This is a genomic window from Sphingobium sufflavum (assembly GCF_021403115.1).
GTDB classification, from domain to species: Bacteria; Pseudomonadota; Alphaproteobacteria; order Sphingomonadales; family Sphingomonadaceae; genus Sphingobium; species Sphingobium sufflavum.
This window is the reverse complement of sequence record NZ_JAJSSH010000004.1, coordinates 115344-171457: the sequence shown is the minus strand read 5'-3', so window position 1 is coordinate 171457 and position 56114 is coordinate 115344. Positions and strand designations below refer to the sequence as shown.

59 protein-coding genes and 4 pseudogenes (2 of these 63 cut by a window edge) are annotated in these 56114 nt (G+C 61.2%); 28 read left to right on the top strand and 35 right to left on the bottom strand.

What is annotated here, in order from left to right; translation table 11 throughout:
• The 3 genes from LWE61_RS08460 to LWE61_RS08450 form a co-directional block, all read right to left on the bottom strand.
• Positions 1-468, bottom strand: partial view of a DUF2059 domain-containing protein gene (locus tag LWE61_RS08460; RefSeq protein WP_234149618.1) — the 5' portion only. 228 nt of this gene lie to the left of the window's left edge; 468 of the gene's 696 nt are visible here — the first part of the coding sequence; it begins with the start codon at positions 466-468; the stop codon falls past the left edge of the window.
• A gap of 86 nt (positions 469-554) precedes the next feature.
• The gene (locus LWE61_RS08455) at positions 555-2009 is read right to left on the bottom strand and encodes an NAD(P)-dependent oxidoreductase (RefSeq protein ID WP_234149617.1); all 1455 of its coding nucleotides are present in this window, start codon (positions 2007-2009) and stop codon (positions 555-557) included.
• 168 nt (positions 2010-2177) lie between these two features.
• Complete coding sequence (locus LWE61_RS08450; RefSeq protein WP_234149616.1) at positions 2178-2978, bottom strand: undecaprenyl-diphosphate phosphatase; 801 nt, start codon at positions 2976-2978, stop codon at positions 2178-2180.
• A gap of 751 nt (positions 2979-3729) precedes the next feature.
• On the opposite strand from LWE61_RS08450, the gene LWE61_RS08445 reads away from it, so the two are divergent.
• The 3 genes from LWE61_RS08445 to LWE61_RS08435 all read left to right on the top strand — a co-directional run bounded on the left by LWE61_RS08445 (position 3730) and on the right by LWE61_RS08435 (position 8621).
• A complete protein-coding gene (locus LWE61_RS08445) occupies positions 3730-6093 on the top strand; it encodes a TonB-dependent receptor domain-containing protein (RefSeq protein WP_234149615.1) in 2364 nt (787 codons plus the stop codon).
• A gap of 272 nt (positions 6094-6365) precedes the next feature.
• A complete protein-coding gene (locus LWE61_RS08440) occupies positions 6366-8000 on the top strand; it encodes a Na+/H+ antiporter (protein WP_234149614.1) in 1635 nt (544 codons plus the stop codon).
• A 399-nt stretch (positions 8001-8399) separates the two neighbouring features.
• Positions 8400-8621, top strand: coding sequence for a hypothetical protein (locus LWE61_RS08435; protein WP_234149613.1), 222 nt, complete (start codon positions 8400-8402; stop codon positions 8619-8621).
• Between the two features lie 232 nt (positions 8622-8853).
• Here the strand turns inward: LWE61_RS08435 and LWE61_RS08430 are convergent, their stop codons facing one another.
• Positions 8854-9540: a polyamine aminopropyltransferase gene (locus tag LWE61_RS08430; RefSeq protein ID WP_234149612.1), complete on the bottom strand. Its 687-nt coding sequence runs from the start codon at positions 9538-9540 to the stop codon at positions 8854-8856.
• Between the two features lie 26 nt (positions 9541-9566).
• Complete coding sequence (locus LWE61_RS20615; RefSeq protein WP_267961650.1) at positions 9567-9689, bottom strand: hypothetical protein; 123 nt, start codon at positions 9687-9689, stop codon at positions 9567-9569.
• Between the two features lie 275 nt (positions 9690-9964).
• Here LWE61_RS20615 and LWE61_RS08425 point away from each other — a divergent pair, with 275 nt between their 5' ends.
• Positions 9965-10303 carry a hypothetical protein gene (locus LWE61_RS08425; protein ID WP_234149611.1) on the top strand — a complete coding sequence of 113 codons (339 nt, stop codon included), beginning with the start codon at positions 9965-9967 and terminating at the stop codon, positions 10301-10303.
• A 243-nt stretch (positions 10304-10546) separates the two neighbouring features.
• Complete coding sequence (locus LWE61_RS08420; protein ID WP_234149610.1) at positions 10547-12112, top strand: right-handed parallel beta-helix repeat-containing protein; 1566 nt, start codon at positions 10547-10549, stop codon at positions 12110-12112.
• An 86-nt stretch (positions 12113-12198) separates the two neighbouring features.
• Here the strand turns inward: LWE61_RS08420 and LWE61_RS08415 are convergent.
• The 7 genes and pseudogenes from LWE61_RS08415 to LWE61_RS08385 all read right to left on the bottom strand — a co-directional run bounded on the left by LWE61_RS08415 (position 12199) and on the right by LWE61_RS08385 (position 18494).
• Positions 12199-13416, bottom strand: a pseudogene (locus tag LWE61_RS08415) (TonB-dependent siderophore receptor).
• The gene (locus tag LWE61_RS08410) at positions 13413-13763 is read right to left on the bottom strand and encodes a hypothetical protein (protein WP_234149609.1); all 351 of its coding nucleotides are present in this window, start codon (positions 13761-13763) and stop codon (positions 13413-13415) included. Before LWE61_RS08410 ends, LWE61_RS08415 begins: the two are co-directional and overlap by 4 nt.
• Positions 13754-14473 carry an STN domain-containing protein gene (locus tag LWE61_RS08405; protein WP_234149608.1) on the bottom strand — a complete coding sequence of 240 codons (720 nt, stop codon included), beginning with the start codon at positions 14471-14473 and terminating at the stop codon, positions 13754-13756. The genes LWE61_RS08410 and LWE61_RS08405 overlap by 10 nt, the downstream gene beginning before the upstream one ends.
• A 239-nt stretch (positions 14474-14712) precedes the next feature.
• The gene (locus LWE61_RS08400; RefSeq protein ID WP_234149607.1) at positions 14713-15606 is read right to left on the bottom strand and encodes a FecR family protein; all 894 of its coding nucleotides are present in this window, start codon (positions 15604-15606) and stop codon (positions 14713-14715) included.
• Positions 15590-16102, bottom strand: a complete 513-nt coding sequence (locus LWE61_RS08395) for a sigma-70 family RNA polymerase sigma factor (RefSeq protein WP_234149606.1) — start codon at positions 16100-16102, stop codon at positions 15590-15592. The genes LWE61_RS08400 and LWE61_RS08395 overlap by 17 nt, the downstream gene beginning before the upstream one ends.
• 172 nt (positions 16103-16274) lie before the next feature.
• A pseudogene (locus LWE61_RS08390) lies at positions 16275-17449 on the bottom strand (MFS transporter).
• Positions 17450-17459: 10 nt separating this feature from the next.
• The gene (locus LWE61_RS08385; protein ID WP_234149605.1) at positions 17460-18494 is read right to left on the bottom strand and encodes an aldo/keto reductase; all 1035 of its coding nucleotides are present in this window, start codon (positions 18492-18494) and stop codon (positions 17460-17462) included.
• Between the two features lie 87 nt (positions 18495-18581).
• On the opposite strand from LWE61_RS08385, the pseudogene LWE61_RS08380 reads away from it, so the two are divergent.
• The 5 genes and pseudogenes from LWE61_RS08380 to LWE61_RS08365 form a co-directional block, all read left to right on the top strand.
• A pseudogene (locus tag LWE61_RS08380) lies at positions 18582-18701 on the top strand (helix-turn-helix domain-containing protein); the annotation flags it as partial.
• 28 nt (positions 18702-18729) lie between these two features.
• Positions 18730-19383 (top strand): FecR family protein, encoded by a 654-nt coding sequence (locus LWE61_RS08375; protein WP_234149604.1) that lies wholly within the window; start codon positions 18730-18732, stop codon positions 19381-19383.
• A 710-nt stretch (positions 19384-20093) separates the two neighbouring features.
• Complete coding sequence (locus LWE61_RS20610) at positions 20094-20633, top strand: TonB-dependent receptor domain-containing protein (protein WP_326490627.1); 540 nt, start codon at positions 20094-20096, stop codon at positions 20631-20633.
• Positions 20545-21036, top strand: coding sequence for a TonB-dependent receptor domain-containing protein (locus LWE61_RS20605; protein WP_267961649.1), 492 nt, complete (start codon positions 20545-20547; stop codon positions 21034-21036). The genes LWE61_RS20610 and LWE61_RS20605 overlap by 89 nt, the downstream gene beginning before the upstream one ends.
• A 73-nt stretch (positions 21037-21109) precedes the next feature.
• The gene (locus LWE61_RS08365; RefSeq protein WP_326490623.1) at positions 21110-21316 is read left to right on the top strand and encodes a PepSY domain-containing protein; all 207 of its coding nucleotides are present in this window, start codon (positions 21110-21112) and stop codon (positions 21314-21316) included.
• 67 nt (positions 21317-21383) lie between these two features.
• Here LWE61_RS08365 and LWE61_RS08360 read toward each other — a convergent pair whose 3' ends face one another.
• Positions 21384-23222, bottom strand: a complete 1839-nt coding sequence (locus LWE61_RS08360) for a flavin-containing monooxygenase (RefSeq protein ID WP_234149603.1) — start codon at positions 23220-23222, stop codon at positions 21384-21386.
• A gap of 166 nt (positions 23223-23388) precedes the next feature.
• Between LWE61_RS08360 and LWE61_RS08355 the strand changes: the two genes are divergently transcribed.
• The 5 genes from LWE61_RS08355 to LWE61_RS08335 all read left to right on the top strand — a co-directional run bounded on the left by LWE61_RS08355 (position 23389) and on the right by LWE61_RS08335 (position 27611).
• Positions 23389-23967: a TetR/AcrR family transcriptional regulator gene (locus tag LWE61_RS08355; protein ID WP_234149602.1), complete on the top strand. Its 579-nt coding sequence runs from the start codon at positions 23389-23391 to the stop codon at positions 23965-23967.
• 104 nt (positions 23968-24071) lie between these two features.
• The gene (locus LWE61_RS08350) at positions 24072-24875 is read left to right on the top strand and encodes a TauD/TfdA dioxygenase family protein (protein ID WP_234149601.1); all 804 of its coding nucleotides are present in this window, start codon (positions 24072-24074) and stop codon (positions 24873-24875) included.
• A 44-nt stretch (positions 24876-24919) separates the two neighbouring features.
• Positions 24920-26620: an FAD-binding protein gene (locus LWE61_RS08345; RefSeq protein ID WP_234149600.1), complete on the top strand. Its 1701-nt coding sequence runs from the start codon at positions 24920-24922 to the stop codon at positions 26618-26620.
• On the top strand, positions 26617-27156 hold the full coding sequence (locus LWE61_RS08340; protein ID WP_234149599.1) for a CoxG family protein: 540 nt from the start codon (positions 26617-26619) through the stop codon (positions 27154-27156). Before LWE61_RS08345 ends, LWE61_RS08340 begins: the two co-directional genes overlap by 4 nt.
• Before the next feature lie 20 nt (positions 27157-27176).
• On the top strand, positions 27177-27611 hold the full coding sequence (locus tag LWE61_RS08335) for a nuclear transport factor 2 family protein (RefSeq protein ID WP_234149598.1): 435 nt from the start codon (positions 27177-27179) through the stop codon (positions 27609-27611).
• A gap of 223 nt (positions 27612-27834) precedes the next feature.
• On the opposite strand, the gene LWE61_RS08330 is transcribed toward LWE61_RS08335, so the two are convergent.
• Together LWE61_RS08330 and LWE61_RS08325 are read right to left on the bottom strand one after the other, a co-directional pair.
• Complete coding sequence (locus tag LWE61_RS08330; RefSeq protein WP_234149597.1) at positions 27835-28155, bottom strand: hypothetical protein; 321 nt, start codon at positions 28153-28155, stop codon at positions 27835-27837.
• Between the two features lie 100 nt (positions 28156-28255).
• Positions 28256-29086 (bottom strand): 23S rRNA (adenine(2030)-N(6))-methyltransferase RlmJ, encoded by an 831-nt coding sequence (locus LWE61_RS08325; protein WP_234149596.1) that lies wholly within the window; start codon positions 29084-29086, stop codon positions 28256-28258.
• On the opposite strand from LWE61_RS08325, the gene LWE61_RS08320 reads away from it, so the two are divergent.
• Both LWE61_RS08320 and LWE61_RS08315 read left to right on the top strand, forming a co-directional pair.
• Entirely contained in the window at positions 29085-29591 is a 507-nt protein-coding gene (locus tag LWE61_RS08320) for a hypothetical protein (protein WP_234149595.1), read from the top strand. The two genes, LWE61_RS08325 and LWE61_RS08320, sit on opposite strands and share 2 nt — an antisense overlap.
• 36 nt (positions 29592-29627) lie before the next feature.
• Entirely contained in the window at positions 29628-29999 is a 372-nt protein-coding gene (locus LWE61_RS08315) for a response regulator (RefSeq protein ID WP_234149594.1), read from the top strand.
• A gap of 45 nt (positions 30000-30044) precedes the next feature.
• Here LWE61_RS08315 and LWE61_RS08310 read toward each other — a convergent pair whose 3' ends face one another.
• Together LWE61_RS08310 and LWE61_RS08305 are read right to left on the bottom strand one after the other, a co-directional pair.
• Complete coding sequence (locus LWE61_RS08310) at positions 30045-30524, bottom strand: group I truncated hemoglobin (RefSeq protein WP_234149593.1); 480 nt, start codon at positions 30522-30524, stop codon at positions 30045-30047.
• A 15-nt stretch (positions 30525-30539) separates the two neighbouring features.
• Positions 30540-31358, bottom strand: coding sequence for a DUF3034 family protein (locus LWE61_RS08305; protein ID WP_234149592.1), 819 nt, complete (start codon positions 31356-31358; stop codon positions 30540-30542).
• Positions 31359-31552: 194 nt separating this feature from the next.
• On the opposite strand from LWE61_RS08305, the gene LWE61_RS08300 reads away from it, so the two are divergent.
• From LWE61_RS08300 to LWE61_RS08285, 4 genes are all read left to right on the top strand, one after another.
• Entirely contained in the window at positions 31553-32152 is a 600-nt protein-coding gene (locus tag LWE61_RS08300) for a cupredoxin domain-containing protein (RefSeq protein WP_234149591.1), read from the top strand.
• A 46-nt stretch (positions 32153-32198) separates the two neighbouring features.
• A complete protein-coding gene (locus LWE61_RS08295; RefSeq protein ID WP_234149590.1) occupies positions 32199-34460 on the top strand; it encodes a putative bifunctional diguanylate cyclase/phosphodiesterase in 2262 nt (753 codons plus the stop codon).
• Positions 34461-34682: 222 nt separating this feature from the next.
• Positions 34683-36401 (top strand): glycoside hydrolase family 2 TIM barrel-domain containing protein, encoded by a 1719-nt coding sequence (locus tag LWE61_RS08290; RefSeq protein ID WP_234149589.1) that lies wholly within the window; start codon positions 34683-34685, stop codon positions 36399-36401.
• Between the two features lie 251 nt (positions 36402-36652).
• Positions 36653-37285: an FAD-binding protein gene (locus tag LWE61_RS08285; RefSeq protein ID WP_326490622.1), complete on the top strand. Its 633-nt coding sequence runs from the start codon at positions 36653-36655 to the stop codon at positions 37283-37285.
• 168 nt (positions 37286-37453) lie between these two features.
• On the opposite strand, the gene LWE61_RS08280 is transcribed toward LWE61_RS08285, so the two are convergent.
• From LWE61_RS08280 to LWE61_RS08255, 6 genes are read right to left on the bottom strand one after another with little or no spacing between them, the layout of a single operon-like run.
• Positions 37454-37864: a DUF2147 domain-containing protein gene (locus tag LWE61_RS08280; RefSeq protein ID WP_234149587.1), complete on the bottom strand. Its 411-nt coding sequence runs from the start codon at positions 37862-37864 to the stop codon at positions 37454-37456.
• Positions 37861-38973 carry an NAD(P)/FAD-dependent oxidoreductase gene (locus LWE61_RS08275; protein WP_234149586.1) on the bottom strand — a complete coding sequence of 371 codons (1113 nt, stop codon included), beginning with the start codon at positions 38971-38973 and terminating at the stop codon, positions 37861-37863. The genes LWE61_RS08280 and LWE61_RS08275 overlap by 4 nt, the downstream gene beginning before the upstream one ends.
• Positions 38970-39677 (bottom strand): methyltransferase domain-containing protein, encoded by a 708-nt coding sequence (locus tag LWE61_RS08270; protein ID WP_234149585.1) that lies wholly within the window; start codon positions 39675-39677, stop codon positions 38970-38972. Before LWE61_RS08270 ends, LWE61_RS08275 begins: the two co-directional genes overlap by 4 nt.
• Complete coding sequence (locus LWE61_RS08265) at positions 39677-40774, bottom strand: type III polyketide synthase (protein WP_234149584.1); 1098 nt, start codon at positions 40772-40774, stop codon at positions 39677-39679. The genes LWE61_RS08270 and LWE61_RS08265 overlap by 1 nt, the downstream gene beginning before the upstream one ends.
• Complete coding sequence (locus LWE61_RS08260) at positions 40771-41967, bottom strand: beta-ketoacyl-[acyl-carrier-protein] synthase family protein (RefSeq protein WP_267961648.1); 1197 nt, start codon at positions 41965-41967, stop codon at positions 40771-40773. Before LWE61_RS08260 ends, LWE61_RS08265 begins: the two co-directional genes overlap by 4 nt.
• Positions 41964-42200, bottom strand: coding sequence for an acyl carrier protein (locus tag LWE61_RS08255; RefSeq protein WP_234149582.1), 237 nt, complete (start codon positions 42198-42200; stop codon positions 41964-41966). Before LWE61_RS08255 ends, LWE61_RS08260 begins: the two co-directional genes overlap by 4 nt.
• 341 nt (positions 42201-42541) lie before the next feature.
• Between LWE61_RS08255 and LWE61_RS08250 the strand changes: the two are divergent.
• The 6 genes and pseudogenes from LWE61_RS08250 to LWE61_RS08230 form a co-directional block, all read left to right on the top strand.
• A pseudogene (locus LWE61_RS08250) lies at positions 42542-42686 on the top strand (transposase); the annotation flags it as partial.
• Positions 42660-42908, top strand: coding sequence for a zinc ribbon domain-containing protein (locus LWE61_RS20935; protein ID WP_407696218.1), 249 nt, complete (start codon positions 42660-42662; stop codon positions 42906-42908). The pseudogene LWE61_RS08250 and the gene LWE61_RS20935, both read left to right, overlap by 27 nt.
• Positions 42905-43294, top strand: coding sequence for a hypothetical protein (locus tag LWE61_RS08245; RefSeq protein ID WP_234149581.1), 390 nt, complete (start codon positions 42905-42907; stop codon positions 43292-43294). The genes LWE61_RS20935 and LWE61_RS08245 overlap by 4 nt, the downstream gene beginning before the upstream one ends.
• A gap of 296 nt (positions 43295-43590) precedes the next feature.
• Positions 43591-44175: a hypothetical protein gene (locus tag LWE61_RS08240; RefSeq protein WP_234149580.1), complete on the top strand. Its 585-nt coding sequence runs from the start codon at positions 43591-43593 to the stop codon at positions 44173-44175.
• A 56-nt stretch (positions 44176-44231) separates the two neighbouring features.
• Positions 44232-44933 (top strand): hypothetical protein, encoded by a 702-nt coding sequence (locus LWE61_RS08235; protein WP_234149579.1) that lies wholly within the window; start codon positions 44232-44234, stop codon positions 44931-44933.
• A 179-nt stretch (positions 44934-45112) separates the two neighbouring features.
• Complete coding sequence (locus tag LWE61_RS08230; RefSeq protein ID WP_234149578.1) at positions 45113-45316, top strand: hypothetical protein; 204 nt, start codon at positions 45113-45115, stop codon at positions 45314-45316.
• A 673-nt stretch (positions 45317-45989) separates the two neighbouring features.
• On the opposite strand, the gene LWE61_RS08225 is transcribed toward LWE61_RS08230, so the two are convergent.
• The 11 genes from LWE61_RS08225 to LWE61_RS08180 form a co-directional block, all read right to left on the bottom strand.
• Positions 45990-48704 (bottom strand): transglycosylase SLT domain-containing protein, encoded by a 2715-nt coding sequence (locus LWE61_RS08225; RefSeq protein WP_234149577.1) that lies wholly within the window; start codon positions 48702-48704, stop codon positions 45990-45992.
• Positions 48704-48943 carry a hypothetical protein gene (locus LWE61_RS08220; protein WP_234149576.1) on the bottom strand — a complete coding sequence of 80 codons (240 nt, stop codon included), beginning with the start codon at positions 48941-48943 and terminating at the stop codon, positions 48704-48706. The genes LWE61_RS08225 and LWE61_RS08220 overlap by 1 nt, the downstream gene beginning before the upstream one ends.
• Complete coding sequence (locus tag LWE61_RS08215) at positions 48940-49737, bottom strand: hypothetical protein (protein WP_234149575.1); 798 nt, start codon at positions 49735-49737, stop codon at positions 48940-48942. The genes LWE61_RS08220 and LWE61_RS08215 overlap by 4 nt, the downstream gene beginning before the upstream one ends.
• A 557-nt stretch (positions 49738-50294) precedes the next feature.
• A complete protein-coding gene (locus LWE61_RS08210) occupies positions 50295-50783 on the bottom strand; it encodes a hypothetical protein (RefSeq protein WP_234149574.1) in 489 nt (162 codons plus the stop codon).
• A 57-nt stretch (positions 50784-50840) separates the two neighbouring features.
• A complete protein-coding gene (locus LWE61_RS08205) occupies positions 50841-51146 on the bottom strand; it encodes a hypothetical protein (RefSeq protein WP_234149573.1) in 306 nt (101 codons plus the stop codon).
• An 839-nt stretch (positions 51147-51985) separates the two neighbouring features.
• The gene (locus LWE61_RS08200; protein ID WP_234149572.1) at positions 51986-52387 is read right to left on the bottom strand and encodes a hypothetical protein; all 402 of its coding nucleotides are present in this window, start codon (positions 52385-52387) and stop codon (positions 51986-51988) included.
• Positions 52388-53062, bottom strand: a complete 675-nt coding sequence (locus LWE61_RS08195) for a recombinase family protein (RefSeq protein WP_234149571.1) — start codon at positions 53060-53062, stop codon at positions 52388-52390.
• Between the two features lie 687 nt (positions 53063-53749).
• Positions 53750-53923, bottom strand: coding sequence for a tyrosine-type recombinase/integrase (locus tag LWE61_RS20930; RefSeq protein ID WP_407696212.1), 174 nt, complete (start codon positions 53921-53923; stop codon positions 53750-53752).
• Between the two features lie 29 nt (positions 53924-53952).
• Positions 53953-54747 carry a site-specific integrase gene (locus LWE61_RS08190; protein WP_234149570.1) on the bottom strand — a complete coding sequence of 265 codons (795 nt, stop codon included), beginning with the start codon at positions 54745-54747 and terminating at the stop codon, positions 53953-53955.
• Positions 54744-54920 carry a helix-turn-helix domain-containing protein gene (locus LWE61_RS08185; RefSeq protein WP_234149569.1) on the bottom strand — a complete coding sequence of 59 codons (177 nt, stop codon included), beginning with the start codon at positions 54918-54920 and terminating at the stop codon, positions 54744-54746. The genes LWE61_RS08190 and LWE61_RS08185 overlap by 4 nt, the downstream gene beginning before the upstream one ends.
• Complete coding sequence (locus LWE61_RS08180) at positions 54917-55306, bottom strand: hypothetical protein (RefSeq protein ID WP_234149568.1); 390 nt, start codon at positions 55304-55306, stop codon at positions 54917-54919. Before LWE61_RS08180 ends, LWE61_RS08185 begins: the two co-directional genes overlap by 4 nt.
• Before the next feature lie 306 nt (positions 55307-55612).
• Between LWE61_RS08180 and LWE61_RS08175 the strand changes: the two genes are divergently transcribed.
• Positions 55613-55831 carry a hypothetical protein gene (locus LWE61_RS08175; RefSeq protein WP_234149567.1) on the top strand — a complete coding sequence of 73 codons (219 nt, stop codon included), beginning with the start codon at positions 55613-55615 and terminating at the stop codon, positions 55829-55831.
• Between the two features lie 29 nt (positions 55832-55860).
• On the opposite strand, the gene LWE61_RS08170 is transcribed toward LWE61_RS08175, so the two are convergent.
• Positions 55861-56114, bottom strand: the 3' end of a protein-coding gene (locus LWE61_RS08170; RefSeq protein WP_234149566.1) for a site-specific integrase. It continues 1258 nt past the right edge of the window; 254 of the gene's 1512 nt are visible here — the last part of the coding sequence; the start codon falls outside the window, past its right edge; the stop codon is at positions 55861-55863.

The following is a 56114-nucleotide window of genomic DNA, read 5'->3' as shown; positions in this document are numbered from 1 at the left end:
CGTGAACGCGGGGTCCATGGCCAAAGTCATCGCATTCTCCGCATAATATTTGCCCGTGGGCGTCGCGAAGAAGCGGTTCAGATCCTGCAACTGCGCCATCGTGAACCGGCCGGCATAGGCATCCGCCAGCGCGACCCGGATTTCCGGCTCCAGATCGTTCATGATGTCGGCCATCGCCATGATCATCGTGTCGAACATAGCCTTGTTGCGCTGTTCAAAGGCGGGGTCGAGTATCTCCATCACCTGCCGCATCGTCGCGTCGGACATGCGTGCCGTCTCCTCCGCGCTCATGCCGCCCATGGCGACAAGGTCGCGCACTGGCATGTCCAGCATGCGGGAGGACATGCCCTCCATCATCTTCGTGAAATTGCCACCCATCATCTTGCGATAGGTGCCGACCGGGAAAGTAGCGTCGACCGTGCGCCGTGCCTCCGCCAGATGCGCGGGGTCGGCGGCGAGCGCTGCCACCTTTGCCTCCTGCGCGGCCAGAGGCGGGGCTATGAATGGCATCGCTGCACACTGCGCCGCGAACAGGATGGCCAGAAGCCGCCGCCTCACTCCGCCGCCTCCCGCACCGCCGCCGCCTTGGCCTTCAAATAGCGTTGCATATGCTCCGTCACATCGCGCCCGTCGCGGATCGCCCACACCACCAGCGACGCCCCGCGCACGATGTCGCCCGCGCCGAACACGCCGTCCAGACTGGTCATCATCGTCTTATGGTCGATCCGCAACGTGCCCCAGCGGGTGACGGCCAGATCCTCCGCGCCGAACAGCACGGGCAGTTCCTCCGGGTCGAAACCCAGCGCCTGGATCACCAGATCGGCCTCCAGCGAGAATTCGCTGCTCGCATCGGGTTCGGGCGCGCGGCGACCGCTGGCGTCGGGCTGGCCCAGGCGCATCTTGGTCGCGCGGATGCCCGTCACCACCGGATCGGACCCGGTGCTTTCGAACGCGACCGGCGCGGCCAGCCAGACGAACTCCACACCTTCCTCTTCCGCATTGGCGACTTCGCGCTGCGACCCCGGCATATTTTCCCGGTCGCGGCGATACACGCATTTCACCGATTTCGCGCCCTGCCGCATGGCGGTACGGACGCAATCCATGGCGGTGTCGCCGCCGCCGATCACCACCACATTCTTGCCCGTGGCCAGCAGCGAACCATCCTCATGATCCGCCACCACGTCGCCAAAGCCCGCCTTGTTGGACGCGATCAGATAGTCCAGCGCCTTGACCACGCCCTTTGCGCCCACGCCCGGCATCTTGACGTCGCGCGCCCTGTACACGCCCGTCGCGATCAGCAGCGCGTCATGCTTGCCTCGCAATTCGTCCAGTGTCGCGTCGCGGCCGACATCGAACCCCTGATGAAAATGAATATCCGCCGCCTTGAGCCGGTCGACCCGGCGCATGATGACATCCTTCTCCAGCTTGAAGTTGGGGATGCCATAGGTCAGCAGGCCGCCCGCCCGGTCGTGCCTGTCGTACACATGCACCTCATGCCCCGCCACGCGCAGATATTCGGCGACCGTCAGGCCCGCCGGACCTGCACCGATGATGCCCACGCTCTGACCGGTGGGGGTGCCCGGACGCACCGGTTCGACCCAGCCTTCTTCCCACGCGGTATCGGTGATGAATTTTTCCACGCTGCCGATGGTGACGGCGCCATGGCCGGAAAATTCGATGACGCAATTGCCCTCGCACAGCCGGTCCTGCGGGCAGATGCGGCCACAGATCTCCGGCATGGTGGAGGTCAGGTTGCTCATCTCATAGGCTTCGCGCAGCCGCCCCTCGGCGGTCAGGCGCAACCAGTCCGGGATGTGGTTTTGCAGCGGACAATGGACCGAGCAGTAAGGCACGCCGCATTGCGAGCAGCGCGCGGCCTGATTCTCCGCCTTTGGCACGGCATAGCGGCCGTAGATTTCTCCGAAATCATGAGCGCGTTCCGCCGCGGACCGTTTGTCCGGGTAGGATTGCTCGCGCACGACAAACTTCAGCATCGGGTTGTCACCCATGAACTGCTGCTCCCGAAGTTCTGGAATGCACGGAATATCAGGCCGGAAACGCGATTCGTCACGCGCTTTCCGACAATATGGTAAGTTTTGATGACCTAAAAACTTTGCCGATATCGGTAAATTGCGGTCGGTGCGACCGATGTTGCCATCAATAGTTCCGTTTCGTCCCTATTTCATCGACAGCCAGATCAGGGCACTTGCGCCTGCGACGATGCGATACCAGGCAAAGGGCGCAAAGCCATGCTTGGTGACGATCTTCAGAAACGCTTTGATGACGGCTAGTGCGACCACGAAACTGACGACAAAGCCGATGCCGATCAGCCCATAATCATTGGGGGATATATCGGCACGATGCTTGAACAGTTGCAGCACGGTTGCGCCGACCAGTGTCGGAATGGCGAGGAAGAAGCTGAATTCCGCCGCCGTTTTGCGATCCACGCCGAAACTCATCGCGCCCAGGATGGTCGCGCCGGACCGGCTGACGCCGGGGATCATCGCCAGGCACTGGACCAGGCCGACAAGGCCGGATGTGCGTGCGCTGACGCCTGCAACGCCGTCCGTGGGCTGTGTGACGGCGAACCGCTCGACCAGCAGAATGGCGACGCCGCCGATGATCAGGGACCAGGCGACCACCACCGCATTTTCCAGCAGCGCGTCGATCTGATCGGCAAAGGCTAGGCCAAGCACGACCGCCGGGATGAAGGCGAGCAGCAGGTTGCGGACAAAACGCAGCGCGGTGGGGTCGAGCCGGACCAGTCCGGTCAGCACCGCCAGGAACAGCCTCCAATAGAGAACGACGATGGCCAGGATCGCGCCTGGCTGAATCGCGATGTTGAACACTGCCCATCGCGCAGGATCAAAGCCGAGTAGTTCCGTAGCGAGGATGAGGTGACCGGTCGAGGAGACGGGCAAGAACTCGGTCAATCCCTCGACGATACCCAGAATGACAGCAGTAAGTGACTGATCCATAGTGATGATTCATCCTTGCGCGACAAGCGTAGGCTGGAAAGGGACCTGAAGATGGTTACAATATCAGGAGGGCTGAACCATGGAGCAGGACAGGGCCATGGGGCAATAGATGCAATTGTCGGGCGCGCATTTTTAGGTGGTATGGCGGCTCCAAGCCCATGACATTGAGAGGCAAAAGTAAGGTGGCTTTCTCGATCACTGGATTGATGCTCACCGCTATCTGCTTTTGGGTTTCATCTTTTCCGGCACGCGCATTCGAGGCTGCTCGGCGATTGTAGCAGCTACGCTGACGGAAAAATAATCGGGATGGGGTCGGACGAAAGGATCGTCCGTCCTTCTCCTTTGTGTCCCGATAGGGGCAGTTACCTGATTCCGGGCTGATGGAGGCGGAGCAGGAGTGGTGACATGCGCGAGCGGCCGTTGCTTGTTGGCTGTGCCTGAAAGGCAGGCTGGTGTGGATGGCACCCCTCATAGTGTGGATTTGCCGTGCGGGGTCCGTGTTATAACTGCGGAAAGGTGTGAGTTCTGCAATCAAATATCTTCAATCGATAAAGCAAAATGAAAATAAAGACATGAAAATAACAAAATAGACACAATCTGGTATAATAATAGAAAAATTCAGACATAATTTCGTTATAAATTATGTCTGAATCGCTCGATTGAACGCCAAGCATTGACCATTTTGACGACGCATACCTAAAGCGCCCTCGATTTTGAGAATCGATAGCATTATCAATCGAGGGCTTTATCAATGATGATTTCTGGCCATGGCGTGCGCCGTGCTTTCCTGTGTGCAGGCGTTGCTGTCGTGGCGATGACCGCCGGTTCGCTTGCCATGGCGGCGGAAGATCGGAACAGCATCACCGGCAGCGATATCGTCGTCACCGCAGCAGGCTATGAACAGAAGATCACCGACGCACCGGCCAGCATCAGTGTCATCACCGCCGAAGTCCTCAAGCAGCGCCCCTACACGACCCTGATCGACGCGGTGCGCGATCTGGAAGGCGTAGATGTCGGCGAGACGTCGGACAAGACGGGCCAGCGGACGATCAGTCTGCGCGGTATGGGTTCAGACTATACGTTGATCTTGATCGACGGAAAGCGCCAGAACAACCATGGCGATATCTATCCCAACAGCTTTGGCGGCAACCAGTTCAATCATATCCCGCCGCTCGACACGATCGACCGCATGGAGGTCATCCGCGGCCCGGCATCGACCCTCTATGGCGCGGATGCGCTGGGCGGCGTCATCAACATCATCACCAAGAAAGTGTCCCAACGCTGGTCCGGTTCGGCCACGATCGGGCAGACCATTCAGGACGATAGCCAGTTTGGCACCGACACCACGCTGGATGTGGCGCTGCGCGGGCCGATCATCCCCGGCGTGGTCGGCGTCGCCCTGCGCGGCTCTCTCTATAAGCGCCGTGCCTCCAACCCTGAATTCGCGCCCGCTACCGATCCTGACGGCGGCATCCACCTCCGCGAGCTGGGCTTTGGCGGCGGCGGCAAGACGGTGGACAACACCAACAAGAGCATCGGCGGCACGCTGACCTGGACGCCGACCCCCAACCAGAGCCTGATGCTGGACTTCGACTACTCGCGGCAGGTGTATGATAATCGCTCCACCACGGACGCGAACGGCGCGATCAGCTATCCGCTCGGCACGCTCGACGGGATAGACAGCATCTGGCGCGCGACCGGCGGCGTCGTCCAGCCGCGCGTTGGATACACCGAGGAGCAGGTGTTCGACCGCCTCAACTGGGCGGTGACGCATCAGGGCGACTGGGGTTTCGGCACCAGCTTCGTCTCGCTCGCCTATGTCGATACGAAGAACAAGGGGCGGACCATGCCCTTCTCCGTAGCGGAACGGCTGCTGCTCCAGCAGATGTGGAACGGCACCGGCGCCTATGCCGGGCTGACCGCGGCGCAGCGGCGCGCGATCGCGGCGGAGACATTCCTGCCGCGTCCGGCCCGCGCGCTCGATAGCAAGCAATATACGCTGGACGCCCGCTTCACCATTCCGGTCGAAGGCTTCGCGGGCGAGCATCGCTTCGTCCTCGGCGGCCAGTGGATTCGGGGCGAGCTGAACGACGGCGTCTTTGGCCTGGAAGCCAGCCAAGGCGGCGTGGACGCGGTGCAGGACCAGAAGCAATGGTCGCTCTTTGCGGAGGACAACTGGACGCCCTTTGGCCCGCTGACCATTACGGCGGGCATCCGCTACGACCGGCATGCGCTGTTCGGTGGCCGGTTCAGCCCGCGCCTCTATGCGGTTTTCACCGCCTCTCCGACGCTGACCATCAAGGGCGGCATCAGCACCGGGTTCAAGACGCCCAAGACCACCGACCTGTATGACGGCATCCGCGGTTTCGGCGGGCAGGGAACATCGCCGATGATCGGCAACCCGTTCCTGAAACCGGAGACCAGCGTCAACAGCGAACTGGCCGTTTACTGGAACCCAACGCCGCAGAGCGGCATCAACGTCACCGTCTTCCAGAATGATTTCCGCGACAAAGTCGCGTCGCAGACGGTCGCGCCCTGCGCTGTCACCGGCTTTGTGCGGCCCTGCGCCAATCTCGGCCCCTATTATGATGTGCTGGGCTTGGGTGGAACCATCTCGCAGCCGGTCAATATCGATAAGGCGCGTATTCGCGGACTGGAGGCGGCGGGCAGGCTTCAGATCATCGGCGGACTGGGCCTGCGCGCCAACTATACGCTGACCGACAGCAAGCAGTTGAGCGGTACGGAGCAGGGGCGTCCGCTGACGCAGACCGCCAAGCATATGGCGAACGCGACTATCGACTGGAAGGTGACGGAACGGTTGAGCGCGCAGTTGATGGGGGAGACACGCTCCCGCCGGTATCGCGGCGTCGACACGCTGACCCGTGAGTTCCTGTATTTCCGCGGCTATTCCATCTTGAACCTGGGCGCGCAATATCGGGTGACGGACTTCCTCACTATCGGGGGCCGGGTCAACAACCTGCTGAACAGGGACTTCACCTCCTACGACACCAGCTTCGCGCGGGTGAACGGAGCATGGGTGGCGAGTTTTCAGGACCATTATAACAACAAGGACAGGGCGCGAAATTACTGGATCAACGTCAACGCCCGTTTTTGATCGAGGGAGATGGCTCCAGCCTGACCGACAGGGTGGTCGTCAGATCGGAGGGGTGCAGGATCGGCGCAACCGTTCGATCATGGTGGACAAGGGACCAGCCCTGATCCGGTTCCTGCGTCCCGGCAGGCGGACCGGCAATCAGGAATAGCGTTGCCCGAAAGCGGTCGTCTTCCAAATTGGGGATGACCCCGTGCGGATGGATGGGTATCCCGGTCAGCGCGAGTTCTCACGGGCGCTGCGTCCCCTCTCCCCCACTTCCACGGAGCGCCTGCTTGGAAACGGTCTCGATCATCCTGATATTGCTGGTGGCGGTTGTCGTCAGCGGCGCTATTTCGCGCATGTTGCCTATCGGCCTGCCAACGCCGCTGGTCCAGATTGCGCTGGGTTTCCTGATCGGGCTCGTCTCCAATCTGCGTGTGGCGCTCGACCCGGAACTCTTTCTGCTGCTCTTCCTTCCGCCCCTTCTGTTTCTGGACGGCTGGCGTATTCCCAAGGATGAACTGCTGAAGGATGTCGCCACCGTCTTCGAACTGGCACTGGGTCTGGTCCTCCTGACGGTCGTGGGCGTCGGCTTCTTCATCGACTGGCTCATTCCCGCCATGCCGCTGGCAGTCTGCTTCGCACTGGCGGCGGTGATCTCGCCCACCGACCCCATCGCGGTGTCCGCCATCGCAGCGCGCGTGCCCATCCCCAAGCGGATGATGCATATCTTGGAAGGCGAATCTCTCCTCAACGACGCATCCGGTCTGGTGTGCCTGCGCTTCGCCATTGCGGCGGCGCTGACGGGAAGCTTCTCCGTCGGTGAGGCGAGCCTAACCTTTCTATGGCTGGCCATCGGAGGGCTGGCTATCGGCGTCGCCGTGACACTAGCGGTCACGCGGGCAAAGGCATGGATATCCGAGAGGTTTGGCGAGGATATAGGGTCGCAGATCCTCATCAGCGTCCTCATCCCGTTCGCCGCCTATATATTGGCGGAGCATCTCCATTGCTCCGGCATCCTCGCCGCCGTCGCCGCAGGCGTGACGATGACATTTGCCGAGATAACACGGCAAGCATTGCCCGCTACACGCATGCGTCGCAATTCGGTGTGGGATACCCTCCAGTTCGCGCTCAACGGCATCATCTTCGTGCTGCTGGGCGAACAATTGCCGGGAATCCTCGCCGCCGCCAGGCAGACGGTGCGCCTGACCAATCACACCAACCCGTGGTGGCTTGGCCTCTATGTCGTGGCGATCATGCTGGCGCTGGCCGCGCTGCGCTTTGCATGGGTGTGGGTCTCCTTCCGGCTGACCCTGTTCCGGGCGCGCGACGACGTGCCCTATCGTCGGCCCGACTGGCGGCTGGTGGCCGCAATGTCCTTTGCCGGTGTGCGCGGGGCGATCACGCTGGCGGGCGTGCTCACCATCCCGTTGACGATGACGGATGGGACTGCCTTTCCCGCGCGCGACCTGGCGATCTTTCTGGCGGCGGGCGTCATCATCGTCTCGCTGGTCCTGGCGAGCATTGGCCTGCCCCTGCTACTGCGCGGGCTGACCATGCCGGCAGAGCCATCCAGACAGGCGGAAGAGGATGAAGCGCGTGTCGCAGCGGCGCAGGCCGCAATCAGCGCGATCGAGAATGTGCAGCATCAACTGGCGGAGGGACGCAAGGATGTCGACGTCTATGCCGCCGCTGGCGCCCGCATCATGGACCTGTATCGGGAGAAGATCGACAGCCGTATTCAGCAGAGCGGCGACACGCATGAGACGCGCAAATATGCGCTGGTGGAGCGCGACCTGCGGCTGGCGGGGCTGAAGGCCGAACGGGATGCGATATTCCTGATGGCTCGCAATCGTTCGATAGGAAGCGAAGTCGCGCAGAAGCTCATACGCGAACTGGATTTTCTGGAGGTACGCTTTCGGACCTAGTTTGGTCGGTTGCCTTCCAAGCCTTGTTTCCGCGGCATCTGATGCCCATATCATAGCTATTGGCGCTCTGTCCGTGGACTGCCAGCTCACAAATCGGCAGCGCTGGCTCCCCGCTTGTGAAAGCGACGATTTCGTCGCGGCCCAGCGGCAGGACAGCGCCTCCATGATATCTCGCCCCCTCCACGACCGCTTTATCGTACGTCGTATCGAAGCCGCTGTCCCCGATTGGGGCGATGATGGCTCGGAAACATTATCTCGGCTGCGCGGCACGGGTTGCTGAAAAAAGGGGGTGGACCAAATAGTTCGTCCCTCCGCCTATCGCGCTACGCCAAGACCATGCGTCAAAAAACCATAGAGTCGTCATGGCGCGACATCCCGTCGCTATCCCGGAGAACTAGTATGAGCCGCGCAATGAACCTGTCGATTTCCGAAGACGATGCTGTCGCCAAATGTGCCGAACTGGGCGTGGAGATCAGCGTGGTGGAGCCATTGCCGGAAGGCGGCGTCCATATCGTCTGCCGGACGCAGGAGGGTTCTGACATCCTCCGCCTCAAGGCCAAGGCGCATTTGATCGCCGGACCCGTCAAGCGGTCTGCTTTCTATCAGGCGCGCCAGTGGTAGGTGGGGCCTGACTGGCGGACGAACCCCGGAGCAGGATAGTTCCGGGGTGAAGGCCGTGCCGGTATGTCATCCTGATGGCGTAGGTGCGTGACGCCAGCGGAGCCGTTCACGTCGTCAGGTCTGACGACGCCCTGCTGATGCGCTGTCGACGGGCTTCGGCATGGGCAACGATGAGGGGGGCTGGGCTATCCGATTTCCTTAGCCATCGATCGGTTCGGTGACGTTTGCACAGTCAGACGGGTTTCGACGCGAGCCAGATGAAATGCAGGCCATCCCCATCCCTGTTGGCGGGCATGCTGATTTCCTCGACGCTGAACCCGGCGTTCTCCAGGCGCGTCACAAAGGCCGCATCCGCATAGGCCGACCAGATGGCAAGAACGCCTCTGGGCCGCAGGGCGCGATAGGCGGCCTGTAGTCCCCAATTGCAGTAGAGGCGATCGTTGAGGGGTTGGAGGAAACCGTCAGGGCCGTTGTCAACATCGAGCATGATGACGTCGAAATGATCGACCGTCCCGCTGATGACGTCATGAACATCGCTGACCTTGATCGAGACACGCCTGTCGGCAAGATGGTCCCCGAATATATGCGCCAGCGGTCCCCGCGCCCATGTGATGACCGTCGGCACAAGCTCTGCAACCACCACTGTCGAGTCGGGCGACAGCACTTCAAGCGCCGCGCCGAGCGTGAAGCCCATGCCCAGCCCGCCAATGAGCACCGTGCCATCCCGGCCATCCAGTCGCCAGCATGCCAGTTCGGCGAGCGCCTGCTCGGAGTGCCGAACCTCGCTACCCATCAGTTCGTCGTCGCCGAACTGGATCGAAAAGGCGTCGCCGCACTGGAGAAGGTGCAAATGGCCGCCGCCCGGCAGATCCGCAACATCGACGATGGTGACGGGATGAGCGGGGGTGGCCCTAGGCACCGAAGGCGCTGGCTGATTATATGCGTTCAGCGGCTCGCATCCACCGGCTCGATAGGGGTGACGGCAGCTGCGGTGGCGCGACGGCGTTCCTGCACGGCAAAGGCGAGCGCGCGCAAATGACGCTTGTTGGCAGTACGAAGCTTGCCCATAAATTTCCTGTCAGGTTGAAATCAGTCGCGGTGTTGGCCAGGTCGGCGTCCGTCACGCGCTGATCTGTACGGTCATGGTCATGTTTCGACCGTGCTGGCAAGCGTTTGGATGGAGCCGGACCCGTGGAGGGGGTTGGTCCCATGCCTTTCGGTCAACGCGTTTCTGCATCCCGCACACACGCAGAGCGGTCAAGGCTGTTGGCGCATATTATGTGTGGGATTGCCAGCATCGTCGATATAGGCGGGCCGTGCAATCCGGCAGTTCAGGTAGAGACATGGCTCGCAAACATTCCAGACATGGTTCCTATGAAAGCCTGTACCCGCAGGATGAGCCGCCCGCAGCGGTCGTGCCCTGCTGGCTGTGTGGCCGACCCACCGGCAAGAGCATCGTCTGGCACCATCCGGTTCCCAAAAGCCGGGGCGGGCGGGATGTCGTGCCCATGCACCCCATATGCCAGCAGACGCTGGTCGCCAATTTCACCAATTCCGAACTTCAGCGCCACGGCATGGATGTGGAGGGTCTGCTGGCCCATCCCGGTGTGCGGAAATTTGTCGACTGGGTCGCGAACAAAGACCCGGATTTCACCGCGACCACGGCCAAGAAGCAACGCTGACCGGCTGGCTATTGCCCTCTATCCGGGCTGCCACGCGACCCTGTTGCGGCGTGCGCCGAAAGGCGTAGGCAAGGATGTGGAGGGTGCAGAGGCGGCGGCCCAAGGATAGCTAACGATGGCCTGCACCCGTTCAGCGGCCTGACATGTTGCGCTTGCCAGAGGCATCGTCACGGATCAAAGCGCGGCCTGAAGCGTCTCCTGCCGTGACGACCGGGTCGATCATAGCCGAGTATTCATTGCCCCATGCCATCCGTTATTTCCCAGTTCAGCCCCGGACTGCGCCGGAACTTCCTCCTCTGCGCCGCCATCATCGGCCTAACCGCTGCCAACGCCGCGTCGGCGGCGAGCTATTATGTCAATGCGACCACAGGCGACGACCGCAACACGGGCCTGTCCGATACGCAGGCATGGCGAACGCTGGCCCGCGCCCGTGACTTTCCGTTCCAGCCGGGGGATCAATTGCTGTTGGCGTCCGGCTCCGTCTGGCGTGAGCCGCTGGTCCTGTCACGTTCGGGACGGCGCGACGCCCCGATCAGCGTCGGCCGCACCGGCGTCGGGGCCAAGCCACGCATCGATGCGGGCGGCGTCTCCCCCCACGCTGTTTTGATCCGCAACGCCGAATTCGTCTCCGTCAGCGGTCTGGAAGTCACCAATGACGGCCCCCCGACGGGTCCGCGATATGGCGTGTTCGTCTCGGCGGAGAATGTCGGCGTGACGCGCGGCATCCGCATCAGCGACATGTATATCCATGACGTGCGCGGCACCAATGATCGCAAGGACAATGGCGGCATCGTTTTCCAGGCCCTCGGCCTCCGCCTGCGCACCCGTTTCGAGGGGCTGACGGTCGAGCGTAACATCATCTGGCGCGTGGATCGGTCGGGCATTGCGGGGATCAGCGATCAGGTCACGACCGCCCGATGGTTTCCCAGCCGCCAGATCATCATCCGCGACAATTATCTGGAGGATATCGGCGGCGACGGCATCGTGCCGCGTGGCACCGACGGCGCGCTGATCGAGCATAATATCGTGCGCTACGCGGCCAGCCGCGCGCCCGGCTATAATGTCGCCATATGGCAGTGGAGCACGGACAACAGCCTGATGCAGCTCAACGAGGCGGCCTTTACGCGGGGGCGCTACGACGGGCAGGGTTTCGATTCCGACTTCAACAGCCGCCGCACCCGGATCATCTACAATTACAGCCATGACAATGCGGGCGGATTCCTGCTGATCTGTTCGCCGCGCAGCAACGACACCGATAATCTGGGCAATCGCGGCACGGTCGCGCGCTTCAATGTCAGCCGCAACGACGGGACGCGGATCATCCAGCTGTCAGGGGCGGTGACGGACGCCTTGGTCGAGCGTAACGTCATCCATGTCGGCAAAGGCATGGACGTGCAGATGGTGGTCGCCACCGAATGGCAGGGATGGGCGAGCGACGTGCGTCTGCGCCACAATCTCTTTGCGGTCGCGGGCACCGCTCGTTATGGCCGTGAAGTGGGGCGCAGCGGCCCCGATTATCTGATCGCGCCGGGATTCCTGCCCGCCGAACAGATCAAGTTTAGCGACAACCAGTATCTGGGCCTCCATATCGACAGGCCGCAGGATGATGACGCGGTGGTGAAGCCGGATTACAAGCCGCCGGTGGTGGACTGGGCGGTGCCGACTTTCGATCCCGCCAAACCCGACAATTTCGCCGATTTTCTGGCAAGGCACCGCAGCTGGATGCTGGCCATGCTGGCGCGCGAACTGGGGCGGCCGGTCGAGCTGGAGCGCGCGCGCGGATCATCCCCCTTCGAACTGCGGCGATAGGAGCACTAAGCCCATCGTCGCAGTCGGCGAGAGGGGATGCGAGATGGATATGTTGCTTGCCGCTGCCTCTCGCACCCCGGCCCGCTTCAAAAGCGGGTGGACAGCGATATCCGCCAGGTAAGCGGCGCGCCCGGCCAGACCTCGAACGGGCTGAAGGCGTGGCTGTAATAGCGTTCGTCTGTCAGATTCTCGATGCTGGCGGTCACGCGCACAGTCTTTGTGATCGCATAGCTGGCCTGCCCATCGACCCGCCAATAACCGGGCAGTGCAAAACTGTCGTCGATGTCGCCCGCCCGCGCGCCGGTGCGCGTCGCCGATCCGCCGAAGCCCAGACCCGCCAGTGGGCCATGCTCGATGGCATAATCGCCGCGCAGGATTAGGCTGTGCGCCGGGATGTTGCGGATGCGTTTGCCGACCAGCGTCGCGTTGGTGTCCTCCGTCGTAGAGGCATCGGTATAGGCGTAACCGGCGTAGAGAGAGAGGCCGTCGAGGGGCCGGGCCTCCACCTACAGTTCGAACCCCTTGGCGACCTGCGCGCCGATGGGGATCAGGGCGGAGGGGGAGTCGCGATCCGAAACGGCGACATTGCCGCGCTTGAGATGGAACAGCGCGCCGTTCAGCGACAGGCGGCCACCGAGCAACTGCGCCTTTGCGCCCACCTCATATTGGGTGCCCGTCTCCGGCTTCAGCGGCGATCCGGCCGCCGTGGTGCCCTGTACCGGCAGGAAGGCGGATGTGCGGTTGGCGAACAGGGCGACGGCCTCCACAGGGGAGTAGAGCAGTCCGAACTGGCTGGTCCATGCCGTTTGTGTCTGGCTGTTGATGTCGGCGCTGCCCCCGCAGCGCGCGCTGACCGTCGTCTGGCGATAATGGGACCAGCGGACGCCTGCGACCAGCCTGACCTGATCGGTGAGCGTCATGCGGTCCCGCGCGAAGAGGCCGCCGGTGCGCGACTTTTCCGAGGTGGTGCTGCCCAGGCTGGGCACGGCGAAGGTGGCGGGCCGCTGGCTGAGGTCATAGACCGGGGCATAGACGTCGATGCCCGCCGCCAGCCCGACCGTGCCGCTGTTATGGCGGTCGAACCATGTATAGTCACCACCCACGACCAGTTCATGCCCGATCGGCCCGGTGTCGAACGACAGGCCGAGGTCGGTGTGCGCGGTCCAGTTGTCGCCGGTGGTCTGCGAAGACAGCGCTGCGCGGGAAAGGGTGCGTTTCGCACCGTCTTCCCAACCCAGCAGGCCGAACACGCCTTCCTCGTCGATGCGTTCATGCGTCCAGGAGAGGGCGGTGCGCCATGTCACCCGGTCGCTGAAGCGATGATCGACGCGCGCCGAAATATCCTCATTCTCGCGGATGGAGGGTGCGAAGGTCGGGTCGTGAGGCCCAGCGAACGGGGCAGCGGGCCGTTGGGATTGGGCAGCACAGTCCCCTCCGCAGGCAGGCCGTTGAAGAAGCCCCTGAGCTTGTTGCGGGTATAGAGGCTCTCGACGGTGACGGTCGTCGCATCGCCCACGTCGAAGGCGATGACCGGCGCGATGAAAAGATGCTGCCGACGCCAATAGTCCAGGAAGCTGTCGGCATCGTCATAGGCGGCGGTCAGGCGGAAGCGTATGTCGCCGCCCGCCGTCACCGGCCCGGTCAGGTCCACCGTGCCGCGCCAGTCCTGATAGCGGCCATAGCTGAGGCTGGCGTTGCCCGCCCATTCCCGTTTGGGTTGCTTGGTGACGATATTGACCACCGCGCTGGCTGTAGCTGGCCATAGAGGACGGAGGCGGGGCCTCTCAGCACCTCCACCCCGTCGATGGAGATCGTGTCGCGCGGCTGGTTCAGCTTGCTGGGGGCGATGCCGTTGACGGTCTGGTTCGCCTGAAAACCACGGATCAGGAAGGTGTCGCCAAAAGCGTCGAGCGGCGAGCCATCCCGTGACGCGCCGGGCACGAAGCGCAGCAGGTCGCCCACCGAGTCGCTGCCAGTCGACTGGATCGCCGCTGCGTCCAGCACTTCCACGGACTGGGGAATGGTCATTCTGGTGTCGCGCGTCAGGCGACCGAAAACGAGGATGTCGGGCGAGTCCGTGGCAATTGGAGCAGCAGGCTGCGTCTGCGCGCGCGGCGTGTCGCGCACGATGACGAGGCCGGAGCGACCGTCCGGCTGTGCGCGCAGGCCGGTGCCGAGCAGCAGCCGGGCGAAGGCCTCCGCCGTGGTGAAGCTGCCGCGCGTGGCGGTGCTGGTCTGTCCGCGCGTCAGGGTCGCATCCGCCACGACCAATATGCCGGTTTCGCGTGTGTAGCGGGCCAGAGCGCGGGCCAGCGGCTCCGCAGGCAGGTCAAAGACGCGCGTGAGCGTGGCCTGCGCCATGGCAGGGCCAGCGGAACGGCGGTGCAGCACAGCATCGCGCTGGCGAAGCGCATCCGAAAAATGGTCATCATAGTCCCCAATTGTTCCCTGATTATCCTACGGACGGATCAGGCGGCACGAGGGACAGCGGGTCACGAAAAAAATTCAGCGGCGACGGCGCAGGGCGATCCCGTCCGCCCGTTCCTCGACGGTGACGGGCAGGGCGGAGGCGATGCTGTCCAGCGCGCGATCCGTGTCGTTCAGGGGAAAGGTGCCGGAGAGGTGCAGGCCCGCAATATCCGCCGCCGCATAATGGATGGGGGTGGTGCGATAATGCGGTTCAGTTCGTCGATGATGCCGGATAGCGGGCGGTCGTCGGCAACCAGCAGCCCCTCACTCCACGCCCCCGCCGTGAAAGGGTCGACGTCCGGCAGCCTGTGCGCGCCTCTGGCATCGAGGCAGGCCGACTGGCCGGGGGCGAGGGTGAGGCAGGCGGCATGGCTTTGCGTGGTGCATGCCTCGACATGGGATTCGATCACCTCCACTATCGTGGTGTCGCCGCTGATGCGGACGCTAAACCGCGTGCCCAGCGCACGGGCGCTCCCCTGTGCGGTACGAATGATGAAGGCGTGGGGCTGCCCCGGCCGTACCGTCGCCATCACGCCGCCGCGCCATAGCCGGACGGTGCGACCCGACCCGTCCACATCCGCCGCGCTGTCGCTGTCCAGCAGGATGTGGTCGCCCGTCGCCAGTGTTGCGGGCCGGATCTGACCGATACCGCTGCGCTCGTCCGCCAGTCGCGAGCGGACATAGGGATTGTGGGTGGCCAGCCGGCTCAGCAGGACCGTGCCGCCGACGATCAGCGCCAGCGGCAGGGTTCGCGAGCGCCGCGACAGCATGGCGGTCAGCGCGGTTCGTCCGATCCGGTCCTGCCGCATTGCCTGCCCCTCGATCCTGCCCATGCGATCGAATGCGATGCGATGGGCCGGATCAAGGCACATCCAGCTTTCGAAACCGGCGCGATCGGTGTCCGTGCAGTCCGCGTCCGCCAGTTGCACCCGCCATGCCGCCGCCTGTTCGATCATCGCACGGGTCGGCGCGGCCTGATCATTCGGGGTCGGATCGTTCAGGCTCGGATCAGTCAGGGCAACCATGGGCGACGATGTAGCAATGGGTGAGCGCGCGGGCGACATATTGCTTCACCATGCTGGTCGATACGCCGAGGTCGGCCGCGATCTCCGCATAGGCGACGCCATCCACGCGGCTCATCAGGAAGGCGCGGCGGACGCGGGGCGGCAGTTCATCGAGCAGTTCGGCCAGCGCGGCCAGTTCCTGCACTGCCTCTGCGATACGGTCCGGCGCGGGCGGCGTGGCAGTGCCCATGTGCAGCGCGAAGGCTTCGAGGAAACAGCGTTCCGAGCTGCGCCGCCGCACATCGTCGATCAGCAGACGCCGCGCGACCGTGGCGAGGTAGCGACGGGGGTGCGCCTCCAGTTGCAGGGCGGGCTGTTCCGCAAGGCGGCAGAATGTCTCTTGTGCAAGGTCGCTCGCACGGGTTCGGCAACGGGCATGGCCAGTCAGCCATGCCAGCAACCACCCGCCATGCGCGCGGTAGATCGAATCCAGGTCGAGAGAGGCCGTGCCGGTCATGCGATTCGGCTAAATCTTTATGAGAGTGAATCGCAATAGCGCTTTACGGACGGCAGGGGTGCGCCGACGGAGGCGGCCTGTCCGCCACACGCAATGGTGATGGGCGTTGTGTGGCAGGAAGAGCGCCGAGACGGAATCCGGCCTGGCACTGTCGACAAGGGATCGACATCGGTCAGGATGGGCAGTGGGCTGGTCGATCCCGACCCGTTGCCCGGAGGGTGCCGGTGATGACGATGAGAAGTCCGACGGCCGATGTGGCGGCTCCGGCCAGAGACACCATCGGATAACCAAGACCCTTGGCGATGACGAAGCCGCCCAGCGCGGCTCCCAGCGCATTGCCTAGGTTGAACGCCCCGATGTTCATCGCGGATGCCAGATTGGGTGCATCTGCGGCGGCCGTCATCACTCGGACCTGAAGAGGCGGGACGAGGGCGAAGCTGGCCACGCCCCACAGGAAGATCAGCACGGCGCTGATTCCGGCATGGGGCATCAGGGCGGCAAAGGCGACCAGGACGGCAGACAGGGACGCCAGCGTGACGATCAGCGTGCGGTCTACCGAATGATCGGCGAACTTGCCGCCCAGCCAGTTACCGATCGTCAGACCGACGCCATAGGTGACGAGCATGGCCGTCACAAACGCGAACGAAGCATGGGTCGCATCGCGCAGGATGGGTACGATATAGGTAAAGACGGTGAACATGGCGCTGGACCCCACGACCGTTAGGGCCAGCGCACCGAGAACCGGCCCGCGCCGCAGCACGCGAAGCTCCGCCATGGCATTGCCTCGGCTGGAGCGGGGAGGGCAGGCAAGGTCAGGCGGAGCGCCGCCATGGTCATGACGCCCAACGCGGCTATGCCCCAGAAGGATGCGCGCCAGCCCAGATGCTCCCCTGCCCATGTCGCCAGAGGTACGCCGACCACATTGGCGATGGTCAGCCCCATGAACATCGCCGCGACCGCGCTGGCCGCACGCTGCGGCGGCACGAGGCTGGCCGCCACGATGGAGCCAACGCCGAAGAAGGCGCCATGGTTGAAAGAGGTCAGCACCCGCGCGGCGAGCAGCATGGCATAGCCGTCCGACACCGCGGCCAGCAGATTGCCCGCCGTGAAGATGCCCGCCAGTGCGATCAGCAGCGCACGCCGCGGCACGCGCCCCGTGGTCAGCGTCATCAGCGGCGCACCGACCATCACGCCCAGCGCATAGGCGCTGATGAGAAGGCCCGCCGTGGGAATGGAAACGCCCAGGTCGGTGGCGATCACCGGCAGCAGGCCCATGGGCGCAAATTCGGTGACGCCGATGCCAAAGGCGCCGACCGCGAGGGCGAGAAGACCGGGGTTGAGCTTCATGGAATTGTCCTCAGACCAGTGGCGGGTTCAGGCGGGCGAAACCCTCCTGCTGGCGATAGGGCGTGTAGGGATAGGGCGGCAGGACATCGCTGGCGGCATCCAGAACGGCGACCTGCGCGGGGGTGAGCGACCAGCCGACCGCGCCCAGATTCTGCCGTAGCTGCTCCTCGTTGCGCGCGCCGATGATGACGGAGGAAACCGTCGGACGCCGCAGCAGCCAGTTGAGCGCGACCTGGGGCACCGACTTGTCCGTCTCCGCCGCCACGGCCTCCAGCGCGTCGATGACGCGATAGAGATAATCCTTGTCCACGGGCGGCGCGAATTGTTCGGTGTCGTGAAGGCGGCTGCCGTCCGGTATCGGGCGATCGCGCCCGATCCTGCCGGTGAGCCGTCCCCAGCCCAGCGGACTCCACACCAGAGCACCGATACCCTGATCGACGCCCAGCGGCATGAGGTCGGCCTCATAGGCACGACCGATCAGCGAATAATAGACCTGATGCGCGACGAGGCGCTGCCAGCCGTGGCGATCGGCGACAGCTTGCGCCTTCATCAGTTGCCAGCCGGGATAGTTGGAGACGCCCGCGTAGCGGATCTTGCCCGCCGCGATCAGTTGATCCAGCGTTCCCATTAATTCCTCAACGGGCGTCGATGCATCGAAGGCATGAAGCTGAAGCAGGTCGATATGGTCGGTTCCAAGCCGCTGGAGCGACGCGTCCACCGCGCGGATCAGGCGCGCGCGTGATGTGCCCCAGTCCTGTGGCCCATTGCCACTGGGCAGGCCCGTCTTGGTGGAGATCAGCACGGCGTCCCGACGCCCCCTGATCGCTTCGCCCAATATCTGTTCGGCGTTCCCGTCCGAATAGACATCGGCGGTGTCGAGCAGGGTGACGCCCGCATCCAGGCAGATGTCGATCAGTCGCCGCGCTTCCACCGCGTCGCTTTGCCCCCATGCACCGAACAATGGCCCCGTGCCGCCGAACGTACCGGTGCCGAAGCTGAGAGCCGGTACGCGCAGGCCCGATGATCCGAGTTGCCGATATTCCATGGTTCGCCTTTCCCTTGCACTATGGACGCATAAATGGAGGGCAGGGCATCACGCGACTACCTGTCGATAACGCGAAGGATATTTGCAATGGACGCAAAGCTGGCAGGCGGAGCCGACCGGGCCAGATCGCTGGGCCTCTTCGCGACAATCGTGGAGCAGAGGAGTTTTTCGGCGGCGGGGCGTATGTTGGGCCTCAGTCCATCGGCTGCGTGCGGACCATCGCAGTGATGGGACGGTGAAGACCGTCGCCCTGCCGGACGGCAGCATGGCGATGCTCGACGCGCGGACGGCCATCGCCATTCATTATGACGGCGCAGAGCGATGCATCGCCCTGCTGCGCGGCGATCTGTGGGTACGGGTTGCGCATGGCGACCGGCGTCCTTTCCGGGTGTCCGCGCTGGGTGGTGTGACGCAGGACGTGGGCACGGCGTTCGGGGTCAGTCTGCGCAACGATCAGGCGACGGTGGGCGTGACGGAGGATGTGGTGGGCGTGCAGGCGGCGGCGGATAGCGGGCCGGTGACGCTCCATGCATCGCAGTGGTTGCGTTATGGACCGGGCGGATCGGTCATGCGGCTAGGCAATGCGCCTGCGGCGGACATCGCCCCGTGGCGCAGTGGTGAGTTGCTTCTGCAAAAGGCGAGCGTTCGCGACGCCATCCACGCCATCGGGTGGTATCGGTCGGGTCCGGTCCTGCCGGTCGGCGACAGCGCCGCCGACCGGCGGATCAGCGCAGGACCGGCCGGCTCGATGTCTATCGACTGGGCAGCGTCATCCTGTTGCGTCCGGCTTCATAAAAATTCGCGCGGGAGTGTTGGGAGGCGCGCTCCCGCCATCGTCAAACCCTATGGATGCACCACTAATGCGACGCATTCCCATTTGAGCGTTTGAGAAACGTCAGAGCATTGGGGAACAAGAAAATGTCGCATCATCTGCGCTGCCGTCCTTTCGGCGCCTGCCCATGCACAGGGTGCCAATGCCCGGCGGGCGCCGCGATCCTTCGACATTCCGGCCCGCTGGTCAAGGATGTTCCATCCAGGCGCGTGTGGTCGGCATGACGTAGCGCGACGACAGATTCATGGACTATTATAGCCACAAGCGCGCCATCGCCTATCGCATAGTCGAGGTCGACGTAACGCCCATGACGATGCTGCGCGGCGGCATAGACTATCAGAAATATCATGCGTAGGGTTCGCCGGGCGTACCCGTGCTCTACAGCGACGGTACACGCACCAATCTCCCCCGGTTCACCAGCAGCGGCGCCATTGGGTGTATGACCGGCTCGACACCTACACCTGATTCCTGGTGCTGGAGCAGAGGTTGCCGCACGACTGGACGTTGAAGGTCGGTGCGGAGCGCATTACGGTGGCGGGTGGGGCACACCGGAAGCTATCTCTTCATCTCTGGCCTCTCGCGTCTGAATCGGGATGGCAGCACGACCAGTGACCGCGGCTTTTACTTTCCGCGCTAGAAGTAGAATAACCTGACCGCCACGCTGGGCGGCCAATTCGAGCTGTTCGGCCACACGCATGATTTTATCACGGCTATAGCTACAACCACTATAAAACTATCACTCGACCTTCAGCGACGGCGATTCGAGCATCACCAACTATTTTACATGGCAGAATAATGCGCCGGAAGGCGCTCCGGGAAATCCGGGGATATATATGGACATCCGGTACAAGCAGCAGGCGGCGACCCGGCTGAACCCGGCCGAGGGGCTGAGCATCATCTTGGGTGGTCGTTTCACCGACTTCGACTATTATTATTTCGTTCAGGCGTTCAGCATCGGCGCGGTGACACGCACGACGAAACGGATACGGGGCGAGATCACGCCCTATGACGGCATCGTCTATGACCTCACACTCATACACAACGTCTATGCAAGCTATACCGACATATTCCAGCCGCAGAGCACGCAGGACCGGAACGGCGAACTGTTGCCGCCGGTCGTGGGCCGTAATTATGAAATGGGCTGGAAAGGCAATTTCGGTGACGGACGGCTGACCGCCAGCGCCTCCCTCTTCCGGGTGGAGCGGGATAATCTGGGCGTTGGTCGATACGGGCTATACCGTGCCCGGCACGACCAACACCGCCTATCGCGCCGCCAAGGGCGCGCGGACGGACGGCGTCGATGTTGAACTAGCCGGGGAAATCCTGCCGGGCTGGAACATGACGGCCAGCTATAGTCATGCCATCACCAAGGATGCGGCCAACACCCGGTTGAACAGCGAGATGCCGTCCGATACCGCCAAATTCTGGACGACCTATCGTTTTCCGGTCGGAGGTCGTGACCTGACGCTGGGAGGTGGCGTCAACTGGAACGGCGGCAGTTGGATAACCTTGAGCCGCTATAATGTGACGGTCGATCAGGGTGCCTATCTCGTCGCCAATCTCATGGCGCGCTATGACATCAGCGACAGTCTCTCCGCTACGGTCAACGTCAGCAACCTGTTCGACAAGACCTATTATGCAAGCCTACAGGCGGCGGCGCTTTACGACACGCCGCGCAGTGTGCTGGGGTCGGTCCGCTATCGGTTCTGATGGCGTTGCGGAGAGGATGCCGGTCATCCGTCCCGCGCGTCCTGCAGCGATGACAGAGAAACCCTCGCCCCCCATGGCCGCATTGCCTGCGCCGCTCTCGTTCCTTCAGTCCATGGCATGGCTGCACGGCTGGGTGGGGCTGTTGCCCGGCTGGCTGCTGCTCCTGATCTTCCTGTTCGGGACTACGGCTTTTTTACAGCAGGAGATTTCCGCCTGGATGCGGCCCTTTGTGGTCGTTCAGCGACTGATTTTTCTACCTCAACAGCCGATGGTCGGCTGATGCGCCACGGGCATTAAATTTGTCAGCGCTAAGGTTGTTCGGCTTTGGCGGCACTTATCCGATGGTCTCACGTCTCTGCTCTTCTGAAGCTTATTCCGGCCAGATCACCTTGCCGGCGCCAGTCCTCCACTATCTTCTCAAACGCATCCCATCCGGGGCCATAGGATTCTCCCAGATACCAGCGATTTTTGGAGGTATCGCCATCGTTGTTAAAATAACTCGGCGGACATTCGCGCTGCAGATAGGTAATGTCGATCGCGGTCGACCGGATTAATTGCACCCAATCTTCCTGCGCCTCGAGTTCGGGTTCGACGGCCGTTAATCCACGCTCCAGCGCTTCCTTGATGATATAGGCAATATGGTAACCTTGGCGACTGAACTGGTGGGTAGTCGTCGCGAAGAAGCCGCCCTGAATGTAGCCGGTGAAGAACTGGTTCGGGAACCCATGGGTCATCACCCCATGCAGCGTACGATATCCGTCAGCCCAGTGATCGTAGAGCGACACGCCACCCCGACCTTCGATTGTCTCGATGCCCCAACGACGGTCCAGGTCGCTTGTGACCTCAAAACCGCTGGCGCAGATCAGGCAATCAATTTCATACTCCGCGCTACCGTGTACAAAGCCACGGTCGGTAAGCCGCTCCACGCCGCGTGTGTCCGATACGTCGATCAATGTCACATTGGACTGATTGAAGGCAGGATAATAATAGTCGCTGGAAAGCGGGCGTTTGCAGTTGAAGTTGAACCACGGCTTGAGAGCTTCCGCTGTTCTTTGATCCTGTACGATGCTTTCGACCCGTCCGCGCATACGTTCCATCACGCGGAAGTCCATCATCTCACGCTTCACCATATAGTCCGCCGGGGAGGCAGGCCAGCCATCACGGTCAAACTCTGCGGCGAGATTACGGTTGATCTCGGTCCATATGTCGCAAATCTGGTCTGGCTCGCCGGGCTGGAGGCCCTGAACGGCGGCATTATGGAAATTCTTCTGGCGGGCATATTGCCAGCCCGGTTCGAGTGACTTGACCCATTCGGTGTCGGTTGGCGGGTTGGGCCGCTCGTCAACGCTCGATGGCGTGCGCTGGATGACATAAAGTTGTTTGGCATAGCGCGCGAGGTAAGGGATCGCCTGGATCGCCGTGGCACCGGTACCGACAATCGCAACGCGCTTGTCGAGCAACTTGTCGAGCACGGGATTGCGCCACTCGCCCCCGGTATACTCATAGTCCCAACGTGCAGTGTGGAACAGTTTGCCTTTGAATTCCCGAATTCCAGGGATGCCGGGAAGTTTTGGCTTATTGAGCGGACCGCCGCACATGATGACGAAACGCGCACGGATCTCGTCGCCACGGTTCGTCTCGATCCGCCAGCGCTGCAGTGTGTCGTCCCATTTCAGGGACCGGATCAGCGTGTGAAATAGCGCTCTGTCGTAGAGGCCAAATTGCCGCGCGACCCTCTGGCAATGTTCCTGGATCTCATGGCCGTCGGAAAACTTCTTCGTGGGGACGAAGCCAGTCTCCTCGAGCATAGGCAGATAGCAATAGGCGTCATTATCGCACTGAATGCCGGGATACCGGTTCCAATACCATACGCCGCCAAAGTCTCCGGCATGTTCGATGTGGCGAAAATTGCTGATGCCCGCGTCGCGCAAATGCACGCCCGCCATGATCCCGGACCAGCCAGCGCCGAGAACCGCGACGTCGATATCCTCCGATATCGGCGCGCGCTGCTCCACCACCATATGAGGATCGGCTTCATAGGTTTCCGCAAAGTCCGCCTCGGCTTTCACATATTGCGTCTGGCCATCCGGCCGCAGCCTTCGCTCCCGTTCCTGACGGTATCGCGCCCGCAGACCCTCAATATCGATGTCTTTGGACGCGGGGATTTGCGTCGGCTCGCATGCCATATGCCTCTCCAGCATTTATGATACCGTTTGTACCTTTTATCAGGTGGCATATGCCGGTAGTGCGTGTCAACGCCCGGCAAAAGTGAAGGACTTCATGCGCGATCCTCTAGTGAAGCACATTGCCCCTCGCCGCTCACGGGGGCGACCGCGTCAGGACGAGACAGATTTGATCGAGGCCGAGTTGCTCCAGGGCGCGCTCAACGAGTTCCTCAAGACCGGCTATGGTGGCACCTCCATACGGCAAATCGTCCATGCGCTGGGCGTCTCTAAAACCACCCTCTATTCACGCTATCCGTCGAAGGAGGCCCTGTTTCGTGCGATCGTTACGCGCCAGATCGAACGACTTGCGGCCCACACCACGCTGGAAGACGAACACTGGCCGGACGTCGGAATAGCCCTGCGCACCTATGCCAACAGAACGCTCGAAATCAGCCTTGAGGGGGAACTGCGCGAGGTCAATCGCCTTATCTACAGCGAGTCTCACCGCTTCCCCGAGCTCGGCGTCGCCGCAGCAGAACGAACGGAAATGGGCATCCAGCAAATTACTCGTTTCATCGAGATCTGCGCCGACCGGGACAAGATGCCTGTTCGCAACGCGCGCGGGGTTGCAGAGGCGTTTATCTTCATGCTGCGTGGCTGGTATGTGAATATCCTCCTGACCGGTCAGCCGGTCAGCGCGGCTCATCGCGAAGCGTGGGTGGAAAGAGTCGTCCTGGCCCTGGTGAGCGGGCGCGCCGAATGGTGAAATGCGTTCCCCGCGCCGCGCCTTGACTCCCCCCAGGAATTGCGCCTAACAATAAATGACACAAGCGGTATCATTGAATGCCGACGCTGATTTAGGAGTGGGCTGTGAGCGTCCAGACTTTCCCCCTGACCGAACGCATCGGCACCGAAGTACGCGGCGACGTGGCTACGATGCTGACTGCGGAGACGGCGGGGCATCTCCGCAAGCTCCTGATTGAGCGCGGGGTGCTGGTGTTCAAGAAAGCCGGTTTTACCGATGAACAACAAGTGACGCTCGCCGGGCTTATGGGGACGGTGCGGGACGAGGGCGAGAATGGCGTTTTCAAGATCACGCTCAACAAGGCGGAAGGCAATTACGCTCTGAAAGGCTCCTTTCTCTGGCACATGGACGGGACGCATGACGATGTGCCGGTCTTCGCCTCGCTGCTGAGCGGGAAGATCCTGTCGAAAGTGGGCGGCCAGACCGAGTTCGCCAATTCATACCAGGCCTATGAGGAATTGCCGGAGGAGACGAAGGATCGGATCGGCACGCTGAAGGTCGTTCACAGCGTTACCCATTCCATGAGCCAAGCGGGCGTCTCCCTCGACCCGGCGACCGCAGCGGCTGCAGGGCGGGGCGACAAGGTTCATAATCTGGTCTGGACCCATGAGTCCGGCCGAAAGTCGCTGGTCATCGGCTGTCACGCTTCGCACGTTGTTGGCATGGCGATGGATGAGGGGAGAGCGCTCATCAAGGAACTGATCGCGTGGGCCACGCAACCGCGCTTCGTCTATCGCCACGAGTGGGACGTGGGCGATATGCTGATCTGGGACAATACGGGCGTCCTGCACCGCGCGGAGCCGTATCCGGAAGACAGCGGCCGCATGATGCATCGCACGACACTCGTCGGCGAAGAGGCCTTTGCCTGAAGTGCTCGATCACTGACGCTGTACCGCCCTGGAGAGGATAAGAAATGAACCGCAGTCCGCAGCCCGCACAGTGGGATATAGAGGTCGACCTTGTGGCGATCGGTTCTGGATGTGGCGGTCTCGCCGCGGCCATCACCGCCCATGACCTCGGCCTGAAATCGCTGGTGCTGGAGCGTTCGGACGAAGTCGGAGGCGTCACCGCCTATTCCATGGGTGAGGTATGGATACCGGGCAATCATCTGGAGCAGGAACTCGGCATCGAGGATTCACCGGAGAGCGGGTTCCGCTACGTGGAATCTCTGTCGATGGGCTATGGCGACCCGCGGGCAATCAGGAACCAGGCGGTGCACGGCCCAGTGGCGCTGAAGTTCTTTGAGGAGGCTATCGGCCTCAAAATGCAGGTCATCCGCGATTTTCCCGATTATTATTTCCCGCACAAGAACGACAGCGTGGCCGAAGGCCGTTACCTGGAAGTCGAACCCTTTCCGGCCACCACGCTGGACGAGTGGCAGCACAAGACACGTTTGACACCCCACCTCCCCGCCGGTTTCACCCATCACGACATCTTTCATGGCGGCGGCCTCGCCAATATGCTGGGCTGGGATTACGCCCTGCTGGCGGAGCGGATCGAGCGCGACGAGCGATGCCTTGGCCCGGGACTTGCCGCCTATTTCGTAAAGGGCGCACTCGACCGTGGAATCGGGCTGCACACCGGCACGGCGGCCGAAGAGTTGATCCATGATGGACAGCGGGTCATCGGTGTGAGGGCAAGGCGCGGCGCGCAGGATATTTTCATCAAGGCCAGTCATGGCGTTGTGATCGCGGTCAGTGGTTATGAGCAAGACCATAGTCTGGCCAAGACCCTCAGCAACCTGCTCGACCCGGTGTCCATGGTGATGGGAACCGTGGACGGCGCCCACTTCCGGCTCGCCGGACCGCTGGGCGCGCGCATCGCCCGTGTGCCGGACCCTGCCAATCTCGGTATCCAGATGCCGGGCGAGGAGCATGACAATGGATCCGTTCTGGCGCGTGGCTCCCTTCCTTTTCTGGGACTGCCGCACACCATCGTCGTCAACCGGGCGGGCAAAAGGTTTGCCAACGAATCCTTCTATCGCTCCGTCTATTATGCCGTGGATGCGATCGACGGCGCGACCCAGACCCATCCCAACTATCCGTGCTGGGCCATTCTCGACAGTCAGGGACGCAACAAATATCCCTTTGGAACGGCCATGCCGGGCGAGGATTTACCGGAGGGTCTGGCGGTTCGGGCAGATACCTTGGAGGCGTTGGCCGAAAGGATCGGCGTCGACGCACAGGGCCTGTGCCAGACGGTCGAGACGTTCAACGGTTATGCGGAAACCGGAGTCGATCCGGACTTCAACCGCGGTACGCATCCGTGGGGTGCGGCGATGACCGGTGACCTGACCCACAAGCCTAACCCGAATCTCGGCACGCTCAGCCAAGGCCCCTTCTATGCCGTTGAACTCAAGCGCATGGGCGGCGGCGGCATCACGGGAACAGGGCTGATGGCCGATGTTCATTGCCGGGTCATAGGGTGGGACGATCAGCCGATCGACGGATTATATGTCGCCGGCAACTCCATGGCCCGCCTCGACACCGGCGCAATGATGCAAAGCGGCATCTCAAACGCTCGGGGCATGACGCACGGCTATCTTGCGGCCCATCACGCGGCAGGGCGGCCCAGCGGCCTATTGGAGAGACCGAAAGAAGGTACAACGGCATGATCGAAACCGAACAGTCGATCATCATCGACGCGCCCATAGAGTCCGTGTGGTGTTATGCCGAAGACATCAACTCATGGGCCAGCCTGATGCCGGGCCTTCAAAACTGCGAGATAGTCGATGGGAATGTTTCCCGCTGGACGCTGAAAGTCGGCGTAGGCGCGCTGGTTCGCACCGTGAACGTGGCCGTGCATGTCGATCGCTGGGCCGGGCCGAATGCGGTCGACTTCCGCTACAGTTTGGAACGTGATCCGGTCGAGGGTGGAGGCACCTATCGGGCCAGAAGCGTCAGCGAAGGCCAGACGGAAATTGCGCTGAGTGTCCGGGTAACTGGAACGGGGCCAATGGCGCCTATGTGGGAAGCCATGGGCAAACCCCTGCTGCCGAAGTTCGCGCGCGCCTTTGCAGAGCAATTCAAGGAAGAGGTCGAGAAAGCGTCCCCACCAACAAATAAGGGAGAGCCAAAGCCGAAGTCAGTTTCGGTCCGGCTTCTGGCATGGCTCCGACGGTTCCTTGGTGGGCAATCCTCCGCTGCATGACACTTTAATGGAGAAGAAGGATGAGCGAGAAGAACAAAGCAGTAGTCATCAAGTTCATCAAGGCATTCAGCGACGGTGATGCAGAGACGGCCAAGGCCTGTCTTGCCGCCGATGCCCAGACCGTGGCGAAGGGTTTTGGCAAGCTTTCGGGACCACGACCCTATGCGCTCATCGTCGCAACGACAGCCGCGTTCAAGGACACTATCCCCACCGGTCTCCAGCCCGAATTTCTGACCGTGACAGCCGAGGGCGACCGGGTCGCTGTTGAATTCGAGGGGCATGCGACGCTCGCCAATGGCGAAAGCTACTGCAATCAATATTGCATGGTTTTTACGTTAGCCAATGGCCTCATCAGGAACGTCAATGAATATTACTGCACCATCCTGGCTGATGAAAAAATTCTTCCCCTACTGGAAGGTGTCGAGGCGCAGCGTCCAGCGAGGTTAGCCGAATAATCCTACTGAAGCTTTTCGAGGAGTCATCAAATGGCTCCTCCCTGTCTTACGGACGAGACTGCGAACTGCTGGGCAGGACCGAACCGTCTCAGCCGTTCATCACCGGATTTGCGTTTCCGATGTGTGGAACGACCGTTTTTCCAAGGCATGGGCGGGCCAATGGCAAGATGTTGTCCGACTAAGTCGATATTGGTGGTGATGGGAGCGCGCGATGCCCGTCCGCTTAATCGCCGTTGGTATCGACCATGAATATAATGGGTTTGCCTCGCGACGTCGGGTCCCATCCTGCCGACAACGCGGCCCGCACGCCCCGCGAAGCAATCGCGTCGTTGATATGCAAACGCCCTTTCGGCAATCCTTTCAACAGGCGCTTTGGCGTCGGAAATTCCAGCACGGCTTCCCGTGGCATGTCTTTCTGACGCAGGGAAACCGTCATGCCCTTCCAGCCATCGGAAGAGGACAATTGGGGTTCGCTGAGAAGTTCCCAGTCATATTTGAACCCATCGATTTCGACGGTGCCACCACGGCTGTTTGTATGAAGCATGACATGCCTTTAGCATGCCAGCGGCCGCACTCCACCCATCACTCGTGCTCGTCGCTTGATACTCGTCCAGTTTCCCTGAAGGGTGGGATCAGGGTTTATTTTAATCGCCCAACCAATCGGATAGTATCTCGCCCTTGTGCCCTTCGGGCGCCAACGCCGCGCGCAAAGCTTCCAACAGGGGCGGCAGTGCCTGCGTGAAGGCGTAGGGCGGATTGACGATATAGAGGCCTGCGCCATTATAAATGCCGGGCTGCTCGCGATCATATAGCCAATGCTCCACCACCAGCAATTTCGGGATGCCGAGCTTGCGCAACTGCTTCTTCCACTGCCAATGCGTGGCGCTGTCTTTCAACGGATACCAGATCACCGTCACCCCATGCGCCCATTTGCGGTGAGCAGCGGCGAGGGTGGCGGTAATGCGCGCGCGTTCGTCCGTCTGCTCATAGGGCGGGTCGACCACCACCACGCCGCGCGCGGTGCGGGGCGGCACCATAGCCAGCCACAGTTCGTAGGCGTCGCGCTCATGCACGGCCGCGCTGGTGCCGCGCATCGCGCCGCGCAGGGCGTAAGCGTCTTCCGGGTGCTTTTCGTTGAGGACCAGCAAATCCTGCGGGCGCAAAAGCTGCGCCAGAAACTGGGGCGAGCCGGGGTAAAGCTGCGGTTCGCCGCCCACATTCACCGCCTGCACGGCGGCGCGGTAGTCGTCCAGCAAGGGGTTCGGGTCGGCAAAGGCCCGCAGCACACCCTGTATGGCCTCGCCGGTGCGTTGGGCTTCGTCGCCGCCAAGGTCGTACAGCCCGCAGCCGGCATGGGTGTCGATCAGAGTCAGCGCGCCCTGCTTAAGCTGCAAGGCCCGCACCAAGGCGATCAGGAGGCTGTGCTTCACGACATCGGCGCTGTTGCCAGCATGGAAGGAGTGGCGATAATTCATGGTGACTCAAAATCCAGACGATCTGCCTTTAGACGAGCTGCTGGACCTTCTGCAAAGCGAAGTTATGGCTGCGCCGGTATTGCTGGGCACGGTCGCGCTTGCGGGCGCATATCTGGCAGGTCATGGCAATCCCATTGTTGGGGATGGCATTGCCGCCGGTGCTCTCGTCGCAGTCATCGTAACTGTGCGGGTCAGCGCCAGCCTCATCTGCACGCTCTATGTGAACACGGTCCTCCATATGGAGGCGCTGGCGGCGGGTGATCTGACAAGCCCGATCCAATATCGCGATTGTGTCGGCCGCATGACCAAGGCGATGGCGGTGTTCCGGGATAATAGAGAGCAGGTCAGAGCCTCTGCTGAGTCGGCGACCGCTGTCGTGGCCCAACTCGGGCTCGGCTTGGACGCCATGGCATCAGGCAAAATGACCTACACTATCGCCACAGCTTTTGTGGGTGGCTATGATCGCCTCCGCATGACGTTCAACCGTACTGTCGAAGGGTTATAGGGCAGCCTGTCGAACGTCGTGGCCTCTGCGCAAAGTGTGCATTCTGGGTCGGCCGAAATCCGCGCGGCGTCGGAAGATCTTTCCCGTCGGAAGGAGCAGCAGGCCGCATCGCTGGAGGATGGCGGCTTTCTGGTGGAGAACGCCGCCACGGCCGACGCGGCGTGGGCCATGGTCGACAGGGGCCTCACCTTCGACATCCTCGTGACCGATGTGCAGATGCCGGGCGAGATGGACGGTCTCGACCTTGCCCGCAGGGTGAGCGAGCGGTGCCCCGGCGTCCGCATCATCGTCATGTCGGGTTTCACCTCGCTTGCCGATTTCGACAGGCGGCTCGGCAAGTTCCTGAGAAAACCGTTCACCTGCACAACACTGGCGGCCACGATCACCTCATATGACGGCGTTGCCTGATCCCTGATCCGATTGACTGTTGGTGTATGCGGTTCGCAGCCCGGTTTAGCGTTCGACCACATCGTGGCGCATCGGCGCCAGACGTGACAGCAGGCGATTTTGCGCGGGGAAGGATATGCCCTGTTCCCGCATGACCGCCTGCAATATCTCGACCATACGATTCATGTCCGCATGTTGTATGCCAAGATCTTTGTGCGACGCCTTCATGTCCCGCCCGGAATAGGAACAGCCTGCGTTGAGGATGTAGCAGAACTGCTCGAACAGCGTGCGTTTCAACCGCACCATGTCGTGCGATACGAATATCTCCCCGATCACCGGGTCGTTGTGGCTCTTGTCGATCAACCGGTCGACGATGCGCCGGATGCCATCCTGACCCCCGAACGCTCTGGCTATATCATCCCCGACAAAGGGCCGCGCCGCTGCATTGGCGTCGTCGACGACATAGGGCGTGACAGCCGTTTCGCCGGGAACCGCGTAGGGCGTGGCCTGCGCGAGCAGAAGAAGAGGGAAAAGGCTGACCGTCATGTCGGAAATCCCGTGTCAGAAGGCGGTTTGTAGCGAGAAGAGCACGCCGCGCTGATCCTTGACCGTCGCGATGGAGCCAAGATCGGTATAGGCGGCCGTCGCGGTCAGGTGGCGGTTGATGGCATAGACGGCGAATATATCGTACCAGTCGTCCTCCCGCGCGATACTGAGTTTGTCGGGTTTCGACCGATATTCCGCACCCACCGCCATGCGGCGCGACACTTGCCAGCCCAGCGATCCTTCGAACTGCACGGAATAGGCGTCGCTCTTGTCACCGCCATAACCCAGGATGCCCATCTGGTTCGCCTTGGTCAGGCGAACCGTGCCACTCGCGAGAATGCTCTGGCCGAGGAGCAATTTGCTGGCGGACGCATAATAATCGACCCCGCTGTCATGCTGTGCGCCGATGGCGCGGACGACGGGTCCATTGCGGTTATGCTTATATTGCGCGCCGACCGCGATGGCGGGCAGGCGGTCATAGACGAGATCGCCCGCAACCCTCACCTTCGCCCCGACGATGTCCTGCTCGAACGCATAGTCCCTGCCCAGACCCAGCAAGGCGCCGATTTCGCGGGTGTTGAACCGCTGGCGTGCAATCGACAGTTCGACGCGATCGAACAGGCCGACGGCCGCGCCGACGCTCCGGTAATCATAGTCGCGCAGTTCGACGAGGGTTGCGTGGGCGGACAGGCCGATCCCGTCGCGCGTCTCGTTGCCCGCAATCACCGCCCAAGGTGTCAGACCGCCACCGGAGGCGCCCTCCAGCGACGTGATGCCGTTGGTCAGCAGCAGCTTGCCGCCATTGCGCAGTTCCTTCGCATGGATAGGCGTCATGCACCATTGCGCTGCCGCCAAAGCGGCAACAGCAAATTTTATGTAATTCGCGCGATGCGCAGAAAATGTCCGGCGTCCCATGGCATTGGAGCTATCGCGACATGGTTAACAAATCATGCACGCGACAAACCAAAAACGCCCGGAGTTTAAGTGTTTCTCAAGCCCGCCCGGTTATAGCCGGATACATGAAATATATGGCTCTGCTCGTTGGCCTTGCCGCCATGACCAGCCCCTGCGTGGCGGGCACGCTCGATCTGCGCGTAGTGGACAGCGCGGGCAAGCCCGTCCCGGATGCCGTGGTCACGGTCGTCCCGGCCGTCGGCATACCGTCCGGCCCGATCAGTTTCCCATGGGGCACGACCATGGCGCAGGAGAATATCAACTTTCAACCGCATGTGCTGATCGTGCCGGTCGGTGCGACGATCCGTTTTCCCAATCACGACACCGTGCGGCATCATATCTATTCCTTCTCCAAACCGGCCAAGTTCGAGTTCAAGCTGTTCGGCAAGGACGAAACGCGCAGCTATCGCTTCACCACGCCGGGCGCGGTCGCGCTGGGCTGCAACATCCACGACAAGATGAGCGCCTTCATCAAGGTAGTTAGCACACCCTATGCGGGCAAGAGCGCGGCCAACGGGTCGGTGCGCATCACCAACCTGCCCGAAGGGGCGGCGCAGGTGACCGTGTGGCACCCGGAACTGCGCGCCAAGGACAATGAGATGGTCCTTCCCATCAGGGCGACGTCCGGGTCGGTGAGCCAGACTGTCACGCTGGCGCTGCGCCGATCCGGCTGACATCATGCGAGCCGTCCTTATCCGGGTAACAGACTATATAGGGGCGATGGGCAGACGCCTGTCTGTCCGTATGACTATCTTCTACGCCGCGCTGTTCGTCGCGGTGACGGGGTTGTCCCTGTTCGGCACGCAACTCGCGATCGAGCGTTACGCCGAACGCAGCGTCCACCGGGAGATGCTGGCCGGTGCAGCCGTGTTCAACCGCATAGCAGACATGCATTTCGACCAGCTCGGACAGGCCAGTCAGGTGCTGGCCGCGGACTTTGGATTCCGAACTGCCGCTGCGACGGGCGACGCACCAACCATAGCCTCCGCGCTCGACAGCCTCAAGGGCCGCCTTGGTCTGGACGACGCCGTGCTGGTCACCATCAACGGTACGATCATCGGCGACGGCAGCGCCATCTCCGTGCGGGAGCAGGAGGCGATCTATTCCGCGCTGGACGAAGGCAGCACGCACGGCATCGCACACTGGGGCAAGGCGAACCATATGGTCGTCGCCTCTCCGATCCGGGCACCGGTGCTGATTGGCTGGGTGGTCTTTGCCAAGGATCTCCGACCCGGCGACCTTCGCCAATTGGCGAGCCTCTCCGCCGTGGACCTCAAGCCGGTGGTTCTTCCCGCCAGTTCGCTGCCCATGGGCTTGCGCCAGGGGAATAATCCCACCGTCGAACTCGAACGACATGGCCAGCGTTTTCTGGTGCAAGCCATCGCGATCCGCAATTTCGGGTCGCACGCGCGCCAGACACTCCTCCTCGAATTCAACCTCAGCGAGGCGATGGCTGCCTATTCGCCGATATTGTGGAGCCTTCTGGCCTTTGGCGTGACGGGCGTGGTGCTCGCCATATTGGGAAGCTGGGTTCTCGCCAAGCGATTGTCCGACCCGCTGATCGCACTCGACGCGGCGGTGCGGCAGGTTGGCACGGGAGAGCGGGTCAGCCTCGCCATCCGGTCGAGCGACGAAATCGGCCGCCTCGCCCGCAGCTTCAACCGGATGGTCGAGGATATCGCCGCGCGTGAGGAAAAGATCCTGCACATGGGTCTCCACGACGAACTGACGGGCCTGCCCAATCGTGCACTGCTGGAGGAACGCATCCGCTATGTCCTGCAACGCGGGGCCGCAGACGCACAATTCTGCATCCTGTATCTCGATCTCGACAATTTCAAATCGGTCAACGAGACGCTCGGCCACCTCGCAGGCGACGCGCTGCTCTGCGAAGCGGCGCAGCGGTTGCGGCAGCACAGTCCCGACATCTTCATCGCCCGCTTGAGCGGCGATGAATTCGTCCTGTTGCTCGAAGACGGCCAATCGCCCGACGTAACCGCCGACATCGCCCTGCGCGCCATGGCGCAGCCCTTCTTCATTGGAGAGAACCGCATCGACCTGGGGGCGAGTGGCGGGATCGCGGTGGTCGGCCCTGACGGCGCGGACGCCATCACACTCCTCAAGAATGCGGAACTGGCGCTGCATCGCGCCAAGCAGGAATCCCGTGGCACCGTTCGCTATTTCAAGGCGAAGATGGATGCCGATGCCCAGAAGCGCCGGGCGCTGGCGGCCGACCTGCGCGAAGCGCTCCAGCGCAACGAACTGGAACTGCATTTCCAGCCTTTGTTCAATCTGAAGCAGGACCGCATCACCGCGTTCGAGGCGCTGATGCGATGGCGGCACCCGGAGCGGGGATATGTGTCGCCCGTGGAGTTCATCCCGATTGCGGAGGACACCGGGCTGATGATCCCGTTCGGCGAATGGGCGCTTCAGGAAGCCTGTCGCACGGCTGCGCAATGGCCAGATCATGTGCGTGTGGCGGTCAATATCTCGCCCGTGCAGTTCCGGTCCGACGCCCTTGCCCAGATCGTGCTGCGCTCGCTCGCCGCCAGCGGGCTGGCCCCGCACCGGCTCGAACTGGAAATCACCGAGAGCCTGTTCATCGACGATGTCGAGACGACATTGGGTAGCCTCAACGCGCTGCGCCAACTGGGGGTCAGGGTCGCGCTCGACGACTTCGGCACCGGCTATTCCTCGCTTGCCTATCTGCGCAGTTTTCCGTTCGACAAGGTTAAGATAGACCGCAGCTTCATCGTGGACCTGATGAAGGACAAAGGGTCGACCGCGATCATCAAGGCGATCACCGCCCTCGCGGACGCCCTCGGCATGGAAACCACGGCGGAAGGCGTGGAGCATGGCGAGGAGGTCGAAATTTTGCGGGCACAGGGCTGCACGCACATTCAGGGCTATTATTACAGTCGGCCCGTTCCCGCACTGGATGCCGGGAAACTCCTCGAAGTTCGGTCTGATAGCCAGGCGGCTTGACGCGGTGTTCGCTCGGCGGCCACTCCGCCTGCACATTCTCAGTCTTGGGTGAGGCCCGTCTGCTTTTCCGGGCATGCGCTGAACAAATGATCCTTTTCGTAATGGCAAGCTTCGAAAACGAAGGGGACGGATGATCCCTACCTTTATCGCCTGTCGAACCGCCTATGGGATTCATCCGGCCGGATTCTCGACACCGTCGAACTGGCGTTTGGCATCAGACAGATGCATTTCGATCCGACGCAGGGCTTCTCCCTGAACGGAAAGCCCTATCGCCTGCGTGGCGTGGGCTATCATCAGGATCGCGAGGACAAGGGCTGGGCAGTCACGCCCGCAGATATCGAGCAGGATGTCGCAACGATGCGTGAAATGGGTGCTAACAGCATCCGTCTGACACATTATCAGCATGGGCAACCCGTCCATGATCTCGCCGATCGCTATGGCATGATCCTTTGGGACGAAATCCCGCTCGTATCGGCCTGGACGCTGGGAGAGGCGAGGGAGGCATCCCCCGGTTTCATCGACAATGCCCGCCAGCAACTGACCGAGCTGATCCGTCAGAATGAGAATCATGCGTCTGTATCTTCGTGGGGTATCGCCAACGAAGTGGATTTCGGCAACTCGCTGCCGATGTTCCTGACCGGTTCCAAAGGCGCTCCGCCGGATCCCCTGCCGCTGCTCAGGCACATGAACGACTATGCCAGGACGCTGGATTCCAGCCGTCCAACGGCGCTGGCGACCTGTTGCGAAGGGCGGCTGTTCGCGCCCGGCATCGAGGTGCCCGTTACCGCGCCTGAAGCTGAACTGAGCGGCGCGAACCGATATTTCGGCTGGTACTATGGCAAGCCGGAGGAACTGGGCGCCAGCCTCGACGCGCTGCACGCGCATCGCCCCGGTCAGCCGCTCTCCGTCACCGAATATGGCGCAGGGGGCGCAACGACGATCCATACCGACAATGTACTCGGCGGACCGATCGATTCCCGCGGCCGCGCCCAGCCGGAGGAGTATGAAAGCCATGTCCATGAACAGAATTGGGCGCAACTGGCCGCCCGGCCCTATTTATTCGGAACATGGCTTTGGGCGGCGTTTGATTTCGCGAGTACCGTGCGCAGTGAAGGCGACGCGCAGGACATCAATACCAAGGGACTTGTCAGCTTCGACCACAAGTTGCGGAAGGATGCCTATTATTTCTATAAAGCGAACTGGTCGAAGGAACCGACCGTTTACATCACAGGCCGCCGTTATGTCGATCGCGCCTATGGTGTGACGGATGTGCGTGTTTACAGTAACGCGGCATCGACGCAGCTTTTCCTGAACGGGAAGAGCGTCGGTCAGCTGTCCGGCTGCATCCAGAATGTCTGCGTCTGGCGCAATATACCTCTCGTCGAGGGCGCCAATATTCTTGTTGCTCAAGGCGCGGTGAACGGGTCCATTGTCGAGGACCGCATCGAATGGCGCCTCTCACCAGACAGGGTACGAACCCTTCGTATTGACAGCGGCGCGCTGGTTGCCGCCAAAAGTGCGGTCGGCATCTATGGTTCGGATAACTTCTTCGAAGGCGGCGAGGCTGGCTCGATCGTGGAACGAGCCGACTATGGCAAGGCCGCCAAACCCGTATCGATCGCAGGAACATCCGAAAGCGCCGTCATGGCCACCTATCGCGAAGGCGATTTCCGGTATCGGATCCCTCTCGAAAAGGGCCTCTACCGGGTTAAGCTGACCTTTGTCGAACCGTCGGTCGCTGCTGGGCCACGCCGCTTCTCGGTGATAGCCAATGGCAAGGTTGCGATCGGCGAATTTGATCTGCGTAAAACGTCTCTGACCGCCGGGACAGCCATGGAACGAAGCTTCTCCGTGTCGGTCACGGAGGATATGCTTGACCTTCACTTCCGACCTACGGCTGGAAAAGCGATCGTCTCGGCGATCGAGATCGCCCGTCGCTGAGAGAGGGATTCTTACGGAGACGAAAGTAGGATCGATCCATCCCGGCCGCTCAAGCTGCAAACTGATACTCAGTTGCAGACTAATTGCTTTTCAGGAGAATAAAGCAAAAATACTGTAGAGCTGTCAAAATCAGAAATTTTATGTTGTTGATCCGCTTTGTCCTTGAAAACAGAAATTCATGTTGAATAGCAACAATCTATGTCTGATGCTATGGTATGTCATAACAGGTTAGCAACCTTTTTAGGCTGTCGATGTTGCCTAGGGCACCGCTTGTTCCCCTCATTCGTCGGCGCGTCCTCGTCGCCGAATCCGGTTGGCAGAAGAAAGTCCTAGTGGATCGGAGCGCGGCTGGGCGTCCTCGTCAATGCAGGCGGCTTTGCCCGCAATCAGGAGATGCTGGGCAAATATATGCTGGGACCGTAGGTGCAATGGCCTCAGGTGCCCGCAGAGATTATGTAGAGCGCTACAAGGTTGCCGACAGATCTATCGACAAGGCAATTCCGGTAGGTTGGGTTGAGGGTGGCTATCCCCACAAGGCGGACACGATCGATGGACTGGCCCGGAGTATTGGTGTCGATCCGGCTTCATTGACCGCAACGGTGGCGCGGTGGAATGGCTTTGTCGCGGGCGACCGGGACGAGGATTTCCATCGCGGTGAGCGGGCCTATGACAATTGTGACTTTGTAAGCGACCCGTTTTCGAAAGCCAGTTCTCTTGGGGCGATAGCGGGGGTACCCATCTACGCGGTCCCCGTAGTGCCGGGTGACGTCAGCACTTATGGCGGTGTCGTGACGGATGAGATAGCCCGCGTGATCCGTGCTGACGGGGGTGGCATAGGGCGGCCTGTGCCACGGGGGGCACGCCGCTTCGGTGATGGGCAATGACTATCCCGGCGCCGGGGCGAGCATCGGCCCTTCAATCACCTTCGGCTTTATCGCGGCGAACCATGCCGTAGCCATTGGTCGCTAAGTGCCAGCCGAAGTGCACAGGCAGATGAACAGACGTTCCACTTTTAAAGAGCGAGAGTTGGTCTGAACGGCTAGGACAGGTCGTCAATCGCCTTGCCGTGTCCATATCTTGGTCTGGCAGATGAAAAGGACGCAACCCGTTACGGCCAGTTTGTCCGGCTCTTCGAGGGCAAGGCTGGAGCGATAGCTGCGCCCGGCTTTGGGATCATAGGCTTTCCCGTTGTCCCAGCCTTTAACGGAGCGCGTAAAGTCGATGAGGACGGACGTGCCGACCAGCGGACGGGATCGTGCAGCCGGGTCGGGATTGCTGATGTCCTTTGCGGGAGCAGCGGGATCGAGCACGCGGGTGATGGTCCCCCATAATCTTGTCCCGCGCATCGCGACATGGATGATCGCCGACTTGTCGTCCGTGAGCCAATTCCCTGTCACCGTCTGGGCGCAGGCTGGGTGGGGCAGGGTCAGCACCAGCGCGCAGAGAAGGTAACGGGCTTTCATGGTCTTTCTCCCCGGAAAGGCGGCGCTGGATCTGGCAGGCGCGTCAGGCGGATAATCGACCGCAGCAGTCGGGGTTGCATCCTGAGCAAAGAGATGCCGGCCGATCTTAGCATGGTTGCCTCCGTCGCGCGTTGCAGAAGCATGCCGCGCCTGACCTGCGGCCCGACCATTTTCGCCAATGCCCTGTGATAGTCGGCCGCCGAACGGCCCGCCATGATGAATTGCGCAGCGAGCCATGCGCTGCGCAAGGCGATGGCCATGCCGTCGCCGGTCAGCGATGGCGTCATTGCGGCCTGATCGCCAAGGCGGAACACCGGGCTTTCCCCGCGCCCGCGCGGCAGCCGCCCATAGGCGAGGTTGGCGGCAGTCAGGGGCTTCGAAAAAAGGGGCTGTGCGTCAATAAGGGCGCTCAGCGCGGGTGACAGTCCGCCGAGTGACATCAGGACATCCTCCCAACGCCCGCCCAATGCCGCGAGGCGACTGCGACGGATCACAAGGCAAAGATTGGCGGTATCGCCTTCCACCAGTTGAAGCCCGGCATACCCGCCCTGCATGAGGTTAAGTTCGATGCAATCTTCCAGCAAGCGGCGGATGGAGGCGTTGGCGCGCCAGTGCATCTTGAAACCGACATGGGCATCAAGGACCGGCGGAGCCTCGATACCCTCTGCGCGCACAGGAAGCTTTCCCGTTGCCAGCAAGATGACGTCCGCGCGACGGGGGCCTTGGCTGGTCGATGCGGCGTGCGTTTCGATCTCCGTCACGCGCACCCCGCGCTCCACCACCACGCCTGCCTTTTCAGCAAGATGCAGCAGTGCCTCGTCAAGCAGGCGACGGCTCAGGCCGCGGGCGACGAACGGCAAGCTTCTCTCGACAGTCTGGCCGTTGGAGATGACGCGGATATGGTTGATGGGAACCGCGCCCAGGGCAGCGAGGTTGATGCCAAGATCCTCCAGATGCTTCTGTGCCTCGATGGACAGAAATTCGCCGCAGATCTTGTCCGCAGGACTGGAATGACGTTCCAGGACATGGACGGTCCGGCCCGCCCGTGCGAGCAGTGTCCCCGCCGCGCCACCTGCCAGTCCGCCGCCCACGACCAGAACATCCGTCATTCACGCCACCGCGTCACGCACAAGCGGAAAGGGACATGCCATGCCACTCTGGCCACGCCCTCCACGCCCGCCGCGCACAGCAGGCGATCCCAATCCGCTCTGCGGAAGGAACGGGCGACCGACAGCGGGCCATCGTGCCGGACGAACGGGTGCCATCGCATGGCCGCCGACAGTGCCCGAAAGCCATGATAGGCGACCGGATGACGGTGAAGGTCGTTGATGAACCAGCCGCACCGTGCGCGCCGGTCTATCCAGCGGATGAAGCACAGGATTTCGGCGTCGCTCATGTGATGGGTGACAAGCGAGCTGATGACGAGGTCGATCGGCTCATCTTCGGATAGCGCGAAGATATCGCCGGTTCGATAGTCGATCGCCATGGAGTCAGGCGTGGCCGCGCGCGCTGACGGAAGGCTGCGGGGGTTGAGGTCGATGCCGATCAGGCGGATGTCCGTCTGGCGCCGCTTTGCATACCGACTGATCGCTCGCAGCATGTCTCCCGCGCCATAGCCGACGTCGAGCAGGGTCAGCGGTCGCCCCGCCGCTCGCGCGAAGGCCTGAGCTATAAAGCGGAGCGTCGGAGGGCGGGCAAGCGTGACACTGTTGACCTTGGCGAGATCGTGGAGGCAGGCCGCAAATTCCGCTTCGGACACTTCGTCCCCGTCCATCCACTCTGGCTCGGCGGAACGGATGCGCAGGTCCGGCATCAGGGGAGCAGGCGAAAGCGGAAGGTCTCGGCGGCGAGGCCGGGACCGAAGGCCATGGCCATCCCGCGCTGGGGATCGTCTCCGGGGGTGCCCTCCCGGAGCATATGGGCCAGCACGAACATCAATGTCGCGGACGACATATTGCCATGGTCACGCAACACGGCGCGCGAGGGGGACAGCGCATTCGGCGCGAGGTCCAGTCCGTGCTGAACCGCGTCGAGGATCGTCCGGCCGCCCGCATGGACGGCCCAGAGATCGAAAGACTTCGGCGCTTCACCGCGCAGCAGGCCAGACGGATCGTTGCGCACCATTTCCAGCCGCAGCGCCTCGCCGATCCGTACAGGCACCTCGCCGCCCAGATGCATGTCGAAGCCCTGATCCCCGATCCTCCAGCTGATCGCATCGGCGGACCCGGCTATGGTGGTCGCGCGGAAATCGTCGAGCGCGATACCATGGCTGTCCGCGCTGACGATGGCCGCAGCAGCGCCGTCGCCGAACAACAGCATGGCCAGCAGGCTTTCGAGATCGCCGGACCGCTGGAAATGCAACGTGCAGAGTTCCAGCGTGACGACCAGAACGCGGGCCGTTGGGGTCGAGCGAACGATATGGTGCGCGGTGCGCAACGCGTTGACCGCAGCATAGCAGCCCATGAATCCCAGCACGCTGCGCTCCACGCCCGGATTGAGACCGAGACGCGCGGCAAGGATCTGATCGAGACCCGGTGCCATGAAGCCCGTACAGGAAGCGACGATAAGATGGGTAACCGCAGCGGGATCGAAGCTCGTCCCGATATTCTCAATGGCGTTCAGCGCAAGGGCAGGGGCGTGTTTTTCGTAGCGTGCCATGCGCACGCTGGTGGTGGGCCAGTCGCCCGCCCCGTAAAAGCCGTCACGGTCGCTGATCGTGCCATCGGCGAGTGTGATAGGTTCGAGGAAGGAAAAGCGTCGCTCTATGGCGGCTCGTCCCACCATCCGCTCAAACAGCCTCCGCGCCTTGGGATCAGGCAGCGTGGCCGTGACGAAATCCACAAAGGCCTCATGCACCTCGAATGGCGGATTGGCGGTTCCTATGGCGTTGATATGCGCGACCACCGTCATGGCGCGCGACCAATCAGCACAGCGTTCAGTCCGCCGAAGGCGAAGCTGTTGGAGATGACGACTTGCTGGTCGATGGGTTTGGGCGTGAGGACCAATGGCAGGTCGCAGTCAGGGTCCGGTCCGATATAATTCAGGGTCGGGGGCGCCATTCCTTCCCGGATCGCCATGATGCCGAGGAGAAATTCCATCGCTCCGGTCGCGCCGATCATATGGCCATGGGCGGATTTGGTGGCGATCACAGCGTGGCTGCCCAGCGTGCCGTAGACCGTCCGCAGGGCCCGCGTTTCGGCTGCGTCGTTAAGGGGGGTTCCGGTACCATGCGAGGAGATCAACGCCGGAGTAGCGGGATGGATGCCCGCATCTTCGTGCGCAGCGCGGATGGCAGCGACGATGCCGTCCGTATCCGGCGCCGTGATATCGCGCGCATCGCAACTCGCGCCATAGCCGGCCACCTCCCCCAAAATCCGCGCGCCACGAGCACGCGCATGGTCCTCGCTCTCCAGGACCATCAGGGCGGCGCCCTCGCCCAGCACCATGCCGCAGCGGTCCCGCGAGAATGGGCGACACGCGTCCGGGGCCATCGCGCCGAGCGACTGCCAGGCCACCCAGGAACCGGGGGTTAGGCACGCCTCCGCCCCTCCGGTAATGGCGACGTCCACACGGCCACTGCGGATCATGTGCATCGCCTCGCCGATGGCATGGGTGGACGATGCGCAGGCGCTCGCCAGGACGAAGGTCGGCCCCTGCACGCCGAATGTCATCGCAATGTGGGATGCGGGCGCGGAGATCATAGAGGAGGGGATCGTCTGGGGATGCACCTTGGCGGCGTGGCGGGCATAAAGCCGCTCGTAGGCCGCATCGACGGTGGCATTGCCGCCGCTGCCGCATCCGACCACCAGCGCGGTCCTGCGTTGCAATACCGGATGCCCGACAAGACCCGCTGCCGTCAGGGCTTCGTCGGCTGCGGTCAGGGCATAGAGCGACAGCGGATCGAGCCGACCGAGACGGCGCCAGTCGGAGCATTTTGCTAATTCTTCTGCATTCTCGATAGCCGCCGCGACACCGGACAGCCCCGGCCGATCCAGCCTGCGTATCGCGCCCTGTCCCTTACGCGCCTTTGCCCATGTCTGTTCAACACCGGTGCCGAGGCCGCTGACGCACCCCATTCCGGTTATCACGACGCGCTGCGTCATTGGACCACGAGGGCATTCACATGATCTACCAGCGCGCCGAGATTCATGTCCGTAGAAATCTGCGTAGGGTCGATCTCGACGTGGAAGCGATCCTCTATCTCGAACAGGATGCTGGCCAGGTCGAGCGAGGAAATGTCCAGTTCCGCGAGCGTTACGTCCGCGCGCAGTTTTTCCGGAGCAACACCACCTTCTGCCGAGACGATTTCAACAATCTCATCAAGGGTTGCAGGCATGATATATCTCCCAGGCAATCCCCGTTGAACACACAATGGGCGGCGCTGGGCGCAGCGTCAACAGGAGCGAGTGACGGAAACGAAGTTGTCTTCTCGCAGGCAAAGGGTTTGGGGAGAGCTAGACACCAAAACCCTGTCGAGCGATCCGGCCGAGGAAAGGCAGACGATCTGCTATTAGTGAAATTTGGCGCATGAGCGGTCGGAGAGGGGGCAACGCCCAGCGACGAACCCGACAATCACCTGATCGCGCTGCTGGTCGGTGCACAGGAGTCACGCGCTGAGGTGGTGCCGGAAATTCGGACAGGGTGCTAAGCTAATCCCGACCTGAGGAATGGACGGGAATGAAGACGACGAGGAAACGGTATTCGGCTGAATTCAAGGCCAAGGTGGCGCTGGAGGCAATCCGTGGCGATCTGACGCTGGCAACTGGGCGCCAAGCATGGCATCCACTACACGATGATAGCGGCGTGGAAGCGGCAAGCGGTTGGTCGCTACAGCTACTATGTCTGCAATGAGAAGGCCACTGCGGGGGCCGAGAGTTGCAGCAGCAGGCAGATCCGGCGGGATGCCCTCGACCGCATCGTCCTCGACGGACTGCTCCAGCGGGTGTTGGCTCCGAGCCGCCTTCGGCTGCTGCTCGCAGGGAACGCATCGCCGCCGAGACGCGTCAGCGCCGCCTCCTCGAACTCATCGAGGAAGGCCTCATGACCCTCAAGGACACAGTGTTTGCCAACAAGCTGGCCGAAAGCCGCGCGTCGATCTCCGCACTGATGGAAACCGAGCGGAACTTGGCATCGCAGCTCGAAAATTCTGGCGAGCAGATCGACGAAGCCGCTCTTGCGCGTTTTGGCGCCATGCTCCGCCGTGAGATCACACAGAGCAACAGCGAATTTCGCCGCGCCTATGTCCGGCTGCTCGTTTCGAACATCACCGTCAACGACAATGAGATCACCATCACGGGATCGAAAGCTGCGCTCGAAAACGCTGTCCGGAAGGGCGACCCCGCTGCTTGTGCAGCGGTGCCCAGTTTTGACCGGAAATGGTGCCCAGAAGAGGACTTTGCGTCCCACCTCAGAAAACGGCAGAAAACCTAGGGTTTCGCAGAAACGGACTGCGGACCTTGGAGCATCCATTTGTAGCAGTTTCTGGAGCCTCCACAAGCCTTTCCGCACGATGCGGGTCCGCCTTTTGGGACTCGAACCGCCGTCTAATCTGGTCGTGCATGGCGATACTAATTTCAGGCCGTGGAGTGGCAACCTTTCCCGCCCGAAGGTGAGGCCGGTTGCCATTCTCGTTACTTCTGCATCGCGCCGGTAATCAGCGGGTGGACGCTAACTGTTGCCCCCGGCCCTCAGATTTGAGAAACGGCCTTATGCAATAGAGGTTAAGGGTGGGCAACGAGTATAAGGATTGGTCGACCCTTACATTCGAGCAGCAACTAGACATCCTCAATGGGGAGCCGCCGCATGATGCGGTAGAACGCGCGCGTCAACGATCTGCAGCCAAAATACTAGAGGGCTTGCCGATAGATCAGTGGCCGCCGTTTGAAGTCATCTGGGATTTGTCCCCCGAGGGTCAGAAATGGGCGCTCGACGGAGTACGCAAACCAGAGTTTGAGAAAGCCTATCCTGACGGCCTTGAGGTCGAATGGGTGCGACTATCCGACCTTGACAGGAAACTCACCCCGTTCAGCCACAGAACCCCCGAAGAAGTTTGGGGGATAGGAGACGACAGTAAAGCAGCAAGAGTGCTTTTCGAATGGATTGAGGGGCGACCAATTACCCCGCCGCTGCTACATCCCGTGTCAACAAACCAGTGCTGCCTTGGTGGAGGAAATCATCGACTAGCAGTGGCGCGCGCCAAAGGAGAAGCGGTTGTTCCCATGCTCATAGCTCCTTCCGAAAAAGCCGTGCTGGTCCATATTGTGCCTTTTCTGCCCACTATAGGTACATCGCCCATAGGCAATCAGTCATAGACATGGGAAGTCATCGAGCCACGCATGCACGGTCAGACCAATTCTAAGGAGTCAGTATGGCGGACGACAAAGAGGTAGGCTTGCTCTATTCGATGATAGTTAGGGCAGATAAACTCGCGACCGAATTGCAAGAAATATACCAACGTGACTTGGAAGAGAAAAATATCAGCCCCGAAGCCTTAAATCTAACTCACGAAGTTATAGAGAAATGCAGCAATACACTCGATCAGAGTATGTCCGTGCTGTTTCAGCGGGAGATTAGGCCGCATCTTCAAAACCCTCCCGTGAAGGGGGGCTACTTCCCTGCGGGTAAGGATGAGAACGCTTATCGCTCGACTCTAGGCCAATGGGGCGCTGCCGACCTTAGAAGTATTAATCCCTCCGTTGATGCCAAGCTGCGATCCCTCCAGCCTTTCACAGACGACAAGAACGGTATCTATGCGCGGATTAAGGGGTTTGCCGCTCACAAGCATACTGGCCTCCGCCCACAACTTAGGAGTGAGCAGCGCAGGGTCAACGTGACAAGGCCGGGTGTAGGTGGGGTTTCGTGGGGACCGGGCGTCACGTTCAGCGGCGCAGTTAGCGTCATGGGCGTCCCAATAAACCCGTACACACAGATGCCTGCACACAACCGGGACATCGACGTGACCGTAGAGAACTGGGTCAGGTTTCTAATCGAGGATACTGGTGAGGACGCTTTGGCTTTCTGCAAGTCAGCGATCTCGGCCACCCGCACAGCGATAGCGAAGCTGTTTTAATAGAGCGTATATGCGTCACTTTTCAGAGGCTCCGGGCTTCGTCATGGCCGATCCATGAAGCCGCTCCGGAAACCCTCTGAAAAGTGACCGGCCACGAGTGCCGCAGGCATCGACTTAATCGAGGTTATAGCTGGGCGTTTCGAGGCGAGATAAAACGCGGCTAGCAGAGGAGGCCCATTATGAGTGAGTCAGACCCTATCGTGTTCGCTGCCTTGGCCGCAGGGATGCCGGACAACGAGCTAATCACCGAGATTCATACTGCTTCGCCAATATCCGCGCCGCCCGAGTGGCTTCAAGCATTGGTTGATGAAGCGTCCGCCCGACGAATTGAGATTAGCGAGGCGGACCTTGCCCTGCTTAGCTCCGGTGGCCTGTTCCATTAGCGACTGGGAGAGAACCTGCCGCGCATGGCAATCTAGATTTCAGGCCGGGCAATGGCATGCCAGCGAGTTCGATGACGAGATAACCACCTTACCCACAGTTTTAATTTTGGGCCGCCTCAGATAGTCAAACACCTTGTATGTCGAAAAGGCCAAGGAATCTCACGATTCGCATCCATTCAGACGTTGTTAGGTGCCAACGAAGCGAGTCTGTTCAGCGATGAGCCGAGCCGTTAATCATACGTTTATCCTCTTGCGTCGAGATTCGGCTGTGGCACTATCGTTGGTGTCGGGAGTAAGGCTGTTGCGCTAAGGTGCATCGCCACCCGGCCACAGCGGCTCTATTTCCGGTCCAAGGATGTAGGGTGCAGCGAAGAGATTGACCGCCTGCCAGCAAGCGGTCCCGCCCAAACGGATCGCCCCTACGTCAATCTCTTCGCTGTCCGCAGTGTGTTTCAACACACACATCCTTGCAAGCAGATTTAGCGGTACCTGCGCCGAGGTGTTTAACGCCTCGTACAAATTGGCTGATTTTGGTGGCGGTCAGTTTGCGCCGCTCAACTCATCGCCATGTAGCTGGCGCTGCCAAAACTTGGTGCCCAGATGGAACGGCCTAATACCAATTAGATATTGCTGCCGCCCCTACAGCCGTTAAGCCATAGGGGCGGGTCGCTATTCACCTTGTCACTCGCGCCCTGTAGGCTGCGGTTTTTGGCCCGTGGTTCTTGCGGCTGGTGCCGCCATGGTAGTTGGCCACCGCCTGCGGCCATTCGCCTGTGCGCTGGTAATCGTCCCGCAGATGAAGCGCGGCAACCTCCGCTGCGGCCTTCGGGCTGCTATATGCGTCGATGCCGTACCGCTTGAGGAAACGGTCCCGAGTGTCTGGGATAATCTGGTAAACCGTCCGGGCACCAGCGGATGAAACTTGATCCGCATTGGATCGCTCACCCTTGGTGCGGATAGCCTTCATGCCCCCGGATGGTAGGCCGTACTTCTTCTCCAGCGTTGCCTCTATCTTGTCGTAAACGGGGTCGCGAAACGAGTGCCCGTCGCCGGGTTTATCTCGCCGGTTTCTGAAATGGTTCACCGGGTCAGCGCCAGCGGCAACTTCACGGTTGATGCGGGAAAGGCGGTCGATGCCGCTTTCGCCCTTAATACGTCTATAGGGGTCTACCCCTTTCGCACTGGCTACACCGCGAGCCACCCTCGCGGACACGTTCGCCGCAGCCGCAGCTTTCAATTCGGACATGGGAATGATAACCTGTGTCACCCCGGCCCGGTCGCTGTTCACAGTGAATACGGAGATAGCCGGGCTGTTGGTGCGAGGGTCTTGCAGGCGGCGAATATCGTAGGACTTGCCAAAGGCACCCTTGGCATAACCTGCCGCCTTCAAATGAGAGTCTATCGCCCCGGCCACGATCTTGTCGGCCTCGTCCGGTTGCAGACCTAGCAGTCGGCCGATGGGGACCGTGTTGGGTCTGTTCTCCCATGCTACCGGGCCGTACTGCTCCACCTCCCCGGACGCGAACACGGTGGTCGAGACGTGTTTAACAATGTCCGCCATGGGCATCGGGGACGTTCGGGCGATGATCGCTGCCCGTCGCCAGATGGCATTATACACAACTTTCTGGGCGCTTTCGTTCATGTTGGTGCGGCCCCATGGTGCCCATGTGCTCATGTCGGCAACCGCTGCCTTTATCTCCCTTTCCGCGTTCTTCCGCTCTGCCGGTGGCATGGTGGCGGTGCTGTATTGGGCGGGATTGTTGAACGCCCGAGCAAAGGCGACGTTCGGCCCAACCGCTCCCACGATGCTATCGAAATTGGCCATCTGCTCATAAAGACTGCCATAGTAGGCCATGGCCGCAGCAGGGTTATGTTTGTTCAGCGCGGACCATTCCTTGTGGGCAACCTTAGTCGCCTCGCTATAATTCTCCCCTATCGACGCCGTGACCTTTGCCCGGATTTTGTCACGGACCAGCGGGGAAACCCAGCCATCGCCGCGATAGGCTTTGACGATGCGGGAGTAATCCCCCTGTTCATAGTCATTGTTGGCGAGGACGTTGATGAGGGGTTCCTTGACGCCAGCGGCAACGGATGTGCGGACATTGCCGCCAGCCCATGCGAGGGTTGCAGCGGTATTCTCTGCCGCGTCCTCTGCTGCATCCCGATCAAGCTGGAACTGCTGGGCGTCCTCCCGGTCCTCAATCTGCCATTCGCGATCCTGCCGCCGCTGATCGCCTGCGATGGCACTATCAAGCCCGGCCATCTGTTTGCCCAGAATGGCGTCAGCGTCGATCATATCATGGTCAAAGCCGGTGCGCCGCTTGATCTTGTCATTGAACGCTCGCCAGCGATCCCCCAGCCCATTGACGCCGCCCGGCATGGAGTGCCCCAGCTTCACCAGCCGGGCCTCACTCTCCAGCTTTGTATATTCGTCGGCAAGCGCAGGGTTGGACAGAAGGAGGCTGTTTTCTGCCCGCTTCGCGTAGCTGATTTCCGCATCCTCCAGCGTCGTGCGGTCCTTGTCGTCTAGCACGTCGAGGAACCCGGACGCTTTCATCAGGCGCACGACATAGCCGTTGCCGCTCTCCGCTGCCCGCCGATATGCGCCTTTCAGGCTGCCCACATAGGTTGCGTCGTCCATGCCATGCGGCTTGATGAGGGCGGTTCGCATGTTGTTCGTGGCCTGCACGAAGGCCGCGCTTTCCTCGTCCGTGGGATCGCTGAGGGCGTCGGCATCGACGGCATGGCGCTGGTACACATCGCTCTGGGTAGCGACATTGCCGCCATAGCTGGCCTTTGCTTCCTCCTGACCCCAGACGTATGCCTTCTTGGCGATAGTCTGCATGACGGGGCCGATCTGTTCGAACACAGCGCCCTGCACCAGCCTGTCCGTATAGGGATCGCCGGTCGTCAGTTTCGCCATGCTATCGGAGACATATTTGGCGCGGTCCCCATCCGTCATCTTTTTGAGGTCGTCCTCCTTGGCTTGGGTTTCCTTGACCCAATTGCCAACGGCTTCCTGCACCCGGTAGTGGACAGCGCCCTCAACGTAGGAGGACTGCCCGAATATCTTGGAGAAGGCCCCGTTGGAGGACTTAATCTCCTCCCCTGCCTGCTTGCCCATCTGGGTCACAGCGCCCCGGATATATTCCTCTTGCTGCCGACGCTGCACATGGGGTTCCAAAACCCGCTCGAAGAAAGCCCCCAGTTGCGGGCCGAGCATCGGGGCGGCATCTTGACCCACGACCACGCCGCCACGGCTTTCACCGCCGACAAGCTGTGCTCCACGGGAATTGCCCTGTGCGGAGGGAGAAACCTGCACAGGGTTCGGGCCGGTGAAGGCAAAGGTCTGCTTCGCCGGTTGGCGGGTTTCAAATCCAGAGGGCATTAGTGCTGTTGCTCCCCGTGCGCCGCGATGGCCGTGCTGAGCGCCATACGGATCGCTAGGATAGCTGCCTCGCTATGGCGGGAAATCTTCTCAATATGCTCGTCGGTGGGCTTACAGCCGCAGGGGGTATAATGCGCTAAAAGCAGGGCCGCGAACGCGCTGTGCAGCGGTTGGAGTTCAGTGCTGCCGATGGCAACGGGTTGCTCTGCCATGGGTTCGGTCTGGGTCGGTACGTTCAATTCTGATCCTCTGTGCTGACGATGCGCCCGCCAAAGCTGGGGTTCGGCGTCCATCCCTTTTGTACGACATGCGGCTGCCCGGCCTGATGCTGGGCATAACGGCGGTCGCTCTGGAACCCGCCACTATAGGAACCACCCTGCGCTGCATCCTTCCCCGAGAAGGGAGATTTCCCGACGAAGGCCATCCGGGCCGTTGGGGTGTGGATGACAGGGGCCGCGCGATCCCGTGACGGTGCATAGGAAGCGCCGGGGGCAGCGTCCTTGCCAGAGAAGCCAGAGGGCGAACTAGCGTGTTGCGCCGTGGCGATGGCTGGTGTGTTCGCTGGCGATGCCGGTTCATAGGCGGACATGCTGCCCGTATCCATGTCAAGGTCATCGAAGGAGAACCCAAGCGCGGCCTCCACTTTCTCCCGGTTCTGGGCATCCGCCGCCGACAACTGCCCGGACTTCACAGCGAAGGCGATGCTGTCTCTAGCGTACATCTCCGCTACCGATTGCATGGCGGCGGGGTCGCCGGTCTGGTTGTATGCGGCGAGGGCTTGACCGTAGGCGGCGACGGTCTGGGGATCGCTGGCGTCGATCAGGCGCAGGGTATGCAGAAGCCGGGGCGCGATGTCCGGCCTGCCTGTGGCGAAATCGCTGAGCGCCCGCTCATAGGCAACCTGCTGTGTCATGCCTGCGCTGATATTGGTCTGGGCAGCGCGCCCTACCGCTTTGGCGTCATGGCCAGCGTCGTGGATGAGGGCGAGGGCTGCATTGATCTTGACGAGGGTTTTAGCGTTGGGGGTGTTCAATTTGGTTCCTTGGAATCTGCGGCCCGGTCGGGGCCAATGTATTTAGCGATGAACGCGGGCGTCGATGCGAGGAACCTGTAAAGGTCCGCGATCCGCGATTGGTCGGAGTAGGGGCATCCTGCCACTTCCCATTCCGTGAGGGTGTCACCAGCCACGGCTAGGGCTTCGGATAAGTCATCCGCTGACATGCCGGTGAGTGGGGCCGCTGGTTTCCCGTCATGGCGAGGCCAGTTCAGCCGATGCCGGTCATGGTTCCGAGCGGTGGAAACCGCGTCCGAAACCAACCTGCCGGGATGCTGGAGAATAGACGGATTGTCCCGCATCTGCCATGTTATAACAGCGCCCCAGCGGAGTTCTGCAAGCGCGGCCTCCCCGAAACTACGGGCCATTGTCCGCAACTCGTCAGGGGTCCGGGGATAGAGGCCGATGGCGACATGCCGCCCGCCGTCCCTGCCAGTGGCCCATGCGGGTTGTGCGGTAGGAACAAGGGCGGGGTCGTTGCGATCCTGCACAGGTGCAGCCTGCCGCAGGGCTTTGAGGGTCATCGCGGGCACTGGTCAGAACCCGCGCTTATGGAACACGAAATAGCGATCCAGCGCATCAGCAGGCGTGTCCGCAAGGGCGAGGATCGACGCCGGGATTTTCTCCGGGTGACGCTCGACAATCCATTCCAAGACGCGCCGTTCGACTTTGCCAAAGCCGATTTTGGTTTCGCGCTCCTGAAAGCTCTCGCTCCAGTAGCTATCCCATTTGGGGTAGGTCCAACTGATCTCAAAGCGCGTGTTCCGCAGGTCGCCGTTGCTAACCTCAGTGATCTGGAGGTCGTCCAGCCCGACGAAATAGGCATCGCGTTCGGCCTTGGCTTCAACCGTGACGGCATCCGCAAGCTGTGCGGTTAAGTCGTTTGCGCGCTTCGTGAGTTTGTCCAGTTCGGCAGGTGCGCCCTTGATTAGGGCACCGAGTTCCAGATATTCGCGGGTCTTGTTGAGGTCGCGGGTAAGGTCGTTCAGTTCAGCGCGGATGGCGGCTGAGGTCGTGTCGGTCATGGTATTCCTTGAATATGTGGCCTCTCATCGGAGGGCCGGATGTAGGTCGGAGAGTGCTTAGGCGGCTTGGCGCTGGTCGTGACGGTAGGCGTAGACGAACCGCTTGTTGTCAGCCGATGCCTTGGGGTTTTCAAACAGCCAGGACGGCAGGTTGATGTTGAGGGTCAGGAGGACGCCGCGAAGGATCGCCCTGCGGAAGAAGTTCCGGACGACATAGAAGCGGCAACGATCTCCTATGCGGCCATCGTCATCAAGCAACTCGGTAATCCTGCGGAGAACAGGGACGCGGCGATGATCGGCAGCGAGATAGCGTGCAAGGGGTGTATCCCCGAGATTGGCGGGGTTGAACGGGAGGTCCAGCATGTGAATGATTTGGGGTCAGGCCGCTGAGTACGGGTGCAGAGGAGCGAAAGCCCCGACCCCGCGCTTTTCATCATGGTAGGTGCGGATGGTCCCACTGTCCCTATCAGCGGCAGCCATAAGGCTTGCGATCGAGGGGCGACCTGCCGGTTTCCTAGTTGCTCCGATGGGGAGAGGAAGCCCTAGTCGTTCAAGGGCGAAGCGGAAGCCGCTAACAATACGAGGGTCAGCGGTAGAAAGGTAATGCGTCGTATCTGCCGAATAAAGAATAGACGTGTCGATAGGCTGGATAGCCAGTTATGCCTCCATTGAGTTGGAAAAATTGTCCAAAAGACGAAGAGAGATAGCCCTTGCGCACAGGTTAAACCAGAATGGGAACCATCAGTGTGCTATAATCGTACGATCAGGGGCTAACTGCTGATCGTAAGTACCGTCATAAACCAAGCTTCATGCTTATATTGTTGAACCTAGGATCATATCAATAAAGACGACATGTGCTTATCTATGGGTTAAACCCATGCAGCTATGCTGCTATACATCATCCTAGATTTGAGTGAGAAGGTTAGAGATGCCCGTCGTCCCCCGGTCCTGATAGATGCAGAAACCTGCACCTACCGAAACCAGAGGCCGACTGGTTCAAGCATCATCCTGAGTTTGGATTGAGCGTTGAGAGCCTGCCGTCACAGCTAACCGACCACGAATGATCGGCGTCCCCTCGGCTTGCGCCTACCTATGCTGTATCAAGATGCGCTCCTGCGGGCGTGAACGGAGATGGTTTCTCTATTCATCCTACGGTACTGCATCAACACCCTGTATTTGCTTAACTTTTATGGCATTATGAGCTAGTCGATTGGCGGGTCGTACAGGCCGATGTCGCCCGGCCTTTTGTTCCGGTACTCTTGCGGCACCATCGAATAGGCGTGGCCGAGCATGGCAAAGAAATTGTACCACGACGGGTCTTTCTGGTAGATTTCTTCCCGCTCCTGAAACCAGCGCATATTGGTCGCCGCGATGAAGGCCGCATGATCGACGGCCTCAGCCTCTGCTATTTCCCGATCAATCCGATATTGCGCGCGCTCCTGCTCCGCCTGCTCCCCGAAGTCCCGGCAATATCGCTTTACCGTGGCTTCACTAATGCTGAACCGTTTCGCTGTGTCAGCAATGGTCGCCTTACACGCCTGCCGCCAGCGGACAACCGCCACTGGCTCGACGTGGACCTTACGGCCTTTCCTTCTCTCGTTCATTCATTCTCCATGTTCTATCCTGTTCATAATTCGATGTAGGCTCGTGAGGTGCCACCTGCCGCCCGTAGGCGATGGCGTCCCCCTGTCGTTCAAAGTCTCCACAATCTTCCGCATCGACATCCCATTGGTCCGCATCTCCAGAAGCTCGGGAACCGATTGTGAAGCCCGCTGGATAGCACTGGCCCGGTTCTGCTGGGCGAGTAGCTTCCCGTGCGTTCCAAGTTTCGTCCCACGCTCTTTGGCCGCAGCCAGTGCTGCCTTGGTGCGCTTGGAAATCCTCCGTGCCTCGTCTTCCGCGACTACAGCCTCTAGGTGAAGGCGGAACTCGTCGGCGTGCGGCATGTCTGCGACCGCGAAGTTCACGCCCGTTTCCATCAGCCCCGAGATGAAATGGACGTTACGCGAGAGGCGATCCAACTTGGCAGCAACGAGCCGCGCCTTGATCTTCTTGGCGTGGGCGAGGGCCGCGAGTAACTGAGGGCGTTTGCCGATGACGCTCGACCCTTTGCCCGTCTCTACCTCGACATACTCGGGTACGGCTAGCTCCATACCCTGATCCTCAGCGTAACGGCGGATGGCCTCACGTTGTGCTTCTAGTCCCAAGCCGCTTTGGCCCTGACGCGCCGTCGAGACGCGCAGGTACGCTATTGCTTGGGTGCATTTCCGGTCGTTCATACCGCCTCCTGTTCACAGACATACGTTCGTATATGTGTGAACAAATCGACTTGGCAAGCACAATTTTTGGCGGATTTCTGCGGGTTACAGCTACCCCTATGGGGGAACCGGCCTTAGTTTGATCGGAGGTTGGCCCCTCGGATAATCATATCAAAATTAAGTCGTTGAGCATTTGACCAGCCCATGACGCTCAAAGAGAACTCGCCTGTCTGATCGAAGATGCCCGGACGGACCCCGCTGCCTCGCGGTTTTCCCGTCACCCCGGCTTGCAAGTCTCAATTGCGTGGGGCTTATCTAGTCCATGATCGCTGAAAGCGGGACCGGCTTCCATCCCGACGCTTCTGTCCCTTTCGGGCATCCCTAGGATACGCAGTCACCAGATCACAGGATCATGCGGCACCCGGAGTTTGGCAAAGCGCGCCAGTCGGTTATGTCATGTGGGAGGTGGCTGTGCCCGCGCAATCGGACCTCTCTCTTGCCAACGCTTTTATCGCGCCAACCGCAACCGGAGGCAGCCATTCGCTCCGGTGCCGACGATTATGCAGATTGCTCCGTCCGCGTCAACCCACCCATAAATCGCTTCTCAAGCGGATTTTGCGACGGCGAACACAGAGACGCCGGGCAACCGTGAAGGCCCCCGGCGAGTCTGAAAATCGGTTCTGCGGCATACTCAGCGTCCAACCGGCGTCACCATGTAAGCGCCTGTGCTGCCCCAGCCAGATAATCGGGCGAATAGCGCGCGTAGACCCTCGCCGTTATGGTCGTATCGCGGTGGCCTAGGAAACTTGCGATCTCGCTCATGGGGGTCCGGGCCTCTGCCATCCATATCGCGGCAGTATGGCGTAAGAGATGGGCGTGCACCCTGACGCCTGTTCGTTCTGACGCGGCTGTTATGCCTTCTTTATGTCCTTGAGCGGCCCGCCCCGAAACTCGACAATATAGTCTGTGACCGCGCCCGCCCTCGCTTCTTTCAGCGCCTCCATGGCGAGGTTATTGAGAGGAACGGTTGCCCGGCGCTTGTGCGACTGAGTGCGACCCTCCGCGTTAAGACGAAGCTGCGCCCGGCTCCAATCCACTTGATCCCATTTGGCCTCAAGCAAAGCGGTCTTGCGAGCGCCCGTGGTGACAGCCAGTATGCAGAACAGTTTGACGTGGGGCATGAGGCATCCGGTCAAGAATTGCCGAAACTCATCCTTGGTCACTCCCCCCACTTCGCTATCTGGTACTCCGGGGACGATGACCTTCGGGGCCAGCTTATCGTATTTCCAGTGCAGGGCCGTGCGGATCAGGCTCAACTCATTCCGCATGGTGTTGGTAGCCCGGTTACGCCACTTCATGTAGCTGTGGCTCAGGTCGGCATCGACCACCTCGACGGGGATCGCGGACCAGAAGCCTCTGGCAGCTTTCCAACACTCGCGCTTGCGCTTCTCGTCACGCAATCCGCCAAGGCTGTCAATGTACGCCTCGACGCACTCGCCCACTGTTGCGACTAGCGCAGCCTTGGCGACGCCTTTGTCCCGGTTCTCGTACAGCTTCCGCGCCTTGGCTTCCGCTGTGAACCTGTCCTGGGTGTTGAGGGTATGACGGACGCGGCCCGTGGGTGTGTGCCACGTAACGCAGAAACTCCAGTAATCGCTGCCGTCCGTGCGCTTGCGCTTGAGTTTGCCCAGCCTAAAAGGGGTCATGCTGGCCTCTCCTCGTACTCCATTACGTCCGCCTGCTTCACCCGCCAGAGCTTTCCGCCTAACTTGAACCCCGCCAGTTCTCCCCGATTAAGGAGGGTATAGACGAAGGTGTCGGATACGGACCAACGCTCTGCGAGGGCGGGCACCGTGAAGATTGGTTCCGGGTCGGTCATGCTGCCTCCTCCATCGCCATTGCATCCTCAATGGGAACCCATGCCCAGCCCTCGGGCAACGGCTGGGCCAGCGGGACAGGCAGGTGCGCCGCTGCTTCCGCAAAGGACAGGAATGGCCGACCCGGTGCGCCGACCACCAGCGGCCACGGCTCCGTCACGGTATCAGACAGGCGCACGGCCTCCTTGTCCGCAAGGAGCGCCTCAAGGTGGGCGGTCATATAATCCAGCGCAGAGTGAACCGTGCCGTACGCGAGAAGTTGCCCCAGCTTCATTTTCTCCACCAAGCTGGGCGCATCGGCCACGGCCTGTCCAAAGGTCGCCGCATCGGTGCCCGTGATCGCTAGGTACTGCTCCACCACAGGCAGGATTTTAGAAAGTTTACACAAGGTCATTGTCCCATATTCGCCAAAGAGGGCCGCCAAGTGCTATATTCGCTAAATGAGGTCAATAGTAACTTTGAAGTAATATAAAATAAATGTGCAAATTATCCTGCATAACTAAAGGTTTAGTTTCACCATTACTGGTCTTTTTCCATAAGTTATTCGGGTATGATAAATTACGATTAGTTTATACAACCCTCATAACATGACAACTGCTAGTCATCGTGGGATAGGTTAGCCGCAACTCGTTACGCCGCAGGGCCTTGACCGACTCGCCCAATGTTCATCATATGTTCTCCGAAGGAGGACGATATGGAACAGATTGCGGAGATACGATCAGCGGTGGCGGACGCGCTGGAGCAACGCGGGCATGGCAACCGGGAGTTCCTGCGTCAGGTGCGCGACGGGGAACAGGATGACGGGCCGTTTATGCAGGGCGCGCTGGCGTGGGCGAGATGCGCGGAGAACGGTTCTCAGCCCCGCCGCCCTCAACAGGCGACGAGGCTAGGGCAACATGCGGGATCACGCTGAGAAGTGCCCGCAATCAATTCTGCGGGCTGCTACAACTTCAAGCCGGGCACCCGATACGAGGCGATGGCCGCGACAAGGACGTGCATGGCAGGGGCAGACCCGTATTTTTCTGCCGCGTCCTTGCCCTCATGGCCCATAAACTGCCGCTGAACCCGCTCCGGCATGCCCATGTTGCCCGCATGAGTTTTCCATGTGTGCCGAAGGGAATGAAAGACCTTTAGCTTGTCGGTGATGCCGCAGGCTCGCTTGTATTTAGTGAACCACTGCCCCCACTTGTCGGTGA

Excerpts from the sequence above, each read along its gene's own strand:
- LWE61_RS20615 (WP_267961650.1), bottom strand. The coding sequence starts at position 9,689 with ATGGGCAAGCTTCGTACTGCCAACAAGCGTCATTTGCGCGCGCTCGCC.
- LWE61_RS08405 (WP_234149608.1), bottom strand. The coding sequence starts at position 14,473 with ATGGCGCAGGCCACGCTCACGCGCGTCTTTGACCTGCCTGCGGAGCCG.
- LWE61_RS08290 (WP_234149589.1), top strand. The coding sequence starts at position 34,683 with ATGCATTTCGATCCGACGCAGGGCTTCTCCCTGAACGGAAAGCCCTAT.
- LWE61_RS08190 (WP_234149570.1), bottom strand. The coding sequence starts at position 54,747 with ATGACCCCTTTTAGGCTGGGCAAACTCAAGCGCAAGCGCACGGACGGC.
- LWE61_RS08270 (WP_234149585.1), bottom strand. The coding sequence starts at position 39,677 with ATGCCGGACCTGCGCATCCGTTCCGCCGAGCCAGAGTGGATGGACGGG.
- LWE61_RS08335 (WP_234149598.1), top strand. The coding sequence starts at position 27,177 with ATGAGCGAGAAGAACAAAGCAGTAGTCATCAAGTTCATCAAGGCATTC.
- LWE61_RS08425 (WP_234149611.1), top strand. The coding sequence starts at position 9,965 with ATGGCTCGCAAACATTCCAGACATGGTTCCTATGAAAGCCTGTACCCG.
- LWE61_RS08365 (WP_326490623.1), top strand. The coding sequence starts at position 21,110 with ATGGCCGCATTGCCTGCGCCGCTCTCGTTCCTTCAGTCCATGGCATGG.
- LWE61_RS08385 (WP_234149605.1), bottom strand. The coding sequence starts at position 18,494 with ATGGAATATCGGCAACTCGGATCATCGGGCCTGCGCGTACCGGCTCTC.
- LWE61_RS08340 (WP_234149599.1), top strand. The coding sequence starts at position 26,617 with ATGATCGAAACCGAACAGTCGATCATCATCGACGCGCCCATAGAGTCC.
- LWE61_RS08235 (WP_234149579.1), top strand. The coding sequence starts at position 44,232 with ATGGCGGACGACAAAGAGGTAGGCTTGCTCTATTCGATGATAGTTAGG.
- LWE61_RS08445 (WP_234149615.1), top strand. The coding sequence starts at position 3,730 with ATGATGATTTCTGGCCATGGCGTGCGCCGTGCTTTCCTGTGTGCAGGC.
- LWE61_RS08245 (WP_234149581.1), top strand. The coding sequence starts at position 42,905 with ATGACCCTCAAGGACACAGTGTTTGCCAACAAGCTGGCCGAAAGCCGC.
- LWE61_RS08455 (WP_234149617.1), bottom strand. The coding sequence starts at position 2,009 with ATGGGTGACAACCCGATGCTGAAGTTTGTCGTGCGCGAGCAATCCTAC.
- LWE61_RS08195 (WP_234149571.1), bottom strand. The coding sequence starts at position 53,062 with ATGAACGACCGGAAATGCACCCAAGCAATAGCGTACCTGCGCGTCTCG.
- LWE61_RS08175 (WP_234149567.1), top strand. The coding sequence starts at position 55,613 with ATGGAACAGATTGCGGAGATACGATCAGCGGTGGCGGACGCGCTGGAG.
- LWE61_RS08395 (WP_234149606.1), bottom strand. The coding sequence starts at position 16,102 with ATGACCGGCACGGCCTCTCTCGACCTGGATTCGATCTACCGCGCGCAT.
- LWE61_RS08295 (WP_234149590.1), top strand. The coding sequence starts at position 32,199 with ATGGGCAGACGCCTGTCTGTCCGTATGACTATCTTCTACGCCGCGCTG.
- LWE61_RS08280 (WP_234149587.1), bottom strand. The coding sequence starts at position 37,864 with ATGAAAGCCCGTTACCTTCTCTGCGCGCTGGTGCTGACCCTGCCCCAC.
- LWE61_RS08450 (WP_234149616.1), bottom strand. The coding sequence starts at position 2,978 with ATGGATCAGTCACTTACTGCTGTCATTCTGGGTATCGTCGAGGGATTG.
- LWE61_RS08285 (WP_326490622.1), top strand. The coding sequence starts at position 36,653 with ATGTTGCCTAGGGCACCGCTTGTTCCCCTCATTCGTCGGCGCGTCCTC.
- LWE61_RS08265 (WP_234149584.1), bottom strand. The coding sequence starts at position 40,774 with ATGACGGTGGTCGCGCATATCAACGCCATAGGAACCGCCAATCCGCCA.
- LWE61_RS08275 (WP_234149586.1), bottom strand. The coding sequence starts at position 38,973 with ATGACGGATGTTCTGGTCGTGGGCGGCGGACTGGCAGGTGGCGCGGCG.
- LWE61_RS08330 (WP_234149597.1), bottom strand. The coding sequence starts at position 28,155 with ATGCTTCATACAAACAGCCGTGGTGGCACCGTCGAAATCGATGGGTTC.
- LWE61_RS08205 (WP_234149573.1), bottom strand. The coding sequence starts at position 51,146 with ATGCTGGACCTCCCGTTCAACCCCGCCAATCTCGGGGATACACCCCTT.
- LWE61_RS08435 (WP_234149613.1), top strand. The coding sequence starts at position 8,400 with ATGAGCCGCGCAATGAACCTGTCGATTTCCGAAGACGATGCTGTCGCC.
- LWE61_RS08255 (WP_234149582.1), bottom strand. The coding sequence starts at position 42,200 with ATGCCTGCAACCCTTGATGAGATTGTTGAAATCGTCTCGGCAGAAGGT.
- LWE61_RS08310 (WP_234149593.1), bottom strand. The coding sequence starts at position 30,524 with ATGACGGTCAGCCTTTTCCCTCTTCTTCTGCTCGCGCAGGCCACGCCC.
- LWE61_RS08325 (WP_234149596.1), bottom strand. The coding sequence starts at position 29,086 with ATGAATTATCGCCACTCCTTCCATGCTGGCAACAGCGCCGATGTCGTG.
- LWE61_RS08420 (WP_234149610.1), top strand. The coding sequence starts at position 10,547 with ATGCCATCCGTTATTTCCCAGTTCAGCCCCGGACTGCGCCGGAACTTC.
- LWE61_RS08185 (WP_234149569.1), bottom strand. The coding sequence starts at position 54,920 with ATGACCGACCCGGAACCAATCTTCACGGTGCCCGCCCTCGCAGAGCGT.
- LWE61_RS08260 (WP_267961648.1), bottom strand. The coding sequence starts at position 41,967 with ATGACGCAGCGCGTCGTGATAACCGGAATGGGGTGCGTCAGCGGCCTC.
- LWE61_RS08320 (WP_234149595.1), top strand. The coding sequence starts at position 29,085 with ATGGTGACTCAAAATCCAGACGATCTGCCTTTAGACGAGCTGCTGGAC.
- LWE61_RS08230 (WP_234149578.1), top strand. The coding sequence starts at position 45,113 with ATGAGTGAGTCAGACCCTATCGTGTTCGCTGCCTTGGCCGCAGGGATG.
- LWE61_RS08360 (WP_234149603.1), bottom strand. The coding sequence starts at position 23,222 with ATGGCATGCGAGCCGACGCAAATCCCCGCGTCCAAAGACATCGATATT.
- LWE61_RS08400 (WP_234149607.1), bottom strand. The coding sequence starts at position 15,606 with ATGGTTGCCCTGACTGATCCGAGCCTGAACGATCCGACCCCGAATGAT.
- LWE61_RS08300 (WP_234149591.1), top strand. The coding sequence starts at position 31,553 with ATGGCTCTGCTCGTTGGCCTTGCCGCCATGACCAGCCCCTGCGTGGCG.
- LWE61_RS08200 (WP_234149572.1), bottom strand. The coding sequence starts at position 52,387 with ATGAACGAGAGAAGGAAAGGCCGTAAGGTCCACGTCGAGCCAGTGGCG.
- LWE61_RS08305 (WP_234149592.1), bottom strand. The coding sequence starts at position 31,358 with ATGACGCCTATCCATGCGAAGGAACTGCGCAATGGCGGCAAGCTGCTG.
- LWE61_RS08225 (WP_234149577.1), bottom strand. The coding sequence starts at position 48,704 with ATGCCCTCTGGATTTGAAACCCGCCAACCGGCGAAGCAGACCTTTGCC.
- LWE61_RS08210 (WP_234149574.1), bottom strand. The coding sequence starts at position 50,783 with ATGACCGACACGACCTCAGCCGCCATCCGCGCTGAACTGAACGACCTT.
- LWE61_RS08345 (WP_234149600.1), top strand. The coding sequence starts at position 24,920 with ATGAACCGCAGTCCGCAGCCCGCACAGTGGGATATAGAGGTCGACCTT.